This window comes from Komagataeibacter europaeus LMG 18890, assembly GCF_000285295.1.
Classification (GTDB): domain Bacteria; phylum Pseudomonadota; class Alphaproteobacteria; order Acetobacterales; family Acetobacteraceae; genus Komagataeibacter; species Komagataeibacter europaeus.
The window spans coordinates 4,752-54,851 of sequence record NZ_CADP01000014.1 but is presented as its reverse complement, the minus strand read 5'-3'; the positions used below and the strand labels follow the sequence as shown (position 1 = coordinate 54,851).

Below are 50,100 nucleotides of genomic sequence, written 5' to 3'. Positions count from 1 at the left end.
CCCGCGTCATAGCCCGAAAGCCCGCCGCTTTCCGTGGTTTTTACCGACTGGCTATCAATCACGCCCGCGCTTGGAGAGGCTTCACGCCCCTCAATCTCGCGCAGGCTCATGACCAGGACCGTATTCATGACTTCGAACAATCCGGCATCACGCCAGGCGTAAAAATAGCGCCTGACGGTCGAGACCGGCGGAAAGCATTTCGGCAGCAAACGCCACGCACACCCGGCCGAGGCTATGTAGAGCATCGCGTTGACCACCTCGCGCATATCCGTCGTGCGGGGGCGACCACCCCGTTTCGCCGGGGGTATAAATGGCATGATCAGAGCCCACTCTTCGTCCGTCGTATCCGATGGATATCGCATTCCTTCCCGGCTATGTTCACGTCGGGCAATACCAGTCCATGTCACCATTCACTCCATCTCTTCGTAAAGACGGATGAATCACAACAGGCTGGTATTGTTCAAAAACTTTCGGATCGGGCTCTTACATTCATGATCGTGCGGCATAATGTATTAGGGGTCGAATTAAAGGATATCATATTATGAAGCGTTCAATTCTTTTCGCACTGGCACTTGGCGCCTCCCTTCCGCTGGCGGCACATGCCCAGTCCAGTGACTGGAACCAGGGCGGTGAACAGGGCGAACATGGTGGTCGCGGCGGCCATGGCCATCACGGCGGTCGCCATGACGGGGGCGAAGGCAACCGTGGCGGCCAGGGTGGCGATTACCAGCGTGGCGGTGACCAGAACGGTGGCCAGGGCGGCGAACGCGGTGGTGAACACGGCGATCGTGGCGAACGCGGTGGTGAACACGGCGATCGTGGCGAACGCGGCGGCGAAGGCCGTGGCGACCGGAACGGTGGCTTTGGTGGTCAGGGCAACCGCGGCGGCGACAGCCAGAATGGCGGCTGGGGCGAACATGGTGGCGGTCGTGGTGGTGAAGGCCAGAATGGTGGCTGGGGCGAGCACGGCGGCGGTCGCGGTGGTGACCGCAACGGTGGCTGGAACCAGAACAGTGGTTCCAACTGATCCCCCTGCTACCCGAAAGGCCCGGCAATATGCCGGGCCTTTTTTTGTTATAGATGGACGCACTGATATCGTGCCCGTCACACGCAACGGATAAGGGGGACAGGATCGTGCCATCCAGACGGGATTTCATGGCGACCATCGCCCCTGGCGCCCTTGTGGCGCTGGGTGCGGGACCGGTACGCGCCGCCACGACCGGGAAACCGGCGTTTCGTGCGGGCAGCGGGCGGGCCGATATCGTTTTCCCGTCCGGCCGGTTTCCCATTGACGGCTTTACCGGACAGCACGACCCGCTGGCCGTGCGTATCGTGCTGCTGGATGACGGGACAACGCGGCTCGCCATTGTCGTGGTGGACCTGACATCCATCTCCGGTGAACTGATCACCGCGATCAGGACCATCGTGACGGATGTTGCGGGCATTGCCGCCCCGGACATCATTGTCAGCGCCAGCCACACCTTTTCCGCGCCGCACATATTCGCGGCGGGGCAGGCGCCGCCGGGCACGGACATGAAAGCCAATGCCGCCGCATGGCAGGCGGTCATTCAGGCCGCGCGGCAGGCCGCGACACGCGCCCTTGCGTCCCTGCAGCCCGCGCGCCTGGGTGCCGGGCAGGGAACAAGCCGGGTCAGCGTGAACCGTGACGTGCGGACCCCGTATGGCTGGTGGCTGGGCGCGGATGACGCGGGGGATACGGACCCGACGGTAAGCGTGCTGCGCATTGACCGGCTGGACGGCAGGCCGCTGGCGATCATGACGAATTTTGCCGTGCAGTCCTCGGTCATGGACGGATCGGTCACCAGCACGGGCGGCAGGCTTGTGACGGCCGACCTCGCCGGTGCGGCCATGCGGCATGTCGAGGCACGGTACGGCCCCGACGCCACCGCCCTGTTCATGGTGGGGGCGGCGGGCGATCAGGCCCCCTATCTTCAGGCCAGCCGTCCCGTCGTCAATGCGGATGGCAGGGCGGCCCGGATTGACATCCATGAAGCCGGGTTCGCGATTGTCGACCTGCTGGGCGCGCGCCTGGGCGCGCAGATTGTCGATGTGACGGAACAGATCAGGGCCGTCGATGCACCGACACTCGACATCCGGCGGGAAAGCATACAGGTGGCGTCACAGGCGTTCTCGCCCCGCACGGACCGCGCCACGGGGCCGGTCACGACATTTTCCTATGATGCGGGGCCGCCGGTTGCGCTGCCCGTGGTGCTGGTCCGGATCGGTGACCTTGCGCTGGTGGGCGTGCAGCCGGAACTGGCCGCGGGCCTTGGCGCCCGGATCCGCGCGCATTCGCCCTTTGCGCATACCATGGTGGCCACGATGGTTGATGGCGGGGCCAAATACATGCCCGATGCGCGCAGCTATGACCGCCATACCTACGAAGCGCGCAGCTCCCCCTTTGCCAGGGGGGCGGGGGAAGCCGCCTGTGCCCGGATCGTGGCATTGCTGAAGCAGGCCCTGCCTGCCGCCCGGTAACGGCCGCCAGCGGGCATGGGGCGTAAGGCAGCCCGGGTTGACAGGACCGCCCCGCACGATCAGAACCGTGCCGACGGTTTCCCCCTGCGGGGGGATGAAAAGGGAACGGGGTGCGGATTGCGATCCAATGCCCCGGCTGTCCCCGCAACTGTAAGCGGTATGTCCTTGCATTGCCGGATGTCATGGTCCGGGCCACTGGAAACTGCGGTTTTCCGGGAAGGTCATGCAGGATGCCACGCCGTGAGCCAGGAGACCTGCCGTCATAGTGGTTGCGACCGGGAACTGTCTGGCGGGGTGTCCTGACGGTGTGGCGCCACGGGTTTCCCTACGGACCGGAAACCGTGTGGTGGCACGCTCTCGTGGCAACGATGATGTGACCGCGAGACCTGAACCCGATGATCCTTTTCCGTAATCTGCTGATTGCCTCCACCACATTGATGACAATGGGGGCGGCGGTGGCGCGCGCTGATACCCCTGCCGGGCAGGGCGCGCCACAAAAGCAGCCCGGCCGTGTGCATGTGGTCAGGGATCAGAAACCGAAAGTTGCTGCTTCATTGGGCGATGCGGGCCTGCCCGAACTGATCAGCGTCAGCGCCGCCCGCAGGCCCACGGCAGCCGATGACATCGGCACCAGCATGACCATCATCACCGAACGGCAGATCCAGACCCAGCAGCGGCGCAGCCTGACGGACATCCTTGCGCGCCAGCCGGGGCTGAACGTGGTGCAGACGGGCGGGCCGGGTGGCACGTCGTCCATTTTCATGCGGGGCAATAACGCCAACGAGGTCAAGGTCCGCCTTGATGGCATGGACATCAATGACGGCAGTTCCACCAGCGGCCTGTTTGATGCCGGGGCGTTCGTGACCGACGGCATGGGCCGGATCGAGATCCTGCGTGGCCCGCAGAGCGGCCTGTACGGCGCGGACGCCATGGCCGGTGTCATCGACATCACCACCGCACGCGGACAGGGACGCTTCAGGCCGTTTGTCCGGATCGAAGGCGGTGGCTACGGCACGTTCAACCAGACATTCGGCGCGCGCGGCAGCCGGGGACGGTTTCATTACAATGTGGAATTTTCCCATTACCGCATGGACGGGTTCCATAATATCCCGTCCTATATCGAACAATATTATGGCGCCAGCCAGCAGCAGAGGCATGAAGGCAACCGCGATGACAACCGTGGCGTCAACACCCGGCTGGGTTATGACGTCACCCGCAATTTCGACCTGGGGCTTACGGCGCGGCTGATACAGAACAACAACCATTCCTATTCGGTGTATGACCTGCAGAGCGAAAATCTGTACGGTGACAGAGGCGTGCGGGAACAGACCACCCGGAACGAGGCCATCGTGCGCGGGACGGTGCATCTGGTGTTCTTCCACGGCCTGTTCGATCAGGTGCTCGGCCTTGGCTACATGACCAACCGCAACCGCTGGACGGAGACGGGCACAAGCTACGGCAGCCCGGTCAATCCCGATCCCGATTATTACCGGTCCAGCCGGCTGAAGGTGGACTGGCACGGCACGTTCAATTTCAGGCAGTATGGCCAGTTGCTGATCGGGGCCGAACATTTCCACGACACGTTCAATACCAGCCATACGGCGTCCAGCATGTGGGATAGCGGATACGATACCTCCGCCAGCATGGATACGACCGCGGGCTACGGGCAGTATCAGGGGAACTGGAACCATATTCTGTACGGCGCGGCCAATATCCGTTACGACGCCAATTCGCGTTACGGCAACCATGTGACATGGCGCGTGGCACCCGCGATCCATGTGCCGGGCACCGGCACCATCATCAAGGCCAGCGCCGGTTCCGGCTTCCATGGACCGTCACTGTACCAACTGTTCGCAAGTCAGGTGGGCGCCGGATATTCGGAAAAGGGCAATCCCAACCTGAAGGCGGAGCAACTGATCGGCTATGACGCGGGTGTTGAGCAGAAACTGCTGCATGACCGTCTGAATTTCGGCGCAACCTGGTATGACAACCGGGTCAGGAACCTGATCCAGTCCTCGCTTTCGATTGATTCATCATATGACTACAACTACTCCTACGCCAATGTGGCGAAGGCGCGGATGTATGGTGTAGAAGCCTTCGTGAATTGGAAGGCGCTGCGTACCCTGGAATTCAACCTCAGCTACACCTGGACCCATGCGCGCGATGAAACGAACCACGACGAACTGCAGCAGCGTCCGCAGCACAAATTCAATTTCAACACGACATGGACCCCCATCCGCGACCTGACATTTTCGGGCAACATCCTGTACACCAGCGGCTGGCGCGATCTGCCGGTCATCGGTAGCGAGACATGCAGCACATGCGCAAAAGGGCATGGGTATTTCACCATCGACGTGGCCGCCAGTTACAGGATCAACCGCTATGTTTCCGTCTATGCCCGCGCCGACAACCTGCTGGACCGCCAGTTCGAGGAACCGATCGGCTACCTGCAGCCCGGTCGCGCCGGTTATGGCGGCTTCATGCTGAATTACTGACATGAAGGGCGTTATGGCGGGCATTGTCGCGGGTCTTCTTGCCTGTGCCCCGATGGCGCGGGCGCAGTTCCTGCCGCGCGTGGTGTCGCTCAATGTCTGCACCGACCAGTTATTGCTGCTGCTGGCCGGACCGGGGCAGATCGTGAGCGTGACGCCGCTTGCGCGCGACTGCTGGAATGCCGTGCTGTGCGAACAGGCGCGCAATGTGCCGATCCTGCGCCCCACGGCGGAAAATGTCGTGGCGTCCCACCCTGATATCGTACTGGGGGAAACCTATACCGCGGCTGTCGCCATTCAGGCCGCGCGTGAATGGGGGGCGCGGGTTGTCGTCCTGCCGCCCGCGCAGGCGCTGGCGGATATTCCCGGCCAGATCATGACGGTGGCGAACGCCATTGGCGCCGGCGTACGGGGGCGCGCGCTGGCCGGGGATTTTGCCCGCCGCCTTGCATCCCTTTCAGCCGATCCCGGTCCCGCCGACCCGACAGCCGCGATCTACGCCGCCAATGGTTTCGTCACCCGCGCGGGGTCATTGCCTGATGATGTCCTGACCCATGCGGGCCTGCGCAATTACGCAACCGTCATGGACCGGCAGGGGACGGCCCGCTTTTCCATGGAGATCCTGATCGCGCACCCGCCCGACCTGCTGGTGCTGGACCGTTCGGGGCAGGGCACGTCCCTGGCGCAGTCCATGCTGGATCATCCCGCGCTGAAACAGGCCTTTGCCGGGCCGCACCATCTGGATCTGCCCGCCCGGCTGTGGTTGTGTGGCCTGCCGCAGACACTGGACAGTGTCGCCACGCTGCGTGCCGCCCGCGACAGACTGGGGACCATCCGGTGAGACCTGCCCCTAACGCCCTGTTACTGAACATCATGCTTCTGGCGGGGGTGGCGGGCCTGTCCTGCGCGTCGCTCATGTGGGGGGAAACCCGTGTCATGTTCGCGCATGCGGTGGCGGACCTGCTGGCGGGGCGGCATGGCGCGGGCGCCGTCATCGTGGGGCAGCTGCGCCTGCCGCGCACGCTTCTTGCCATCATGGTGGGGGGAACGCTGGGCCTGTCGGGGGCGGTGTTGCAGGGGTACCTGCGTAACCCGCTGGCCGATCCCGGTATTCTGGGGGTATCGGGTGGCGCGGCACTGGGGGCGGTCAGCGTGTTCTATACCGGCCTCATGCAGGTTTCCATCGCGGCCCTGCCGCTGGGCGGGCTGACGGGGGCGCTGTGTGCCGTGGTCGTCCTGATGGGGCTGGTGGGACGGGGCGGCACGCTGGTGCTGCTGCTGGCGGGGGCGGCGCTGAGCAGCTTTGCGGCGGCCCTGACGGCGCTGGTGCTGAACCTTGTGCCCAGCCCCTATGCATCATTCGAGATCATGCACTGGCTCATGGGATCGCTGACGGACCGGACCTTTGCCCATGTGTGGATCTGCCTGCCGGGCGTGGCCTGTGGCACGCTGCTCATGCTGTCGGCAGGGCGCGCGCTGGATGCGCTGACACTGGGGGAGGACGTGGCGGAAAGCCTTGGCTTCCGCCTGCACGGGGCATGGGGCATCCAGACGCGTATCGTGCTGGGGGCGGCCGTGGCCGTGGGGTCGTGCGTGGCGGTGTCGGGCGCGATCGGTTTTGTGGGGCTGGTGGTGCCGCACCTGCTGCGGCCGCTTGTGGGGTATCAGCCATCGCGGCTGCTTGTGCCGTCCTTTCTGGGGGGCAGCATGCTGCTGCTGCTGGCGGATATGGTGGTGCGTGCGGTCACGGTCGGGCCTGAACTGCAACTGGGCGTATTGACGGCGCTGGTGGGCGCGCCGGTTTTCCTTGCCCGCGTCATCATGCTGAAAAGAACCGTGCCATGACCCTTCTGCAGGCATGCGACGTCTCGCTCAGGCGCGGGGACCGGGCGGTTGTCGCCGCCGCGTCGCTTACGCTGGTGCGGGGACGGGTCATTGGCCTGATCGGGCCGAACGGGGCGGGGAAAAGCACGTTCATGCGCATGCTGGCGGGATTGCAGCCCCCTGATCGCGGGCATATCGCGCTGCTGGGCCATGACATGGGCCGGATCAGCCCGACGTTACGCGCCCGGCAGCTTGCCTTCGTGCCACAGCAGGGCGAACCGCCGCCGCCCATGCCCGTGCGCGCGCTGGTGGCGCTGGGGCGCCTGCCGCATGGGCAGGTCAACGCGCAGGCTGCCCGTCATCCGGCGGTGGCGCGTGCCCTGGCCGCCACCGGCCTGCTGGACCTGTGCGCGCGCCCGGCCAGCCACCTGTCCGGTGGGGAACGGGCGCGCATGAACCTGGCCCGCGCGCTGGCGACCGACACGCCGGTCATGCTGGCCGATGAACCGATCGCGGCACTCGACCCGGCGCATGCCCTGTCGATGATGCGGCTTTTCCGCCAGCAGGCGGGGCAGGGGAAGGGCATTGTCGTCGTGCTGCACGATCTGGTCCTGGCGACCCGGTTCTGTGATGAACTGGTGCTGATGGACAATGGCGCCGTCATCCGTCATGGCCCGGCCACGCAGGTGCTGGACGATGACATCATGCGCACGGTTTACGGGGTAACGGTGCGGCGGGTGGACGGCGCTGTCCTGCCATGGGCGCTGTGCCGCTGACAGCCATCGCATGATCCGGGCGATGCGCGTGGTATCGACCGCAGGCGGGGTCATGCAAGGCCGCGCCGTTTCCCGCGCAACGCAGCCGCATGACCATAAAAAAGACCGGGGCACCATCCGGATGCCCCGGCCTTTTGTGGATACGGGTCCGGCCTTACTTCAGGCCATCCACGAAGGCCGCGATGCGGCGGCAGCCTTCGCGCAGGGTATTCGTGTCGGTGGCGTAGGAAATACGGAAGAACGGGCTCATGCCATAGGCCGCGCCCTGCACGGACGCCACCTGCTGTTCTTCCAGCAGCGCCATGACGAAATCGGCGTCGGTCGCGATCAGGCGGCCACCGGCCGAGGTTTTGCCCATGCACCCGCTGATGTCGGGATAGACATAGAACGCGCCCTGCGGCGTATGGCACTGCACGCCCGGAATGGCGTTGAGCAGGGAGACCACCAGATCACGCCGCGCCTGATATTCCGCCGCGCGGTCCTTCAGGAAATCCTGCGGGCCGTTCAGCGCGGCGACGGCAGCGGCCTGCGCCAGCGTGTTGATGCCGCTGGTGGACTGGCCCTGCATGTTGTTCATGGCAGCAATCAGCGCGCGGGGACCGCCGCAGTAGCCCACACGCCAGCCGGTCATGGCATAGGCCTTGGACACGCCGTTGACGGTCAGGACACGGTCCTTCAGCCGCGGTTCGACCTCCGCGATCGTGCAGAAGGTGAAGCCGTCATAGATCAGGTGTTCATAGATGTCATCGGTCATGATCCAGACCTGCGGGTGCTTCAGCAGGACGGCGGCGATGGCTTCCATGTCCGCGCGCGGGCAGCATGCGCCGGTGGGGTTGCCGGGGAAGTTCAGGACCAGCCACTTGGTCTTTGGCGTGATCGCGGCCTCAAGCGCTGCGGCGGACAGGCGGAAACCGCCCTCGGCAGGGCAGGGCACGGACACGATGGAAGCCCCGGCCAGGCGGGCGATATCGGCATAGCTGATCCAGCTTGGCGTGGGCAGCACCACCTCGTCACCGGGGTTGATGGTGGCCATCATGGCGTCATAGATGATCTGCTTGGCGCCGTTGGCCACCAGGATTTCATCCAGCGCGTAATCAAGGTGGTTTTCGCGCTGGAACTTGCCCTGCACGGCCTTTTTCAGCGCGGGCTTGCCATCCTGCGGCGGGTATTTGGTGTCACCCGCGCGTGCTGCGGCGATCGCGGCGTCCACGACATGTTCGGGGGTGGGGAAGTCGGGTTCGCCCGATGACAGGCTGACGATCTTCATCCCTTCCGCCTTCAGCATCGATGCCTTGTCGGTCATCGCGGCGGAAGCCGAAATCCCAATTCCATTCAGTCGATCCGCAAACCCAGGCATCAGACGTTCTCTCCACTTCTACTCATGCAACAGGACACTATGCTCGCCGCGCATCGTAAATCGTTTCGACGCGGCTTAGATACCGACGAAAATCATCTGGCCCCATACAACAATACTATGAAAGCCGGGCTGCACCTTACCCCGCCTACCCATCCATGCGGATCGGGTTGCGCACCATGGCCAGTGACAGTCCGGCTGCGATGACCAGGGCGGCGGCGCACATGTACCACGCCATGTCGAAACTGCCGGTCCATGCCACGATATACCCGGTCAGGATGGGCGACAGCAGCCCCAGCGAATTGCTGCATGTCAGCGTGACACCGGTCACGGCACCCATTTTTTGGCCGTCTTCCACCATGTCGGTCAGCAGCGCGGTATTGGCGCCATTGGCCGCCATAAGGCAGGCCAGCGCACCCGACAGGACCAGCAGGATGGGCATCATGGTATGGAACTGCGGCAGCAGCCCGATCGTGGCAGCCCCGATAAGGCAGGTGGCGACAATAAAACGCCGCGAAGGCGGATGAATGCCATTGCGGAAGACCACGTGTTCCAGCACCCGCCCGATAATGACCGCGCCAATGGCCGCGACCAGATAGCACAGGGCCGTGCTGTTGCCCGTGCCGGTGGTGTTGATGTGCAGTTCATGGATCAGGTACAGCGGCATCCACGACATGACCAGGAAGTTCAGGTAATTCTGCGTACACTGCACCACCAGTATCCCCAGGAAGGAGGAGGAGCGGAACAGGTTCCTGATTTCCCGCACCGTGATGGGCCTGCGCGGGGCGGCATCGGCCTTCTGCGCCGGGTTGCGGTACACCAGCCACCACACCAGCGCCCACGCAATGCCCACCGCGCCCAGCGCCATGAATTCGCACCGCCACCCGAAAAAGGTAATCAGGTACGCCCCCGCGATCGTGCCGCCGGCCAGGCCAAGCTGCATGCCCGTCAGCAGCACGGTCATGACCGACCCGCGTTCGCGTGGCTGCGCCCAGTTGCGCACCACGGTGGCGCCCACGCCAAAGGTCGGGGCCTCCCCAACCCCCAGCAGCACGCGCGTCAGCAGGAACTGCGTGATGTTCTGCGCCATGCCGCCCAGCAGCATGGCGAATGACCATATGCCCACGGCAAGACTGCCGATGGCGCGCGCCCCAACCATGTCAAGCACGATGGTCGAAGGCAGGTTGAGCAGGAAATACGACCACAGGAAACTGGATGAAACCCAGCCCATCTGCACCGGCGTCAGGGAAAACTCCCTGCCCATGGACGGCAGGGCGATGGACAGCGCGGCGCGGTCGCCATAGCTGATGGCGTACATCAGGAACACAAGAAAGAAGAACACGTAGCGGGCCGGAATTACGCGCCCGCTGCGTGCGCCGTTGGTCGTTTCACCTGTTGTCACGCTACAGGACTCCTGGTGTGCCGTGAATGACGATTGGGTGGGGCCGCCACGCGCGGGCCGTGGCGTCATGGCGGGGTGCCGGTGGCCGCGTCCATCGTGCCTTCCGCCACGGCTTTCTGCTTCGCGGGGCGATCATGGCGCAGCATCCACACGCCGGAACCGATGATCAGCAGCCCTCCCGTCACCATGGCGATGCCGGGTATTTCACCGAACCCGAACCACCCGATCAGCGCCGCCCACAGCAGCCCGGAATAGGCAAAGGGGCCAATGGCGGATACCTGCGCCGAGGCAAAGGCCTCGGTCTGCAGGACCTGCGCGATCCCGGCGAAGGCGCCGACGGCGACAAGGCACGCGGCTTCGGTCATGCCGGGCGTGGTCCAGATGAAGGGCAGGGGCAGCGCGGTCATGAGCGTCATGAGGATCGCCTGCCACAACGCGATGGTGGTGCTGGCTTCGGTGGCCGAAAGCTGGCGGATCTGCATGGTGGTCAGCGCACCCACCGCCCCCTGCGCCAGGGCTACGAAATAGGCCCAGCTTGGCACCGCGCCGCCCGCGCCATGCAGCAGCCCCTTGCCAAGGGCGACCACGATCACGCCCGAAAACCCGATCGAGACCGCGATCCAGCGCTGCAGCGATGGCCGTTCATGCAGCAGCGGGATAGACAGCAGCACCAGGAACAGCGGCTGCGTGTAGGACAGCACCTGCTGTTCGGCCAGCGGCAGGCGCGTCACGGTAATCACCACCATGATCATGCTGATCAGGCCAACGACCGAACGCAGGACATGCCCGCCAAAATGGTGTGTTTTCAGGATAATGCCCGTGCGTGATGCGATCAGCAGCACGAAGGGCAGGGAAAACAGGTTGCGGAAGAAAATGATTTCCAGCGCGGGCAGCGACGATCCGGTCAGTTTCTGCAGGGCATTGAGGGCGGCGGTAAAAAATGTTGCCGATGCCAGAAGAAGGGCGCCACGTTTCAGGTCATGCTTCATTTTGTCCGTACCTCAACTGCACGACATGGACGGGAGCGCGCTTCATGAAGGATCAGTCCGGCCGGTCATCCCAGCCTGTTTCACGTTACGACACCGTAACGCATGGGGCATGTTCCGGGTCATAGGAGTTCGTTGCGGCGCAATAGGAAATTCTTATGGGTGCGGGGCCGGGGATCAGTCCCCAAGCTGGCAGGCAGGTGTCAGCACGCCGCCGCTGGCCTCGATTTCCGCGCGGATGGCGCGCGCCAGTTCCAGCGATCCGGGCGTGTCGCTGTGGACCAGGATGGACTGCGCCCTGACCGGCAGGCGCTTGCCGTCGATGGTCGTGACCGACCCGTCGTGCAGGAACTGCTTCACGCGCGCGCGCACACCCGCCAGATCATGGATCACGGCGCCCGGCTGCCCGCGCGGGACCAGCGTGCCCGCCGTGGTATAGGCCCGGTCGGCCAGAAACAGCGTCCGGGGCCGCAGCCCGGCCTTTTCCGCCGCGCGTTCGGTTGCCTGGCCGGGCATGCAGAACACGCTCAGGTTCCGGTCAAGGGCTGCAATGGCGCGGGTCAGGCGCAGGGCGAGGGCTTCATCCGCATTCGCCATGTTGCCGAACGCCGCATGGTAGCTGACATGGGTGACGCGGTGGCCATGGCGGGCGGCGATGCCCTGCAACGCGCCGATCTGGTAGCACATCATGGATTCCATGTCCGCGTCCGACACGGCCATGTTGCGCCGCCCGAAACCCATGAGGTCCGGCAGCCCGGGATGCGCGCCGATGCCGACCCCCTTTTCCTTGGCCAGACGCACGGTACGGTCCATGATGGCGTAGTCACCCGCATGGAACCCGCAGGCGATATTGGCCGAGGAAACGGTGTCCATCAGCCCGTCGTCATCGGCAATGCGCCAGCGGCCGAAGCCTTCGCCCATATCGGAATTGAGGTCGATCTTCATGCCCTGTCTCCAGACCTGATGCCCGCGCGGCAGCGCGCGGATGTACGGTAACGGTCAACCATCATGCGCAGGTCGTCCAGATAGGCGTCGACCGGTCGCATGGCGGCGACACCTTCGGCAAAGCTGCATTCGTGGAAGCGGATGCGCGTGCCGATGCGCGCCTGCGCCAGCCGCCACAGGTCGGCTTCGATCACGGTGGCGATGCGGGGGTAGCCACCCACGGTATTGGCGTCGGCCAGCTGCACGATCGGTTCCCCCGCCGGGGGCACCTGCACGATACCGGCAATGACACCGTAGGAACGCAGTTCAACCCGATGGTGCAGTTCCAGCGGCGCGCCCGACAGGCGGTAGCCCACGCGGTTGCTCTGCGGTGTGATGCGCCACGGGGTGTCCCACAGGCGCTGCCGGGATTCGGGGGTGAACAGCTCGTAATCGGTCGCAGGCATCGCGCGCAGGTGGATGACCTTCGCATCATCCCCGCAGGCCACGGTATCCAGCACCGCCGCGGGCGGCAGGGCGCCGTAGCCCGAAACATCCAGCGTGGCCCCCGTGGTCTGCAGCGTGTCACCCGCTTCCAGTGGGCGACCGTCCAGGCCACCAAAGCCGCCACGCAGCTGCGTACTGCGCGATCCCAGCACCACGGGCACTTCAATCCCGCCCGCGATGCAGATATAGCCGCGCGCGCCGGTTTTGGGCGGTCCCACGCGCAGCACCTGTCCCGCCGCCACCGTTTCGACCATCCATGGCAGGATGGTGCGGCCATCGATTTCGATTGCGGCGTCAATGCCCGTCACCGCAAGGCTAGCCGGCGCGTCAAAGCGCAGGACGAAGGGATAGGTCTGCAGCTCGATACAGGCATCATCCACCGGGTTGCCCAGCAGGATATTGCCCACCCGCAGCGCAAGGGCGTCCATCACGCCGGATGTGCCCACGCCGAGGTTGCGGTAACCGGGACGGCCCAGATCCTGCACTGTGTTCAGGGCGGATGTTTCAAGGATGGTAATCACAGCGCGATGCTTTCGGGATAAAAGCGGATGCGGTCGCCAATGGCGAACAGGGCCGGTGGCTGCCTGCAGGGATCGAACAGGGTAATCTCGGTATACCCGATGGAATTCCACCCGTTCGGCCCGGTCAGCGCGGAAATGCCCGCCTGCATGCCGCCAATGGTAACGGTCCCGGCCGGCATGTTCAGCGACGGCACGGTCTTGCGCGGGGTGGCGATGCGCGGGTCCAGCCCGTGCAGGTAGCCAAAGCCCGGCGCGCTGCCTATGGCGCACACGGTGTATTCGCTGCCGTGGTGGATGGCGATCACCTCCTCCGGTGGCAGGCCCGCATGGGCGGCGACGGCGGCCAGGTCACCGCCCAGTTCGCCGCCATAGCGCACGCCAATTTCAAACAGGCGCCCCTCGATATGCCGTTCGGGCAGGGTATCCCATGCATGGCGCAGCCAGTCGGCCACGGCCTGCGGGCTGTCGGGCGGGACAGCGAAGATCAGCATGAGGTTGGTCACGCCGGGAATGAGTTCGCATACGTCGGGCCGTGCCTGTGCCGCGTCCATCAGTGCCCAGATCCGGCGCTGGTGGGCCATGGTGAAGTCTCCTGGCGCCTCGAACAGCATGGCGCGGGTGCCGATCATGCTGATGGTGGGCACGGCATGGGTATCGCGCGCCACGTCGTTCTTCATATCCGTGTTCAAAATACACAGTCCCTGGAACAGTGCTGGTCATATCCCGGAAAATGGCGGGATCCGGTATCGCGCCCGAAGTGTCGCAATACAGGTTTCGCGGCATCTGGTGCCGACCCGGAAAGTAAGGCCGTTTTCGTAACGATGACCAGTGCAATTCTGGTTGTATGGCTATTGGATAATCTTATGGATCAGGATGATAACCGGGCCATCATATATTGTTATGGCGTGAGAACGAAGTGCTCTTGGCGCTGGTCGCGCCGGGCCGGTAGCATGTAGTGAATAGCTGAGCATCCGGCAGCCGTTGTGGCGCCGGGTGGGATTAGTTTCTCTGTTCAGGATCGGGTTTTCTTACCATGAGCAACCAGCCGTACCGTACCGCCCTCGTCACCGGCGCATCCTCCGGCATTGGCGCGGAAATCGTCCGCCGCCTGTCAAGGGAAGGGATCGAAGTGCATGCCCTGGCGCGTGACGCGGCGCGGCTGGAACAGCTGTCGCGGGAAACCGGGTGCGTCGTGCATGCCGTCAGCGTATCCGACCAGGCGGGGATCGAGGCGCTGGTAAGCGGGCTTGAGATCGACATCCTGGTCAATAACGCCGGGCAGTCGCGCACGGGCAACATCACCAACACCACGCCCGAGGATATCGACGCGCTGGTTGACGTGAACCTGCGCGCGGTGCTGCAGCTGACGCGGCTGGTGGTCGCGGGCATGATCAAACGTGACCGTGGGCATATCGTCAACATCACCTCCATTGCCGGGCATTACGCCTTTGCCGGTGGCAACACGGTCTATCACGCCACCAAGGCGGGCGTGCATTCCCTGTCACAGCAGCTGCGCTGTGACCTGTTCGGCCACCATATCCGCGTGACCGAAGTCTCCCCCGCGCGTTGCGAAACCGAAGTGTTCGGCCGCCTGATCGGCAACATGGAGGAGGCGAAGAAGCGTTTCTTTGATGAATATGAATCCCTGCTGCCCGAGGATATCGCCAACTCCGTCGCCTTTGCCGTCATGGCGCCGCAGCGCATGAATGTCAGCTTCATGGAGGTGCTGCCGACCATGCAGGTGGTGGGCGGCCTGAACTTCGCCAAGAAGACGTCCGGCGCGGCGTAAGACCGGTGGATCTCACGCATGTCAGGCGGCTGATCGACCTTGTGGCCCATGCCCCGGTCACGGAGCTTGAGGTTGAGGAAGGCGGCTGCCGTATCCGCATCACCCGTGGTGGCGGCGCGCAGCCTGCCGCCACGCCCGCGCCCGCAACCGCCGCCGTGGACACGGGCATTGCGCCTGTGGCCGCGGCCCCCGCGGCGGCGCCGGTGGCGGACGCCGTCATCGCGGCCCCGTCCTATGGTGTCTTCCATCTCTCGCCATCGCCCGGTGCGGCCCCCTACGTCACGGTGGGCCAGGGTGTGGCGGTCGGGCAGGAAGTGGGTCTGGTCGAGGCCATGAAGGTGTTCAACGCCGTCCGCGCCACGCAGGCTGGCAAAATCGCCGCCGTGCTGGTGGAAGACGGCACCGAAGTGGAGGCGGGGACCCCCCTGTTCCGGCTGGCATGAGTGAGACCCCACGTTTCAGCCGCGTGCTGATCGCCAATCGTGGCGAAATCGCGCTGCGTATCCAGCGCGCCTGCCGCCAGCTCGGGCTGGAGACGGTGGCCGTGTATTCCGAAGCCGACGCCGACAGCCGCCATGTGCAGGAGGCCGATGTCGCCCTGTGCATCGGCCCTGCCGCCGCCGCGCGCAGCTACCTTGACGCCGACGGGCTACTGCTGGCCGCCCGCCTGACCGGGGCGCAGGCCATCCATCCCGGTTACGGCTTCCTGTCGGAAAATGCCGACTTCGCCGATGCGGTGGAGGCGGCGGGCCTGACCTTCATCGGGCCGACGGGGGCGTCGATCCGCATGATGGGCGACAAGATCACCGCCAAGCGCGCCATGCGCGACGCGGGCGTGCCCTGCGTGCCCGGGTCGGACGGGCCGCTGCCTGCGGACATGCACGCGGTGAAGACGATTGCGTTGCAGGTGGGCTTCCCGGTTATTGTCAAGGCATCGGGCGGCGGTGGCGGGCGCGGCATGCGCGTGGTCGAGCGCGAGGCCGACCTGGCGCAGGCGGTCGCACTGACCGCCAAGGAAGCGCAGCAGGCCTTTGGCAACCCGACGCTGTATCTTGAACGCTTCATGCAGAAGCCGCGCCATGTCGAGATACAGGTGCTGTGTGACACGCATGGCACGGCGTTGTGGCTGGGCGCGCGCGACTGTTCGCTGCAACGCCGCCACCAGAAAGTGCTGGAGGAGGCCTCCGCCCCCGGCATCGCACCGCAGACGATTGCCGAAATTGGCGAACGCTGTGCCGAAGCCTGCCGCCGCATCGGCTACCGTGGCGCGGGCACGTTCGAATTCCTGTATGAAGACGGGGTGTTCGCCTTCATCGAAATGAATACCCGCGTGCAGGTCGAACACCCGATCACGGAAGAAACGACGGGCATCGATATCGTGGCCGGGCAGCTGCGCATTGCGCAGGGCGAGCCGCTTGGTGTCGCGCAGGCTGACATTCCGTTGCTGGGGCATTCCATCGAATGCCGCCTGAATGCGGAAGATCCGTTCACCTTCATGCCATCGCCGGGTACCATCACGCGCTGGGACCTGCCCGGTGGGCCGGGTATCCGGGTCGATACGCATGTGGTCGCGGGCTATACGGTGCAGCCTTATTATGACTCGCTGATCGGCAAGATCATAAGCCATGGCGCCACCCGCGCCGAAGCCATCGCGCGGATGCAGGTGGCGCTGGCGGAAATGAAGGTGGAAGGGGTGTCAACCAATATCGCCCTGCACCGTGACCTGCTGGCGGACCCGGATTTCCGGCGCGGCGGGGTGGACATCCACTATCTTGAACGCTGGCTTGCACAAAGGACGGCCCCATGAACAACCGGTCCGAACAGTTGGTGCCGCATTTCGACCGCCTGCCGGAACCCGACCAGATCACGCAGATGGCGACATGGCTGGCCCAGGCGGGGCTGGACAGTCTGGAACTGACGAATGAGGCAGCCGGACTGAAGCTGCGCATCCGCGTGGGACAGGCGGATACGGGCCTGCCCGCGGCGCAGGCCGCAGCCCCGCAGGCGCATGCCGGGGCAGGGCATGTTGCGGTCAGGACGCCGTATTTCGGTCACCTGTGCCTGACGCATCCGTTGCGCGACGCGCCTTTTGCCCCGGTGGGGACGAAGGTGGCGCAGGGGGATGTGGTTGCGCTCCTGACACTGGACAGCCTGCAGGTGCCGGTTACCGCGCCAGCGGCGGGGACGGTGGTGGATGTCGTGGGCCAGCCCGGCGCGCTGGTCGGATATGGCGCGACCGTCATGCACATCCAGCCCGACTGATACACACCGGCCGGATACCGTAGCCGTGCGGGCAACAGTATCCGGCGCTTCAGGCACGCTGTTTTATTGACGTGATGCGGGCGGCATGCGCGGGATTTCAGGGATGGCGCGGTTATCGTGGCCTCCGGTCCGGTATTGCCCTGCCTGAAAAGTCAGGCCGGGAAGCATCCCGCAATAATAAGGAAGTTTCTGGTGAAGTTTTATAAATAAAGGCTGCACCAGGGAACGTTCGTTTGGTTGTCTTGAAATAATATTTTAACCAGCATAGGCCAGAATGATGAATATGCCCCCGTCGGCACCAGACGCCGCAACCTGCACCCCCACGGCCCCGACCAGGCCCGCGGGGCCGGAGACGGCAGTGCCCGGTCAGCGCATCGAGCGCGACCTGCTGGGTGAGGTCACCATTCCCCCCGGCGCCCTGTGGGGTGTGCATACGAAACGCGCGCTGGATAATTTTCCGATAAGTGGCACGACAATCGGCACGTTCGGGGAACTGGTGCAGGGACTGGTGACGGTCAAGCAGGCGGCGGCACGGGCCAACCTTGCACTGGGTTACCTGGACCGCACCCGCGCCGACGCCATTGAGGGCGCATGCCGGCGGATACTGGAAAACCCGGCCTGCCGCGCGCAGTTTGTCGTGGACGCCATGCAGGGCGGGGCGGGCACATCGACAAACATGAACGCCAATGAGGTCATCGCGAATGTGGCCCTTGGCCTGCTGGGGGAAAAGCCGGGCACCTATGCCGTGCTGCACCCCAATGACCATGTCAACTTGGCGCAGTCCACCAATGATGTCTATCCGACGGCGCTCCGCCTGGGGCTGCTGCTGGCGGTTGACCCGCTGCTTGATGCCCTTGAGGGACTGCACGCGGCGCTGGATGAAAAGGCGGAAGCCTTTGGTGCGATCCTGAAGGTCGGCCGCACGCAGTTGCGCGATGCCGTGCCCATGACCGTCGGGCAGGAATTCGGGGCGTTCCGCACGGCGATCGCCACGGAAATCAGCAGTCTGAAAGCCCATGCCGCAGCGTTCGAGCAGGTCAATCTGGGTGGCACGGCCATCGGGACGGGGCTGAATACCGACCCGCGTTATGCATCGACCGTCATGGCGGAACTGCGCCGCCTGACCGGGCGGCCCATGGTCAGCGCGCCGGACCTGATCGAGGCGACATCTGACGTGGGCGCCTTTGTCCTGTTTTCCGGCGTGCTGAAGCGCCTGGCGCTGAAACTGTCGAAGATATCCAGCGACCTGCGCCTGCTGTCCAGCGGGCCACGCACGGGACTGGGTGAAATCGTGCTGCCGGCGGTGCAGGCGGGATCGTCCATCATGCCGGGCAAGGTCAATCCCGTCATACCCGAGGCCGTCAATCAGGTGGCCTATCTGGTCGCGGGCCATGACATGACCATTACCATGTGCGCCGATGGCGGGCAGTTGCAGCTGAATGCGTTTGAACCGATGATCGGCTACTGCCTGTTTACATCCATCAGGACATTGCGCGCCGCCATCGAAACCCTGACCACGCGCTGCATCAACGGCATTTCCGTTGAACGGGCGCGGTGCCAATACCTGTCGGACATCAATATCGGCATCATCACGGCGCTGGTGCCGGTGCTGGGGTACGATACGTGTTCGACCATCGCCAAACGCGCACTGGCGGAAAACCGCAGGGTGACGGACCTGATCGTGGAGGAAAACCTGCTTTCCCCCGAACGGCTTGCGGCCCTGCTGCGGCCCGATGCGCTGACCAGCCCCAACGTGGGGTTGCAGGCGGGCTGAACCCCTCAGCCGAAAGGCTGGGCGCCCGGCCAGTTGTGCGAGGCCGCCATGGCCTGGGCCAGTTCGATGAGCAGTTCGCGCACCGCGACGGAGGCTTCCGTTTCGGGAATGATTTCAGGAATGCACAGCGACACGTCTTCCTGAATGACCGGGTTGCGTAGCGGGTAAATGCGCGAACGGCCCGGCACGACAATGCGGCTGGCGACGGACCAGGGCAGGATGGTGCTGCCGATGCCTTCCTCTATCGCGCCCTGCAGGGTAATCAGGGCCTCGATCTCGGCGACGATGCGCGGTTCAAGCTGCTTGCGCATGAAGGCCATGTCCACGCTCTTGCGGACAAAGTTGTGCCGCGGCGGCAGGAGCAGGGGCGTGTCGGCTATGTCCACCAGTTGCACCGCCCCGGTTTCATCCTGCGGGAATTCCAGCCCGTGGGGGGCGAGCAGGAAGAATTCCTCCTTCATCAACGGGGTGAAGATAACACCCTTGATCGGCCCCGCGCCGTGGATGACCGCCATGTCCAGCCGCCCGGTCATGATCAGTTCGCTGTAGATGTCATCAAAGCTTTCGGTCAGGTGCAGCGTGATGTTGGGCAGGCGCGCGCGCACGCGTTGCAGCAGCTTGACCGACAGCGTGGACCCCGCGCTGTAGGGCGACAGCCCGACCGACACCTTGCCCACCAGCGGCCCGGCCCACTGGGTTATTTCAACCATGGCCCGGTCGAACTGTTTGGTCAGGGTCTGCGCATGCCGGTACAGTTCGGACCCGGCCGTGGTGGGCGTGACGCCGCTTTTGCTTCTGATGACAAGTTTCTGCTTGAAGGCGTTTTCAAGCGTGGCCAGCTGCTGGCTCAGTGCGGGCTGTGCAATATTCAGCAGGTCAGCCGCGCGGGAAATGCTGCCAAGGTCGATGATTTTAATAAAAGCCTGCAGTCGCCGTATATCCAACTGGAACTCCATAAATATTATAGGCCGGGGGCTTTATTGCATTGATAATAGGGATATTTCTGGAATTGTCAATATATTGTCATGTGCGGGCATGACGTTTCGGGGAATTAACGCTTCGCGCGCAGGGGCGTGGCGGCTCGATCCATTTTCGAAACAGGATTCCTGATACTTGCAATGTATAGTGTCCAGAACGCGACACACCCGAAAACCCGAAGCGTTTTCAGCTATATAATTCATTAAATCCAAGTAAGAACCGCCAGCGCCCCCGAACATATCAATAATCCATATGACGCCAAATCGTAACGAACGCGCATCATAAACCTGCACATATTCGTTACCAAACGTCCGGTTCGGGTTTCAGGGGGGGAAGGCAGATGTCAGGCCTATCAAAGCGGAAGTTATATCTGGTGGCTGGGGTCGCGTTCGGTACATTCGTACCGGTCGTGGGTGAAGCCGCGACGGCAGCCGTTTCATCCCCTGAAAAACACTACAGGGTTGCCCCCGCCAAGAAGACGACGGTCGTAAAGCATGCCACGCCCACGGCGCTGCGCGCGTCCGGCCAGCCGGAAGTGATCCATGTGGGTGGTCATCAGACCAATTCCGTCTTTTCACCGGGCGCGGCGCGCCACAGCACCACGCAGGTAACGGTCGTGACCGGCGCGGAACTGCTCAAGACCGGCCAGACCAATGTGCTTTCCGCGCTGGCGCAGGCCAACCCCGCCATCACCACCGCAGCCCTGCCCGGTGGTGGCGCAAGCTCCTTTGTCCAGACCATGCAGCTACGCGGGCAGTCGCCTGATGACACGCTGATCCTGGTGAACGGCCATCGCCGCCATATCGGTGCGAATTTCAATTCCAACGCGGGCACCAACTGGGGCAGCGAACCGGCCGATATCTCGCTTATCCCCATCACGGCGATCGACCATATCGAAGTCATTACCGAAGGCGCGTCCGCGCTGTACGGTCAGGACGCCATTGCGGGCGCGGTCAATATCGTGCTGAAGCGCGACACGCATGGCGGCGACATCAATTTCAAGAACAGCGGGTATTACGCGGGCGACGGGCAGGCGCTGGATGGTTCGGCCAGCTACGCCATGGCGCTGGGTAACAAGGGCGGCTACCTTGACCTGGCGGCACAGGTTACCCACCAGCTGCCCACGACGCGGGGCGGGGATTTCTATGGCACCCTGTTTGCCGATCCCACGCGCAACGCAACGGCGGACCGTAACGTGCAGCGCGGCCTGGGCCTGCCCAAGAGCACGCTTGAAACGCTGAGCGAAAACATGTCCATTCCCGTGGCGCACGGGTTCAGCTTCTACAGCACGTCCACCTTCTCGCACCGTCGCGCCAACGTGCCTGAAACATACCGTGCCAATTCGGGCGCGGATGAATGGGTCAACCCGTCGCTCTACCCCAATGGTGACCAGCCCTACATCACCATGGACCAGTATGATTTCGAGACGGATAACGGCATCCGCGCGCGCAAATTCGGCTTTGCATGGGATGCGTACGTAACCTATGGCCGCGACCAGCAGAAATACGGTACCAAGGATTCAGAAAACGCCACGATGTCGGGCGGGTCATACGTCTATGACCCGACCCAGACGTCCTTCTATGACGGTGAATCGATTTCATCCGAACTGACGACCGGGCTGCGGGGGTCGCGTTCGTTCCACACCGGCCTGCTGCCCCGGGACATCAACCTGAAATTCGGCGCGGAATACCGTCACGACACCTTCCAGATGACGCAGGGTGAAACCGCGTCATGGGGCGGGCAGGGGGCAACCGATCACCCCGGCAACGTGCCCATGGCGGTGACGAACCAGAACCGCGACGTGTACGAAGGTTTCGTCAACCTGGATTTCTACATCACCAAGAAATGGGAATGGACGCTGGGCGGCCGCGTTGACAGCTACAACAACCTGGCCACCGTCGAGACCGGGTCCATCGGCACGCGTTACAACTTCAACAAGCGCTGGGCGATCCGGGCCAACATCAATTCCGGCTACCGCCCGCCCACGCTGGGTGAAATGTCCTATTTCTATTCAGCGCCCTATCCCGGTTACACCGTGGACCAGGTGCCCGCGAACAGCGCCATCGCCAAATACCTGGGCGCTGGCAACATGAAGGGCGAGTATTCGCGCAGCTATACCATCGGGCTTGATGCAACGCCGGTGGATGATTTCCACATCACGGGCAACCTGTATTACATCGCAATCAATGACCGTCTGGGCAGCACGCAGTCCTATTCGGTCGATCCGAATGACGCCACGCTGCAGAAACTGCTGGCGGCGGCCAATATTTCCAGCGCAACGTCATTGTCGTACTATGCCAACCTGTACAACACCCAGACGTTTGGCGGTGACCTGAGTGCGGATTACACGCTGCATACGCACCGGTTTGGCAAGTTCCGGTTCGCCATGGGCATCAACTTCTCCGATAACGAGATCCGTTCCGCCCGCAACAACCTGGTGAATGAATACACCAAGGAAATGGTCCTGCATTCCGCGCCCAAGAACCGCGAGCAGATCAGCGTGAACTGGCAGTACAAGAAATGGTCGGTCTTCCTGCAGGAAATGCGCTATGGCTCCATCACCTACATGGCGGCCCCGACCGGTCCCGGCGCCGTGCCGTTTGAACAGAACCCGGCCTTCATCACCAACCTGGAAGTGGACTACAAGCCCGTTCCACGGTGGACCATCGGTGTCGGCGCGAACAACCTTGGCAACAAATACCCGACCCGCATTTCCAGCGCGATCGCCAATTCGCAGCAGGGACTGGCGAAATACGCGTCCTATTCCCCCTATGGGTTCAATGGCGGGATGTACTACGTCAAGACCTCCCTCGATTTCTGATACCGCCTGACATGCAGGCGCCGGCACGGCTTCCTTTCCTGATCCATCGGGAAGGGGAGCCGTTGTCGTTCTGGAAAACACGGTGCGGGGACCGTATCCTATTTCCCTTCATTTTCGCGGCGCGTTTCAGCGGCCTTCCGGGCGGAAGCCGCGCGTTCTTCCGCCGGGCGGCGGGCGGCGGCCGTCCCGCCAGCGTGCCCACCCCTGCGGGCGGGTTCGTGCGTTGTCGCGTGCCCCCGGCCCGATCCGCTTTTCCTGCCGCCTCCCGTCTCTTTATTGACGGTGGCCCAGGCGCGGCGTTCGGCCTCGTCCCCGCTGACGCCACGGGATTCGTAGCTTTCCTCGATATGTTCGGCCTGTCGCTTCTGCTTGTCCGTGTATGCGGATTTGTCACCACGCGGCATGGTCCATCCTCCCGTTTCGGGTGATTGGCGGGGCCTTGCGTGCCATATGCGGCAAAAGCCCCCCTCCGGCATGACAATGCCGGGCCATGGAAAAAGTTTGCCTGCCCCACGCATCACATCGGCCCGCGCCGGGTCATGACCCGATATCATGGATGAAAGCGCGCCGTGGCGGGGGCGGGACGGCCATGCCGCACCGGCGTGTCAGGCAGGGCGGACGGGGGTTTTCATATTCCTGTTACATTTTGCAAAACGGCGATCCAACATTGCAATTGCTCCTCTATCGCTATTGTGGGGCAGGCGGTGTACAGACTCCCTTCATCCAGATGGAAGACCCACATGACGACCGTTCGCCGGAATAGAGCCATTCCAACAAAGATGGATCAGTCCGTCAGCATTCGCCCTGCCACCAGCCAGGGAGGCCGTTTCAATCAGGAAGGGGAGGCAGACCAAGGGATTTCATCATAATGACCGATACCTGCAAGGTCCTGATGATCTTCCCACTCTTCAACGCCAATTCATTCTGGAACTACCAGGAAGCCTGTGACCTGGCCGGCGCGCGCTATCCGGCCGCACCGCTCGGCCTGATTACCGTTGCGGCCCTGCTGCCCGAAAACTGGGAAGTCCGGCTGGTCAACCGCAATACCGAGCATCTGGATGACGCGGATTTCGCATGGGCCGACATCGTGATGACCGGCGGCATGCTGCCGCAGCGTAACGATGCCCTGCACATTATCGAAATGTGCCATGCCCATGACAAGCCGGTGGTGGTTGGCGGCCCCGATGTCACATCCAGCCCGGCGCTGTACGACGCCGCGAATTTTCAGGTCCTGGGCGAAGCCGAGGAAATCATGGTCGATTTCATCGCAGCCTGGCGCAAGGGTGACCGGCAGGGCGTGTTCGAAGCGCCGATGGGCAAGACGGATGTCACGAAAAGCCCGCTGCCCCGCTTCGACCTGCTGAAGCTGGACCAGTACCTGCATGTCGGCGTCCAGTTTTCGCGCGGGTGCCCGTTCAGTTGTGAATTCTGTGACATTATCGAACTGTATGGCCGGGTGCCGCGCACCAAGACCAATGCACAGGTCATGGCCGAGCTCGATGCCCTGTACGCGCTGGGGTATCGGGGGCATGTGGATTTTGTTGATGACAACCTGATCGGCAACAAGAAGGCGCTGAAGAAATTCCTGCCCGACCTGAAACGCTGGCAGGATGAGAAGAACTTTCCCTTCGAATTTTCGACCGAGGCGTCCATCAACCTCGCGGATGACCCCGACCTGCTGCGCAGCCTGTCCGATACCAATTTCTTTGCCATATTCGTCGGCATCGAAAGCCCGGATACGGACTCCCTCGTGCTGATGCAGAAAAAGCAGAACACGCGGCGCAGCCTGCAGCAGAGCATCGAGACGATCCATAAGGCCGGGATTTTCGTCAATGCGGGCTTCATCGTGGGCTTCGACAGTGAAAAGGGCAGCGTCGCCGGAGGCATGATCGAGTGTATCGAGGATACGTCGATCCCGGTCTGCATGGTCGGCCTGCTTTATGCCCTGCCCACGACGCAGTTGACGCGCCGCCTGCTGGCGGAAGGGCGTCTTTTTTCCGGCAGCGAACAGACGCAGTCGGGCGACCAGTGCACGGCAGGGCTGAATTTCGAGACAAAGCGCCCGCGTCGCGACGTGCTGAACGATTACAGGACGGTGCTTGCGGCCATCTATGAGCCGGTTGCCTATTTCGGCCGTGTTCGCAGGCTTGGCCGGATGCTTGGGCGCAAGCGCGCGCACCGGATGATAAAGGGCGACCTGCGCAGCTTTTTCCGGCTTATGTTCCGTATCCACCGCGCGGGACCGGGCACGGCCGGACAGTTCTGGCGCATGATGCTGGACTGCGCCCTGCATAACCCCAGGGCGCTGCCCTATGTGGTGATGACCAGCGCGCTATACCTGCATCTCGGCCCGTTTTCGCGGCAGGTCATTGCCGAGATCGACGGCGAGATTGCGGACGTGGACCAGGGCCGCTGGCACGCGCCGCCTGTCATGCATCCTGTCGCGGCGGAACCTGTGCCCGCCTGACCCCGCCTGGCGCGGGTGTGAAAACCCGCCGCCGCATGCAAACCGGGGGCGGGAACAGCATGACGCATCGTGGCCTGTGACGGTCAGCCTCACGACGCCCGTCCTGGCTGCGGCATCCGGTCATGTGCTTTCATATGCCATATCAAGCGGCCAAGGGCTTGCCTACGCCAATTTCCTCAGGGCTGGTCCAAGCACTTTTTCAAGTAATTTCCTTGGGGTCGTGTCCGAAACAGACTTCAGGTCGGAAAATCTTATTTTAGGGGGATGAAATTTTTCTATTCCCTCCACCTGGCTTTCAAACATCTGTGTAAATTCCACCGGGTCCTGCCAGTTCAGCATGTTCAGGTCCCAGTAAGCGTAATCCCACCATTTGATCTGAAGCATTTTCTCGATGATTTTTTCATCAAATCGCATCTTTATGATCCGGGCAGGATTGCCCCCGACGATTGCATAGGGGGGCACGTCCTTTGTCACGACAGACCCTGCGGCGACAACCGCGCCGTCATGGATGGTTACGCCGCCTTTTACCAGGACCCTGGCGCCTATCCAGCAGTCATTTCCTATGACTATCTTTCCATATTCAGGTGAAAACGGCACTGTATTCCAGTCTTTATCCTGCTCTTTCGCAAGGTCACGATAAAAACCGTCAGTGATTACGGGACTTGACGTGACAAAGTCTAGCGGATGTCCCCTGCTGAAATCTGAAAAATTATTTGCAATGGATGAATATCTTCCAACCGAGACATTCGCGTAAATTTTGGAAAATGAATATGAAAACGCGCCACACTGGAACAGTGTGTTGTGCTTGAACCCGGCATATCCTTCTATCTCGGCATCTTCATTCAGGCACCGTATATATAATTTAGCGCCATCTACTTTTATATGTCTTTCCTTCAATGCATTTATCAGCTTTTTGTTCAGTATAATTTTCATGACAGGCAATCTTTATCAGTTTTCAGATTTTATCTTGTATAATGAGACCTTACGGTCAACATCAATCATGATTGCGGCCCGTTCCGCACGGGGGCACGCGTCATCACCCGGATGCTACGACGGTCCGGGTCAACCAGAACACCGCCGCGTTAAATCGCATGGTCCCGGTTACGCGCGCCTGGACGGCCGCGCTGATCGTGTTGTCCTATCTACTGGCTCTTTCCGGCGTGCCGGAAACCGGCACGGGCTTCCATCTGCTGCGACCCGGGGGCATCTGGAAATTCGGTGTTGCGGCATTGTGACCTGTACCAACCGAATGGGTGCGGGTGCAGTATACGGAATGGCACAACGATAATCGCCATATGGCGATTATGGAAAAGTGGCGCGGACTGATCCGTGCCGGTGGGGCACGACATGAACCGATCCGATCCGTCTGGATTGAAATCGTTCTGGCGAAGTCACTGATTTTTATGGAGTTTCTGACCGGAGCGGTGGTGGGCGCAACAGGGATTGAACCTGTGACCCCTACCATGTCAAGGTAGTGCTCTACCGCTGAGCTATGCGCCCTAACCGCTCCGGTGAGGTGGCTTTTACTTGCCCTTTCAGGGGGATGCAACCCCTGTTTTAAAAAAAATCGCATTGACCGCAAAGCGGCCTCCTGTCCCTATGGCAGGCATGTGCTGTACTGCCTTCCCGCCCGTAGCCATCCGGGGCTGTCCGTGGCCGTTACCTGCGGAAAAAACGCCGTGACGGAACCAGCTCCGCCGCCGTTTCATATCCATTGCCCCGACGGGGTGGGGACATCCGTCATCGTGGCGTCACCGCATTCGGGCCGGAACTATCCGCCGGAATTCCTGCGCATGTCGCGGCTGGATGCGCGTGCCCTGCGGCGTAGCGAGGACTGCTACGTGGACCAGTTGTTCGCATCCGCGCCGGGGCAGGGGGCGACGCTGCTGCATGCGACCTTTCCCCGTGCCTATTGCGATGCCAACCGCGAGGCATGGGAACTCGATCCCACCATGTTCCGTGAAAAGCTGCCGGACTGGTGCAATACCACCAGCCGCAAGGTAAGGGCGGGCTTTGGCACGATCGCGCGCCTTGTCTCCCATGATGGGCCGATCTATCCCCGCCCGCTGCCCTTCAGCGAGGCCGAGGCACGCATCCGCACCTGCTGGCAGCCCTATCATGACGCGCTGGCCACCCTTGTGGCCGATAGCGTGGCGCGGCATGGCTGCTGCATCCTGCTGGATGCCCATTCCATGCCCGTGCTGAAGGGGCGGGGCGCGCAGCCGGATTTTGTTCTGGGGAATGCGTGGGGCACGGCGTGTTCGCCGCAACTGACGGCGCTGGTGGAACGCACGTTGCTGGCGCATGGGTATAGTGTCGCGCGCAACGTCCCGTTTGCCGGCGGTTACGNNNNCCCGCCATTATGGCCGGCCGCGCCGGGGCGTGCAGGCGCTGCAGCTGGAAATCAGCCGGGCGCTGTACATGGATCAGGATACGCTGTTACCGCATGCGGGCTTTACGGCATTGCAGGCCGTGCTGGGGGATCTGGTGGCCCGCCTGGTGCAGTATGGCGGCATGCCGGGGCAGCAGGCGGCGGAATGAAAAAGGCCGGGCATGATACCCGGCCCTCCTGTCGCACGTCAGGCGGTCTTGGTGGGCACCGCGCCCTGCGGCGTCTGGGTATTGACGGCTTCGGGCAGCAGGTGGGCCAGAACCGGCAGGATGGTGGCGGCTGGCAGACCGGTCTTGTCCACCATGGCCTGCACCTGCTGGCTGCTGAGCAGGCTGCGCAGTTCATCGGTGGAAATGGGCAGGTTGTGGCCATCACCGATCCACGAACGCACCTTGTCCCCCAGTCCGGCCTGTTCCGCCTGCGTCACCAGTGAACCGATGGTTGCGGGTGTCAACAGTTGCGACAGGTAGGAATGCACCTGCTGCGACAGGCCCGACGCGCCCGCCAGGTCGCTCAGCTTGCCCATGACGTCATTGAAGATACCGCTCATTCTGCTTTCTTTCCCGTCTCTCGTATATGTGGGATCCCGACTATACTACACGACATACAGTTATAGGAAATTTATATAAACACAGGCCAAAAAAAAGCGGTGCATATGCACCGCTGAGTTTAGGGAGGAAACGTCCAAGAAGCAGTTGCACAAGGCAGTCTGCTTCCGACCCTTATGATTGCCCTCACGGGGTTGTGTCAACAAAAAAAGCGGCGCTTACCGACGGGCCTGGTACATGTGCCATGAAAGCAACGTTTTCGCGTCCGTCATGCCGATATGCGGCACCGCCGACAGGTCGATGACCCGCAGGTGGATATATTCATGTTCCCGCGCAACGCCGGTCTGGCGATCGCACAGGGCCTGGGCCAGTGTCTCATTTATGTTCAGTTCGGCGTAATACAGGCCAATCGCCTCGTCACAGCCGCCGGGGGACAGCCAGACATCGGTCAGCTTCACCAGATCCTGCGCGCGCACCTGCAGGTCGGCGCCCACTTCCTCCGACAGTTCACGCACGGCGGTGCTGACAAACGCGCCACCATCCAGCATGCCGGCGGGCAGCGCCAGCAGGTCGGGGCGCGCCACGGGTACCCGTGCCTCGCACGTCAGCACGGTGCGGTCGGGATAGCCAGGGCATTTCAGCACCAGCAGCACCGATACGGAATCCCCGCGCAGCAGGGCCAGGCCGGGCACGCGGTTGCCTTCATGCAGGGCGTCGGCCTCGACCAGTATGAACCCCATGCGCCGTGCGTCAAAGGCAATGGCGTCGCGCACCAGCACATGGCGCAGGGTAAAGCGCGTGCGCATTCCGTCATGCCACCGCCGGAAATGCGGCGCGGCCAGCACGCGCGCCTGCAGGGCCGCGTCAATGCCGGGGGCGAAGGATATATTGTCCGTCTGGTCCATGGTTTCCGGTTCCTGTCGGTTGGGCGCCGGAAACAGGCCCGGCCACTAGCCTCGCGTGAATACGGCGTCCATGATGGTGGCTACCGCGTTGCGGTAATCCTGCGGGGCGTGTTCGGTCGTGATGCGTGTCAGCGCATTGTCGCGCACCGTGTCCCATAATACCTGGTCATGATAGAGGCGCACGACCTGGCGCGCAAAATCCGCGGGATCGGTGATGCTGGCGCACAGCATGTCCTGCCCGTCGCGCCACCCTGCCTGCCGGCATAACAGGTGCGACCCCACGACCGGCAGGCCATTGGCGGCGGCTTCATGCAGCTTGTAGGCAATGCCCGCGCCGTAACGCGTGGGGGCCACGAATACGCGGTGGTGGTCGTAAACCGGGGCGGTATCGGCCACGCGGCCCAGCATGCGCACGTTGGGATGGTGGCGCAGCGGGCCAAGATCCACGCGCGGGCTGGCATGGCCACACACGCTGAAACGGATGTCAGGCCCCAATTGCGCCACCAGCAGCGGCAGGACCTGCCCGCTGAACCATGCCAGTGAATCAAGGTTGGGGGAGGCCATGTCATGCACCGCGCCAAGGAACAGGATATCCCGCCGCGCCGCCCATCCCGGCCCGGTGGCACGCGGCGCCTGCACATGGCCCAGCACCGACACGTTATCAAATCCGGCGCCGCGCAGCAGGTCGGCCTCCGCCGTGTTGACCGCCACCACGCGCTGCGCCACGAACAGCGGACGCAGTTCATCCGCCAGTCGCGCGTCCAGCGGGCGCGAGGGCGTGATCGCGTGCAGGCGGTCGTATTCCATGTCCCGGCAGGCGGCCAGTGCCTCGGTATCGACCACGATGCGCCCGGCCGGAATGTATGACGCCGCGTCGTTCAGGATACTGGCCACGCGGGCGGCGTTGTGGGTGCGGGCGATCCATATCGCATCGAAACACCCGCTGCGCGCGCGCAGGAAGGCGGGCAGGTCGGGCAGTTCACGGTCGTGAATGACTTCCACATTCTCGGGGAAGGCGGCGGCCCGCGTCGCGGCGTCCTCGATCGGGCGGAATATGGGATAGATCGTGACGTGGTAGCCGAGGCCGGCCAGCGTGGTCACGATGTCATGCGACCGGGTGAAGCCCGAACCCAGGTGACGCAGCGGCAGCCTGTCCTCGATGAACAGGATATGCCGTCCGTCATCCGCATGGCGTGCGCGGGCCTCGTTCGGGGCATGCCGCAGCAGCCTGCGCCGTAGGCCGGATGCGTGGCGGCGGATGAACAGGTCGCTGTTGCGCGCGATCAGGCGCGACGCGCTGGTCCCGTCCGACGTGCCGCATTCGTAATGGACCAGGCAGACGGCCGGGTCATACAGGATCCGGTACCCCAGCGCGCGGATGCGCACGCACAGGTCGGTTTCCTCGAAATAGGCGGGGGCGTAGCTTTCATCAAAACCGTCCAGCACCTGCGCCACCTCGGTCCGGACCATCAGGAACACGCCCGAACAGAAATCCACCGCGCGCACGAAGCCCGCTTCCGGCACGCAGGGGTGGGCGTCGCGCATGTAGCCCTGCACCGACCCGTCGCGCCAGATCATGCTGCCCGCTTCCTGCAGCATGCCATGCGTGCGGATGATGCGGCCGCCAACCGCGCCCGTCGTCTCGTCCGCCATAAGCCGCGACAGGGCGTTTGCAATCGCGCCGTACTGCAGGTCCACGTCGTTGTTGAGGTACAGCGTTGCCGGCGCCCGCACCCGGCGCAGGGCGGCGTTGCACCCGCGCACGAAGCCGATATTGCCCGCGAAGCGCAGCACCTCGATCCCGCGCACATGGTCCTCGATACCGGCAACACCGTCACGCGACCCGGAATCCACCACCACCACCTGCATCGGCCCATGGTAATTCGCCCGCAGCGAGGCGAGCGTGGACATGGTCAGTTCAAACTGGTCATGCGCCACGATGATGACACTCAGGGCAGGGGGGGCGTCGGTGGTGAAATCAATCCGCCCATCCAGCAGCAGCGGCAGGCGGGCGGCGCACATGTGGCGGAACAGGGCGCGGGCCTGATCTTCCGTGACCTGTGGCGGGGGTGGCGGTTTCAGGTCGGGGCGGGCCGCCAGGTAATGGCCCAGCCCGTCACGCGCGCGGCGTCCGGCGATATCGGCCTGCACGCCGGGGTCGCGCATGTAGTGCGCAAGGTCCAGCGTGGAACACGGCTTGCGCTGTTCATGCACCCCGTCGCTGAGGAAGTGGGCATAGCCGTTGCGCAGCGCCCCGGCCTCGATCGCGGCCTGCACGTCGGGGTTGACCATGGCGTAGAAGGATTCGGAAAAGAACGGTCCCGGGTCGAACGCCTGCGGCGTGGGATTGCACAGGTAATGGTGTAGGGCGCTGCGCCACAGGCCCTGCGTGATTTCGGCATGGGCTTCGGGATAGGCCTGCACATACCATTCCGCATCGAAATACAGCGACACGCTGCGGCACGGCAGGGCGTCCATGCCGCGACGCAGATAGGCGGCAAAGGGTCGACGCGTGCCGTCCTGGTCGCATTCCGCCAGCAGGGCAATGCAGGTTTCGGGGTCGAAAAAGCATGACCCGCCGCGCATTTCCCCATCACCCACCCGCAGGTAATGGTCATAGGCGTTGCGGTAACCGCCCGCATCCAGCGTCGCGGGCGTTATGTCGGGACAGGCCGCCAGATAGGCGCGTTCATCAAACAGCCAGTGCGGGTTATGGGTGCGCGCGCCCGCGTTCAGGTAGTGGTCGAACCCGCTGCGCCATGTCCCCGCCGTGATCTGTGCCGCCACGTCGGGATAGGTGGCGCGGTACCATTCCTCATCAAAAAAGGGATTGGGCGCATGCCCCAGCGCCGCGCCATGCGTGTCATGGAATTCCCGCGTCTGTTCCACGGGAATGTCCATGAGGTCCAGCATCGCCGCGTAACGGGCGCGGTACCATGCGGGATCGAACGTGGCCCAGTCATCAGCCATTTCCGCATTGTTTGAGGAAACAGCCATCGTGCATCCTGTCCCTGTTCTGTTCAGGGACGGGTTATGGACGCCAAAGGTTAATTTTTGATTGGTTCCGCCGGGGCGGGGGCTGCTGAAATATCGGCCACCCGTGCCGCCACCACCTTCTGCGCATCAGCGGGGGCAATGCGTACCACCAGCCCCCGGTCGCCCGCGTTGACATAGACATGCGGGCACGCCATGGCATCCGCCGACAGGATGACGGGCAACTGGTGTTCCTGACCGAACGGGCTGGTCCCGCCGGAGCGGAACCCGGTCAGTTCCGCCGATTTTTCCGGGCTCATCATCCGTGCGTTGCGGCCGCCGAACAGGGCCGCGACCTTCTTGAAATTCACCTTGTGATCGGCAGGCACCACCAGGCACGCCGGCGTCTTGCGGTCCACTTCCACCACCAGCGTCTTGAGCACGCAGCCCGGGTCCGCCCCGATGGACTGCGCCGCCTGCATCCCGATCAGCCCGCCGCCGGGCGCGTATTCATAATCATGCACCGAAAAGGGCACGCCGCTGGCGGTCAGGAATTCGGTGGCCTTTGTCTGTTTTGTCACGTGATGCTCCCGGCTTGTCGCGGGCCTGCCCGCATTTCCCGCGCCAAGGATAAAATAGCACCGGGTGCCATTGCAAGCACCCGCGCCGGCGGGTCAGCGCCGCATCGCCCGCCACAGCCCCGGCAGCGCAAGGGCCACCAGCCCCAACCCCATGAACACCAGCACCCGTACGCCGCAGCCACGGTATCCCGCCGCCCCCATGATCCCGCCCAGCACGAAACAGGCGATGATCGCCCCATGCAGCCGCAGCCGTTCGCGCACCCGCGCCGCGCCGGGGTCGAGCAGCCATTGCCCCAGTTCCATGCCAAGGTCGGTCAGCATGCCGGTCATGTGGGTGGTGCGTACGCGCGCGCCGGAAATATGGGTGACGGTGGCGTTCTGCAACCCCATCAGGAAACCCAGCCCATAGCCCAGGCCGCCTGCCTCCATCCATGCGGGCAGCACCCGCGACAGGATGCCAAGGGCGATCAGCAGCGCACCCTCCAGCGCGATGCTCGCGGCATGGACCGCGGGCAGGTCGTGCCTGCGGCCCATGCCCACCAGCACGGCCGCAATACACCCGCCCGTGACGAACGCCGCCAGCACGCCCGCGCATGACAGCACGGACACCATGCCCCCGTCGCCCACGCCCACGGCCAGCGCCGACAGGTTGCCGGTCATGTTGGCGGTGTAATACCCGACGGCCAGAAACCCCGCCACGTTGACCGCGCCCGCCACCGCCGCCAGCGTGCAGCCCAGGCGCAGGTCGGTGCCGATACTGCGCGTTGCCCCTTCGTGAACCAGCATGCCCCTTGTTTCCATTGATGGCGGGAGGGTTCCCGCCCTGCATGATGGTATCCGCCACGGGGCAGGGGGAATGCAACCCATGCACACGACACAATGCCTCCCCCGATCACATAATGGGGAGGGCAGGGCGGATGCATGAGAAATTACAACCTGTGGTTACGCGCCTGACATATCTCATAGATATTTATTATAGATTTCTTGAAGCATGGCGCCCCGTCCCCGGCCATCCGGCGGAAAGGGGCCGCCTGCGGGACAATCCTGTTTCCGGCGATCAGGAATGTGTCAGGATCAAGGCATTGCGCAACTTCGCAACACTATGAAACATTAAGTACCCGATGACGGCGCGATTTACATTTTTTAATATAATGATTACAGAAAATCACAAATGACCAATACCCCATACCGGTTTGACCTGACAGGATGCGTTCCAGTATTCGCTCCCGCGGGCATTCTTACCTACGGGATTAGGAAATAATACCTACAAACGGCGTGATAACTGCGGGTATTCTTGTGATGTAATCATGTTTTAACCGGAAGTTAAGTTTATCAACCTATCAGGATAAATCTACGTTTCCGACCACTTGTCACCCGGCGGAGGGAAAGTCCTTACTCCTTTTGGTGTACATAAATGATACTTTTAGTTAATTGTTTGTAATCAATACAGCCGCCACGGCAACTCCACCGCATCCGGATGCATTGTTTTTTCACAATCCGAGGTTGTTTCTGCTGATATTTCCCCGCATACCCGTATCTATACATATGGACAGCCGCGCGTGATGGTGGCATGTTCCCGAAAAACAGTTAAACAACTTAATTAAATAGTGATTGGTTCAGTATTTACGTGTCCAGCTTCCCGGCATGTCGGATTTCCCCCATCCCGCATGCATCGGGGCTGGAACAGTATGGTTAAGTAATGATCGATATTCTGATTTGTGATGCCCACCTGTATATTGACCGCGAATGGGAAATTCCCGGCGGCTGGATCGCCATTGAAAAAGATCGCGTCCATTCCGTCGGTGGCCCCGGACAGCCCCCCCCGCCGGCCGCGCGCGTCATAAGCGCGCATGGCCGGCTGGTCACGCCCGGACTGGTCAATGCGCACCACCATATGTACCAGAACCTGACGCGTTCCTACGCCCCCGCCACGCGGATGCGCCTGTTCCCGTGGCTGCAGACCCTGTACCCGCTATGGACCGGGCTGGACGCGGATAGCGTATTCACCTCAAGCTATGTCGCCATGGTGGAACTGCTGCTGGGGGGGTGCACCACCTCCATGGACCATATGTACGTCCACCCCCGGCCCCGGCTGATCGATGAACAGTTCCGTGCGGCGCGCGAAATCGGTTTCCGCTTCTATGCAACCCGTGGCAGCATGACGCGCGCGCAGGAAGATGGCGGCCTGCCCCCCGCCGCCGTGGTGCAGGACGAGGACACGATCATGGCCGACTGCGAACGGCTGGCCAGCGCGTACCATGACCCCGGCCCGGGCGCCATGGGGCGGGTGGCGCTGGGTCCGGTTTCGCTGTTTTCTGCGTCCGAAGGGATCATGCGTAAATCCCTCGCCATGGCCGAACGCCTCGACCTGCGCCTGCATACCCATCTGGCCGAAGACATGGAGGAGGACGATTACTGCCTGAGCCTGTACGGCTGCACCCCCACCGAACAGTTCGAGCGCATGGGCTGGTCGTGTCCGCGCACGTGGATCGCGCATTACATCTACCCCTCATCATCGGAAATCGACCGCATCGCAGGCGCCGGGGTCAGCGTGGTGCAGTGCCCCAGTTCCAACATGATGATCGGCGGTGGCAGCGCCGATGCGCTGGACATGCGCGAACGGGGCATCCGCGTGGGCCTGGGCTGCAACGGCTCGGCCACAACGGACCATGCCTCCATGTGGATGGAAACGCGCAACGCCATGCTGCTGGGCCGCATAAGCCACGGCCCGCGGGCCATGGGCGCGCGTGAGGCACTGGACATGGCAACCCGTGGCGGGGCTGCCTGCCTGGGCTGGGAAGACGAGATCGGGCACCTGCGCCCCGGCGCGTGCGCCGATCTTGTGATCTGGCATGCCAGCGACGTGTCGCTGGCGGGCGCCCTGACCGACCCGCTGGAGGCATGGCTGCGCTGCGGCCCCACCGTGGCGGGAACCACCATCGTGGCGGGGAAGGTGCTGGTGGAAAACTGCGAACCCACCATGGCGGCCCTGGGCGATATCCTGCGTGAACATGCGCGCCAGGCACGGCGGATACAGCGACTGGACTAGATCACCCGATGGCTGGCTGACGCGACGGGGGCAGGGCGGGCGCGGTCGTTTTCTTTCGCATGGTGGCGGTCGTCCGCGCAGTCCCCCCTTGTGCCTGGCGCACGCATGGTTACCATGCATCCCGGGCATGCGGTCAGCCGGATGCCCCGGACGGGACGGTCGCGCATCGTCCGCCCATTGCCATAGGACAACATGCATGACCCTGCCGCGCCGGCAGCTTCTGGCCACTGCGGGGGCCGCGTTTTCCACCGGGTTCCTGCCCCGCAGCGGGTGGGCGGCTGCCCCCACGGCCACCGAACGGCTTCTGGCGGGTCTTGCCGCGCCCTATGCCAACGTGCCGCCCATGCCCCCCGTGGCGGAGCAGGACGCCCTGCTGGCGCTGGGCTATGTCGGCCCCACCAGCGATGGCGGCTGGACCGAAATGCACCATGTGGCATTGCAGGCCGTGCGCCGGACCTTTCCGAAGCTGCGCACGGTCTATGTGGAGAGCGTGCCGTATTCAGCCGACGCCACGCGCCTGCTGCGTGAATTCGTGGCCGAGGGCGCGCAACTGGTCATGACCGGCGCGGATTACGGGGACTTCCTGACCGATGTGGCCGCGCGTGCGCCCGAAACCGCCTTCATGCAGTGTGACGGACGCCCCCTGCGGGGCAATGTCAGCTGGTATTACATCGCGCACTGGTATGTCAGCTACGTGATCGGGGTGGCGGCGGGCCTGCTGAGCCGGGATGGAAAGCTGGGCTTCATCGCGTCCTTTCCGCTGCCTTCGGCCTATGCCGGGGCCAATGCAACGCTGATGGGCGCGCGCAGCGTCAACCCCGACGCCACCATGCAGGTCATCAGCATCAATGCATGGTTCGACCCGCAGGCTGCCATTCAGGCCGCCAACGCGCTTGCGGACAAGGGATGTGACTTCCTGTTCGGCATCATGGATGAAGCGGGCTACCTGCACGTGGCGCAGGAACGCGGATTGTGGGCGGCGATGTGGAACAAGGACATACGCCGGTTCGGGCCGGATGCGTACGTGGCGTCGGTCGTGCTGGATTTCACGCAGTTCTACATTGCGCAGGTGCGCGCGCGTCTGGCGGGTACGTGGCGGCCGATCCCGCAACTGCTGATGATGGGGCAGGGCGTGGACCGCGACCCATGGGGCCAGCGCGTGCCACAGGCGGTACGCGACCAGGCCGACGCCGTGCGCGCGCGGATCATGGGGGGCTGGTCGCCGTTCAACGGTCCCATCCATGACCAGCATGGCCAGTTGCGCGTGGCCGCGGGGGCGACGATGAACGACCTTGAACTGTATGACTGGAACTGGGCGGTGGACGGGGTAAGCGGCCTGCCCTGATCTCCCCCGTGCCGGTCAGGCGTTCCGGGCCATCCAGGCCGGCTGGAAAACCATATGCCGACAGGCAGCGTGCCCCTGTTACCGTGTCGCCGTGTCATTGTGTCACCCTGTCGGCATATGGCCGATTTTACGCTTTCATGACCCATGCACCTTCCGCCCGGCCACCCACACGGTGTGGATGTTGGGCCTGCCGATGTTGCACAGGATCTGCTGCACCACGTCCTCCGCCACGTTGTCCGGTTCGCCATGGGTGGGGGGCAGGATGTTGCTGCCGCGGGCGGCGCGGTCGATCAGGATGGCGTCAAATGCCTGACCGGCCGCGAACTGACCGGCGTCAATGCCCAGTGCCGCAGTCCCGCCACGGGTGGCCAGCCACAGGGCATTGGTAAAGGTCAGGCGTGAACCGGCCGCGCCACGCGTTGCTGCGGGCCGGTCGGGATCGGTGCCGCTGTCCAGCATGCGGGCGGCCGTCACCGCCATGGCGGCATTGACCGCGACGGAAGGGGAATACCCGCCCGAAATATCCGTGCCCAGCCCCACATGCACGCCTGCCTGCCACGCCCTGCGCAACGGCAGCACCGCACCGGCGAAATAGGCGTTGGAAATGGGGCAGTGCGCAATGGCCGCGCCGCGTGCGTGGACCAGCGCCATGTCATCGGCTGTCATGAAGCATGAATGGGCCAGCACCGTGCCGCGTCGCAGCAGGCCGAAACGGTCCAGCGCCACGGTATCGTTCACGCCGGTCCGCTGGTGGACATAATCATGTTCCCAGTCACTTTCGGAACAGTGGGTCTGGATCAGGCAGTCCTCCGCCGCTGCAAGTGCGCCCAGTCCCCGCAGCAGGCCGTCCGTGCAGGCCGGGATGAAGCGTGGCGTGACCATGGGGCGCACAAGGCCCCCTTCGTTACCCGGCAGGGCACGCACGGCATGGATGAAGCGGCGGGTGGCGGCCAGCGCCTGTTCCACGCTGGCATTGCGATAGGCGGGGGGACACAGCTCCGGGTCATCCATCGCCACCAGCCCGACATGGGCGCGCAGGCCGTGGCGCAGGCAGGTGCGCGCCAGCAGCAGGCTGCTTTCTTCATGAATGGTGGCAAAAAACACGGCAGTAGTGGTGCCGTTGGCCAGCAGAGTGCGGACCATTTCATCATAGACCGGGGCGGCAAAGGCGGGATCGGCAAAACGGGCTTCCAGCGGGAAGGTCCGCTGTTCCAGCCATTCCCGCAACGGCAGGTCCAGCGCCCGGCCCATCTGTGGCCATTGCGGGGCGTGGACATGCAGGTCGGCAAATCCCGGCATGAGCAGTTGCGCGGGCGAAAGCGCATGCACGGCCATGCCATGGCGGGCGGCGTGGTCCAGTACCCGGGCCGCCATGGGGGTGCCGGCGTCATGCCGGGCTACGATCCTGCCATCCGCGCCTACATGCACCACGCTGTCCGTCATGGTGGCCCGGTCGATGGCGACCGGATTGACGACATGACCGCGGATAACGAATTCATCCATGCTGCAACAGGATCCCCATATTACGAAAACGAATTATTATTTCCGTAAAGCACCCGCCTGCACAGCCCAAAAATCACCCCTGCAGTACGTGCGGGCGGTGAAAGGGGCAGGTGTGCGGGCAAACTCCACGACCATGGGGAAACATGTTGAAAATACAGGAGGAATACGGATCTCCCGATTTTTTCCACAGGGTTATCTTTCTCCCTATCCCCGGAATCTGTGGATAAAGCGGGGCGGCGTCTCCCGAAGCTTTTTGAAAACAGCTTCACCAAAAACTTCTGCCATTTTTTTCAGGCCGTTCAGTGATACCGGCAGGGCTGGTTGATGATCGGTTCATTGGCGGACTGAATGACCATCAGCGTCACCGGCCCGTTGCCGACATTGCCCGCGTCATGCCCCTTTTTGCCCCGGTACGGGCCGTTTTCCATGGGGCGCACGCCCTGGTCCTCGCCAAACAGGATGTCACCCGGCCCCATCTCCACCCGCGTGCCGTCCATGGCCCGGACATACCACCGGCCCTGCAACGGCACGATCCACTGGGGCTTTGGGTCGGGGTGCCATGTGCCATCCCAGTGCGCGGGCTGCACCGTTACCATAACGGTCGCGACCTGCGGCGCCATCGGGTCCTGCCATTGCGGGCCTGCCGGCGGGGACATGCTTTTCAGGAAAAAATCATGCAGCGGGCAGGTGGTGATGTGGCTGACGCCCTTGTCATCGGTCCATAAATGCCGGTACGACCGCTGTGGCGGGGCGGGCTGCGTGGTGTCTGGCAGCACGGCGGGATGGGGCGATGCCGGCGGCACGGCGGCCATGGCGGGCGCAAGGCCCAGCAGGATGACAAGGGTTGCGGAAAATGCGGCGGCGCGCGGGAACATGGCGGGGGCCTCCGTAACAGTTAAGGAAAAACGGGGGGCGCGCCCCGTTACGGTCAGTGCGCGGGGGCGGCTTCCCCATAGGTCAGGCGGTAGATGGCGCCCGACATGTCATCGCTGATCAGCATGCTGCCATCGGGCAGGGGCAGGACATCGGCCGGACGGCCCCATGCCCGCTGCCCCTGCCGGAAGCCGCTGACCAGCACGGTGGGGGGCTGGGGGTGGTTTTCCGCGTCAAAGCTGACGCTGACCACCTGGTATCCCGATAGCTGGCTGCGGTTCCATGACCCGTGTTCGGCAATCATCAGGCTGCCGTGGTAGGCGGCGGGAAATTCCATGCCTTCATAAAACCGCAGGCCCAGGGCCGCGACATGGGCGCCCAGCAGCAGGGCGGGCGGGGTGAATTCGCTGCACGGATGCTGGCTGCCGAACTGCGGGTCGGGCACGTTGCCCTGATGGCAGTAGGGGTAGCCGAAGGACTGCCCCGGCACGTCCACCCGGTTCAGTTCATCGGACGGCACGTCATCGCCCATGTTGTCGCGCCCGTTATCGGTAAACCACATGACCCCCGTACCCGGCTGCCACGTGAAGCCGACCGAGTTGCGGATGCCATACGCCACGTCACGGCGGTCCGCGCCACTGGCGTTCATGGAAATGATGCGCCCGAATTCGTGCCCCACGTCACATATGTTGCACGGTGCGCCAATGGGGACATACAGGCGGTTGTCCGGCCCGAAGGCAATGAACTTCCATGAATGGTCGCCGGGGCGGTAGGGCAGGTTGTCGGCCACGACCTCCGGCTTTGGCGGGTCATCCAGGTGGTCCTCGATATCACGCAGCACGACAATGCGCCGCATGTCGGACACATACAGGTCGCCATCGTGGTAGGCCACGCCCACCGGCAGGTCCAGCCCGTGGGCGATGGTCTGCACCCGCACCGTCCCGCCGCCATCCACCCCGCTCAGGGCATAGACATTCCCCGCCGCCATGCTGCCGACGAATATGGTGCCCCGCGCGCCACGGACCATTTCACGCGCGCTGGGCACGTGGTCGGACACGACGCTGACATGGAACCCCGGCGGCACCTGCAACAGGTCCGTGCGCGGGGCGGCCAGCGCGGCGGCGGCCGGGACCACCAGGGCCGCGACAAGGGCGGCGCCGCCCATGAAGGCTGCGGGAATACGGGACATCTGGCGGCTCCTTGGCGCGGGGGGCGTGATCACGAAACAAGCTGGCGGATGCGTTCGGCCAGGGCCGTGGCGGAATACGGCTTGCGCTCCACCGGGACATCCCGCAGGTCGGGGGGGATCATGGTGCGGTCGGCATAGCCGGTGGCGAAAATGAACGGCACGCCACGCGCGCGCAGCATGTGCGCGACCTCGATCGAGTTTTCATCGCCAAGGTTGACATCCAGTATCGCGACATCCGGCACGCGGGTGCGGATGGCGGTCAGCGCCTCATATACCGACGCCACGGTGCGGACCTGCCCCAGATTGCTTTCCTCGATCGCCCATTCGGCTTCCATCGCAATCAGGAACTGGTCCTCGACCAGCAGGATATCGGCGTCGGTCACTTTCTTCTCCTTTCCCGGCGTGGGGGATGCGGCGGCCGTCACATCCTGCGCCACAGGTGGCGGGGCGGGGTTCACGTGGCGGGCGGGCAGGTCCATGACCACCTCCAGCCCGCCGGGGCGGTAGTTGATGTGCGCGCGGCCCCCCAGTTCATGCGGGAAGCCGCGTTCGATCAGGACGGAACCGAACCCCCGGCGCACGGGCGGCGCGATGCCCGGCCCCCCGCTTTCGCGCCATGCAATGCGCCATTCATCCGCCGCCGCGTCATGCGACCACGAAATGTCCAGCCGCCCATGTGCATGGGCCAGCGCGCCATATTTGACGGCGTTGGTGGCCAGTTCATGCACCACCAGCGCCAGAACCGACAGCGCGCGGCCGGTCAGCCAGACGGGTGGCCCGTCGCATGTGATGAAGCAACGCTCGCGGTAGGTGGCAAGTTCCGCGTCCAGCAGCGCGCGCAGCAGGCCGCCGCCCTCGCTGCGCACGGCCTGGTCATGCGCCAGCGCCAGCGCGCGGATGCGCCCGCGCAGCCGTTCGGCATGGCCTTCGACCGTACCGTCGGGTTCCAGCGGCTGGCTGACCAGTGACTGCACCACCGACAGGATGTTCTTCACGCGGTGGTTCAGTTCCTCGTTCAGCATGCGCTGGCGCAGGTCGGCGGTGGCGCGTTCAGTCAGCTGCAGCTGGTGGTACGCGCCCATCACCTCGATCAGGGCGGAGCGGACAAGGGTCGCCGCCTCCATGTCATCACCCGACCACGGCAGGCATTCCCCCGTGACCTGCTGGGTCCAGATGGCAAAGCTGGTGCGGGGGCCGAAATACCCGTCCTCGGCCTGCTGGCTGGGGCGGTCGGTGGGGTCGGCGCCCCATTTCAGGGTACGCACCACCTCGCGCCGGAACACCAGCAGGTAGTCGCCCGGCTGCGAGGAAATCGGCACGACCATCACGCCTGCCGCCTGCGCGGCATAGGCCGCCGCGTCGGGCACCTGCGCCGACAGGCAGGTGGTATGCCAGATCTGCGTGCCCGCGCACAGGCGGGCCAGTCCCAGCAGCCTGTCCATGGCTGCGGGCGGGGGATGCGCGCCATGCAGGGTCCATTGCCCGCCCACCCACAGCGCCGCCCCGTCGCACTGCACGAAGGACAGCAGGTCCGTCAGGTGCGCCATGAGGTAGGACGGCATGTCCGCCACCGGGGCCGCGCCCTTCAGCAGCGTCTCGATCAGGGTGTGGGTCTGCCGCGTCATGGCCAGCCGCTTGGTGCGCAGCAGGTTGGTGATCTGCAGCGACAGGAATTCACCAAACATGCGCGCCACGATCCGCTGGCTCATGTTCATCACGTGCGGGCTGCAGTGATGCCCCGCGATCATGCCCCACAGCCGCCCGTCAACCATGAGCGAGACGGACACGCACCCCGCGACCCCCATCGTGCGCAGGTAGTCCGCGTGGCTGGCGGTGGCCGCGCGCAGGTGGGCATGCGACAGGTCGGGCGGCGCCATGCCGGCGGGCGAGATGAGGGGGATGGGAACCGCCCCCACGTCACCGATCACGCGGATCAGGTTGGTGCTGTACAGCCTGCGGGCGGGATCGGGGATGTCGCTGGCGGGAAAATGCTGGCCCAGGAAGCTTTCCAGGTTGGGGACGTGGTATTCGGCCGCGACCTCGCCCGACCCGTCTTCGGCAAAGCGGTAGAGCATCACGCGGTCGAAATGCAGCACGCCCGCGAACAGCCGGACGACGGTGCGGAACAGGCGGTCGAAATCCGTGATTTCACGGATCCGGTCGATCATGGTGCGCAGCAGCGACAGGTGCGCCCCGTCCCCGTCCGGGTCGGCGGCGGGTTCCCATTCCAGCAGGATGTCCGGCCCGGCGGTATGGATGGCGATGTCATAGCGCCTGCCGTCCCGCGCGTCCTGCCCGAAGACAAGGGCGGGCCGGCGGTGGGCTTCCCCATGGGTGGCAAGGGCGTTGCGGATGTTGTGGGTCGCCTGCCGCCCCACCACGTCGCGCAGCAGCAGCCCCGCCGCCAGCCCGTCGCGCCCAAGGCAGCGCGGCGCGTTGGCGGACCAGCGCACGATGCGTTCCAGCCGCGCGTCACACGCCAGCAGCCAGCCATGGGGCTGGATATGGTCGGTGGCCCATTTCATGCCACGCGCCCCCATGCCCGGAACCGGGCGGCGGCATGCGGCTTCCCGGTGGCTGTCATCATCGCATGATAGGTCCGTGTCAGTACCATGCCCGCTCCTGCCATGGCCGGGGCGGGTGCGGGCTGCACCTGGCCGGCCGGGGTTGCGCCGACCCGCACGGCCCCGGCGGGGACGCGTGATGGAAGGCGACGCAGCATACCCCCATGGGGCACGGCGCAACAGCTTACTTTTACATACCTCACTTTTATGTAAGGCCGCGCCACCGCCCCCGGCGCGCCCGTGACCGGCGCGGCATTCAGGGGTGAATACATGAATGTGTAATACAATATTTTATATATACTTCCATATACTTTTTCTTAACCCCTGCATGTGCATGAAACATCATGCTGGCTGTCGCTTATTGCAGTGGCCCGGACGGCTTCGGCCCGACGCCACACTGCAGCTTCATCCCCGTTCGTTTCCAGTCAGCAGGAGACCAGCAGCCCGATGCCCCGCGACATGATAGATGACATGCAGGTAACCGTCCTTCCTGCACTGGAACAGACCATCCTTGGTGTTGTCCTGATTGATGAAAACAACACCATAACCTTCTTCAACCGTGCGGCGGAAGGGTTGTGGCACTGCGCGCGCCAGGACGTGATCGGGCGTAACGTCAACGTGCTGGTGCCGCGCAACATCCGTTCCACGCATGACGACCTGATCCGCCACAACCGCGAAACCGGCATCAACAAGATCGTTGGCACCAGCCGCGAGGTCCTGGTGGAACGGCTGGATGGCACCAGTTTCTGGGCCAGCCTGTCGCTGTCGCGCATCGCGGTGGATGGCAAGATCGGCTACATGGCGCTGATCCGCGATATTTCGCAGGAAGTGGACGACCGTGAAAAGATCCGCCTGCTGTCGCTGGTGGTGCGCGAAACCGACCGTGGCGTGGCCATCCTGGACCCGGAATTCCGCATCATCTACGTCAACCGCGCCTTTAGCGACATGTTCGGCTTCGGCCCCGAACGGGTGACGGGGCACGGACTGTCGGTCATCCTGGCGGGGGATACGACGGATATCGGCATCCTGAACAAGCTGCACGAAGGCGCGCGCAACGCCCGTGGCTTCACGCTGGAAATCCGCGCCCGCCACGCCAGCGGCCGCGACATATGGGTATCGGCGGCGATGAACCCCGTGTTCAGCGAAAGTGGCGAGATCGAGAACATTGTCGTCGTCCTGACCGACATTACCGAACAGCATTTCCTTGACAGCCTGCAGCGCGACACGCTGGAGGCGATATCCAGCGACCTGAGCCTGCATGAAGTCATGGACTTCATCTGCCGCCGCATCGAACACTACATTCCCGACGTCATGCCCGCCATCTACCTGGTGGAAAAGGACGAACATCTGAAATGCAAGGGCCGCGCCAGCCTGCCCCTGTCGCTGGTCAAGCTGTATGACACGCTGCCGATCGGGGACGGGGCCGCGTGTTCGGGCATTGCGGCCGCCACCGGCAACGTGACCGAATGCGACGACATCGCCCACGACCCGCGCTGGCAGCACCTGCGTGAACAGACGCTGCATAACGGCATCAAGGCCGCGCGCGCGACGCCCATCATCCTGCGCAACAACCGGGTGGCGGGGGTGTTCACGTGTTATTCACGCACCGACGCGCTGCCCGACACGGCATGCCAGAAGGCGGTGGCCACCAGCCTGCACCTGTGCACGCTGGCCATTGAACGGCACGAGGCGAAGGAACACATCAACCGCCTGTCGGATTTCGACCTGCTGACCAGCCTGCCCAACCGCCGCTGGCTGCGCCAGAACATGGCCCGCATCCTGCGCCGCCACGTGCGCGGCAACCTGATGCTGCTGACCGTGGGGGTGGATAACTTCAAGCATATCAATGATGTATTTGGCCACACGGCGGGCGATGAACTGATCGCCCACATCGCCAGCCAGTTGCGTGACGTGCTGACCATTGACGACACGCTGGTGCGCAGCGGGGGGGACCAGTTCACCATCGTCACCAATGGCGAACAGCAGCATGCCTCCGCGCTGAGCGCCACGATCCTGCGCGTGCTGGGCAAGCCCACCCATATCGGCGCCGTTCCGGTCAGCCTGTCCGCAAGCCTGGGCGTGGCCGTCCACCCCGAAAATGGCGAGGACGGGGACACCCTGCTGAAAAATGCCGAGACCGCCATGTTCCAGGCCAAGGCGAATGGCGGCGGGCACTGCTGCTTCTTCAGCCCGCGCATGAACCAGCAGGCCAGTGACCGGCTGATCCTGGCCGCCGCGTTGCGCGACGCCATCGCCCACGACCGGCTGCGCCTGTTCTACCAGCCGCAGGTCCATGCCCGCAGTGGCCAGCTATATGGGGTGGAGGCGCTGTCCCGCTGGATCGATCCGTCACTGGGCTTCGTCTCCCCCGCGCGGTTCATTACCGTGGCGGAGGAAACCGGGCAGATCGAGGCCATTGGCAAGTGGTCCCTGCGCGCCGCCTGCATGCAGATGGCGCAGTGGATGCGCGACGGGGTGGACGTGCCGGTGGTGTCGGTCAACCTGTCACCGCTGCATTTCCGTGACGAAACGCTGCCGGAATTCGTGGACAGGCTGCTGAAAGAAACCGGCATTCCGCCCGAACGCCTGACGATCGAGATTACCGAAAGCACCATGATCGACAATTACGAACGCACCATCCGCGTGGCGCAGAAGCTGCGGGAAATGGGGGTCGGCATGTCGATGGATGATTTCGGCACCGGCTTTTCCAGCCTGTCCAACCTCGCTGGCCTGCCCGTGAACGAGGTGAAGATCGACCGCAGCTTCATGACCGGGCTGGAAAGCATTGAAAAGGTCCTCGCCGTGGTCATGGCCGTGGTCCGCATTGGCCAGAGCCTGGGCATGACCGTGGTTGCCGAAGGGGTCGAGCATGAGGAACAGCGTCGCCTGCTGGCGGACATGGATTGCGACGTGCTGCAGGGCTACATGTTCTCCAAGCCGTTGCCGGCGGAAGAACTGGCGGCATGGTTTTCCGCATACCAGCCCGCCGGCATGACCGTGTAGCCACCATGGGGCCGGTCATGACGGCATGGCCCGGATGACACACCGTGCGGGAAACCGCCATGGTTTCCACGCCACGATCCATCGGCCTTCGTCTTTCCGGTTGGGGCAAGACACCCGGTCACGTCCCGCGCGCCATGCCGGTTTACGCATGTGTTTGCGGGAAAATCCCCTTTCTGCTCGCCGGCACACGGCGTGATGGGCCGTGGTGCTACGCGCGGCCGCGGGCAGGGCGCCCGTCCCATTGCCCGGATGGACCACGAAGCGGTGCGGCCCGCCACCCGCCATCAGAGTCCGGCCATCCGGGCGGGGAGGCATGTAGCCGTCCTCCGTCCAGGCGCCCGGCATGGGTCAGGACGGCGTGCAGGGATGACCACCCACCTGTGCCATGATCTGGTCAATGACATGGTAATCCACCGTAAGGGCGGCGGCGTCATCATCGGATTTCGGGGTGGCGGACAGCACAACCGCCGTCATGTCATTGCGCGGGTCGATCAGCATGAACTGCGCGCCCAGGCCGATTGCCGCCATGCGGTGGCAGCTTTCGCCACTGGCATACCAGAAGCTGCGATACCCGCCATGTTCAAAGCCGGGAAAGCCCTGCGTGATTTCCGGCCCCTGCCGGTCACGCGCCCAGACAGTACGGTCCGCGCGGTGATACAGGGCGTCAATCGCCGCGTCGGGCACGACCTGACGGCCATCGACCCGCCCGTCATGCAACATCATCTGTGCAAACAGGGCCATGTCGCGCAGGGTGGCGTTCATCCCGGCAGAGGCATAGGCTTCGTGCGATCGGTCCAGCACGTAATACGCATCATCACGCGCGCCCATCGGCATCCATATCTTTTCCGTCAGCAGGGTGGACAGCGGCCTGCCCGTCGCACGTTCCAGCACCCACGCCACCACATTCGCCCCCTGATCCAGATACAGGAAATGTTCCCCCGGCGGCCCATGCGGGTGGTGCAGGGTGGCCAGCCATGCATGCAGGTCACGCGGGCTGTCGGGGTGGGGCGGCAGCCAGCCACCCGCGCGGTCGCTGTCTTCATAATCCAGCGCGCCATTGGCTTCGGATTCAAAGATCCGGTCCGATATCTGCATGTCCAGCGCCTGACGCAGGGTGGCGCCATCGTAATTCGTCCCGCGCATTTCCGGCAGCCATGACGTCAACTGTCGTTCGGGATCAATCGTGCCCGCGGCAATCAGGATTTCAGCCAGCGTGCCAACCATGGATTTCGACATGGACATGATCAGGTGCGGTACACGTTCCTGGTCGGCGCGGGCGTACCATTCCACCACCGGCCTGCCATGCTGCATCACCATGAACGCATCGACATGGTTGCGCGACAGGACCTGCGCCAGGGGTTTCGCCCGGCCGCCTGCGTGATCCGTAACCCGCCATTGCGTGGCCGGGCGGGCAGGGGCGTCGGGCAGGGGTTGTGGCATCGGGGCATGGGTAATGCCGGCGCTGGGAAATACCTCGCGCATGTGCCGCCACGACCATGTGTTGTATGGCCCCCAGTACCAGTGCGCCAGATCAACCTGTCCTGCGATGGATGTATCATGATCCGTCGCGGCCCGTGCCGCCACCGGCGACAGGGCAAAGGTCAAGCCAGTGCATAGAAGGCGCAGGGAAAACCGTAATCCGTGCCTGTCACATCGTCCGCGCATACCGTTATCTTTTCCCGCAATGATGCGCAGACGGTCCTGAATTTCCGTTTTGTTGTCAATACGTATCATTTTACGGAATGCCCGCGACATATCGGGCAGGTTATGGCATCCGCCGCGCCAACGCGGTAACACGCACAGACAGCCTCAACCAGAGCGAACAGGGAAAGCAGCACCGTGAATATTGATGGCCATATCGTCCTGCCAGACCGGGTCATGCCGGGTCGTGTCGTGTTCGATACCTCAATTACAGATGTGCGGCCCCTGTCGCACAACGTGCCCGACCGTTACATCCTGCCCGGTTTCATTGACGCCCACGTCCATGGCGGCGACGGGGCGGACACCATGGATGGCATAATGGCGATCCGGCACATGGCGATGTTCCATATGGCGCAGGGCACCACCACGCTGCTGCCGACCACCATGACCGCCCCGTGGTCGGACATAACCGATACGCTGCGTGCGGTGGTCGATGTCATGCGCAACGGGACGCAGGGCGGCCCCAGCATTCCCGGCGCGCATCTGGAGGGGCCCTTCATCAACCCCCACCGGCGCGGCGCGCAGCCCGCGCATACCCAGTTGCCCACGCCCGCACGGGTCAGCGCGGTCATAAAGACCGGGGCGGTCAGGCTGGTGACGCTGGCGCCGGAAATGGAACATGCCGATACCGCCATCCAGCAGTTCATACAGGCGGGCATACGGGTCAATATCGGCCATACGCAGGCGGATCATGAACAGGCCGAACGCGCCATATGCCGTATATGTGGCGGCGGTGGCGTGGCCGGTGGCACGCACATGTTCAACGCCATGCCGCCGATCATGGCGCGCGCGCCGGGCCCGGCCACGGCGCTGATGTGCAGCGGCGACGCCTATGCCGAGATGATTTTCGACACCCATCACGTCCATCCCGCCCTGTTCCGCCTTGCGCACCGGGTCATGGGGCAGCGGCTGGTTTTTGTTACCGACGCCATGCGCGCCACCGGCATGGGCGATGGCCCCAGTTCGCTGGGGGGACAGGATGTAATGGTGCAAGATGGCGTGGCCCGCCTGCATGACGGGACGCTGGCGGGCAGCGTGCTGACACTGGACCAGGCGCTGCGCAACGCCATTCAGGCCGGCGCGTCCCTGCCGCAGGCGGCGGCGCTGGTCAGCACGCATGCCGCCAACTGGCTGGGACTGCATGACCGTGGCGCCATCATGCACGGACGCCGGGCGGACATGGTGGTGATGGGACCGGACCTGACGGTGCGGGAAGTCTGGGTCGCGGGCCGCCGCAGCGCCTGAAACCTTTATTTTTATCAGTCTATTGTCGCCTGTCGGTTCATGTGCGCCAGTGCCACCAGATCACCATTTTCCGCATGGCGGGGCAGGGATGGCCTGATGTCTTGACTGATGCAGCGGCACAGGATGCCGGGCCCGGCCTGCGCTGAAATGGTCGGGGGTTCCCCATGTGACAGCAGCAATGCGCTTACGTAGGGGAACCAGCCACGACGCGCATTTCCACTGGCCCGATGGGGTGGGGCGGCCTAATACTCGTCCCCATCGCATCAACGGATCAAGGATCACCCCCGGCCCGATGGCCCCGCATGCCGCTTACCCTTTTCGCAGGTCCGTCCCATGTCGCGTCTGGAACTGACAACGTGCCAGGAACGCGCGCTGGCGGAAATCCTGACCGCGCGCACGACCTGTGCCACGCACCTGCTGACCGGCTATGCCGGCACGGGCAAGACCACGCTCATGCAGCGCGTGGCCCGTGCGCTGCGCAAACAGGGGGCGGAGGTGGTCTTTACCGCCGCGACCCACAAGGCCACCGCCGTGCTGAAGGCGCGCGTGGGCAGCCTTGCGCCCTGCCGCACCATCCATAACGTCCTGTCGCTGCAGCCCGGCACGCAGGATGGCGGGCGCGAGGTGCTGCAGCGCGCCGACCGGCCCGAACCGATTACGGCGGATGTCATCATCATCGACGAATGTTCCATGGTGGGATCGGAACTCATGCGCTGGGTGCGTGAACTGGTGCCCGACCGTTTCGTGCTGTTCGTGGGCGACCCGGCACAGCTGCCGCCGGTGGGGGAGGCGATCAGCCCGTCATTCGCCATCCGGTCGGCCTCGCACCTTGAAACGGTGGTGCGGCAGGCGG

At 63.8% G+C, this 50,100-nt stretch carries 42 protein-coding genes, 1 tRNA gene, 1 pseudogene and 1 riboswitch; of the genes and pseudogenes, 21 read left to right on the top strand and 23 right to left on the bottom strand.

Translation table 11 applies throughout. From position 1 onward, the window contains the following. Positions 1–410, bottom strand: a 410-nt coding sequence (locus tag GEU01_RS22425) for an IS5 family transposase (protein WP_042710803.1), incomplete at its 3' end; no start/stop codon positions are given. 131 nt (positions 411–541) lie between these two features. On the opposite strand from GEU01_RS22425, the gene GEU01_RS25660 reads away from it, so the two are divergent. The 6 genes from GEU01_RS25660 to GEU01_RS07075 all read left to right on the top strand — a co-directional run bounded on the left by GEU01_RS25660 (position 542) and on the right by GEU01_RS07075 (position 7,591). Continuing rightward, entirely contained in the window at positions 542–1,027 is a 486-nt protein-coding gene (locus GEU01_RS25660) for a hypothetical protein (RefSeq protein WP_157212824.1), read from the top strand. Positions 1,028–1,134: 107 nt separating this feature from the next. Continuing rightward, entirely contained in the window at positions 1,135–2,499 is a 1,365-nt protein-coding gene (locus GEU01_RS07095) for a neutral/alkaline non-lysosomal ceramidase N-terminal domain-containing protein (RefSeq protein WP_232272437.1), read from the top strand. A 57-nt stretch (positions 2,500–2,556) separates the two neighbouring features. Then, a riboswitch (cobalamin riboswitch) is annotated at positions 2,557–2,775 on the top strand. A gap of 119 nt (positions 2,776–2,894) precedes the next feature. Further along, on the top strand, positions 2,895–4,994 hold the full coding sequence (locus tag GEU01_RS07090) for a TonB-dependent receptor plug domain-containing protein (protein ID WP_019085525.1): 2,100 nt from the start codon (positions 2,895–2,897) through the stop codon (positions 4,992–4,994). A gap of 13 nt (positions 4,995–5,007) precedes the next feature. Beyond that, positions 5,008–5,832: an ABC transporter substrate-binding protein gene (locus tag GEU01_RS07085; protein ID WP_019085524.1), complete on the top strand. Its 825-nt coding sequence runs from the start codon at positions 5,008–5,010 to the stop codon at positions 5,830–5,832. Positions 5,833–5,864: 32 nt separating this feature from the next. Continuing rightward, complete coding sequence (locus GEU01_RS07080) at positions 5,865–6,836, top strand: FecCD family ABC transporter permease (RefSeq protein ID WP_019085523.1); 972 nt, start codon at positions 5,865–5,867, stop codon at positions 6,834–6,836. Next, positions 6,833–7,591: an ABC transporter ATP-binding protein gene (locus GEU01_RS07075; protein WP_019085522.1), complete on the top strand. Its 759-nt coding sequence runs from the start codon at positions 6,833–6,835 to the stop codon at positions 7,589–7,591. Before GEU01_RS07080 ends, GEU01_RS07075 begins: the two co-directional genes overlap by 4 nt. A gap of 154 nt (positions 7,592–7,745) precedes the next feature. Here GEU01_RS07075 and GEU01_RS07070 read toward each other — a convergent pair whose 3' ends face one another. The 6 genes from GEU01_RS07070 to pxpB all read right to left on the bottom strand — a co-directional run bounded on the left by GEU01_RS07070 (position 7,746) and on the right by pxpB (position 13,962). Further along, positions 7,746–8,948: a pyridoxal phosphate-dependent aminotransferase gene (locus GEU01_RS07070; RefSeq protein ID WP_010509358.1), complete on the bottom strand. Its 1,203-nt coding sequence runs from the start codon at positions 8,946–8,948 to the stop codon at positions 7,746–7,748. A 145-nt stretch (positions 8,949–9,093) separates the two neighbouring features. Next, complete coding sequence (locus GEU01_RS07065) at positions 9,094–10,263, bottom strand: MFS transporter (RefSeq protein ID WP_232272441.1); 1,170 nt, start codon at positions 10,261–10,263, stop codon at positions 9,094–9,096. A 149-nt stretch (positions 10,264–10,412) separates the two neighbouring features. Then, entirely contained in the window at positions 10,413–11,336 is a 924-nt protein-coding gene (locus GEU01_RS07060) for a DMT family transporter (RefSeq protein WP_019085520.1), read from the bottom strand. A 174-nt stretch (positions 11,337–11,510) separates the two neighbouring features. After that, a complete protein-coding gene (locus tag GEU01_RS07055) occupies positions 11,511–12,278 on the bottom strand; it encodes a LamB/YcsF family protein (protein ID WP_010509363.1) in 768 nt (255 codons plus the stop codon). Further along, the gene (locus tag GEU01_RS07050) at positions 12,275–13,285 is read right to left on the bottom strand and encodes a 5-oxoprolinase subunit C family protein (RefSeq protein WP_019085519.1); all 1,011 of its coding nucleotides are present in this window, start codon (positions 13,283–13,285) and stop codon (positions 12,275–12,277) included. The genes GEU01_RS07055 and GEU01_RS07050 overlap by 4 nt, the downstream gene beginning before the upstream one ends. Next, positions 13,282–13,962 (bottom strand): 5-oxoprolinase subunit PxpB, encoded by a 681-nt coding sequence (pxpB, locus tag GEU01_RS07045; protein ID WP_019085518.1) that lies wholly within the window; start codon positions 13,960–13,962, stop codon positions 13,282–13,284. The genes GEU01_RS07050 and pxpB overlap by 4 nt, the downstream gene beginning before the upstream one ends. 356 nt (positions 13,963–14,318) lie before the next feature. Here pxpB and GEU01_RS07040 point away from each other — a divergent pair, with 356 nt between their 5' ends. The 5 genes from GEU01_RS07040 (at position 14,319) to GEU01_RS07020 (ending at position 19,110) form a co-directional block, all read left to right on the top strand. After that, a complete protein-coding gene (locus GEU01_RS07040; RefSeq protein WP_019085517.1) occupies positions 14,319–15,074 on the top strand; it encodes an SDR family oxidoreductase in 756 nt (251 codons plus the stop codon). A gap of 5 nt (positions 15,075–15,079) precedes the next feature. Further along, a complete protein-coding gene (locus GEU01_RS07035; RefSeq protein ID WP_019085516.1) occupies positions 15,080–15,517 on the top strand; it encodes an acetyl-CoA carboxylase biotin carboxyl carrier protein in 438 nt (145 codons plus the stop codon). Then, positions 15,514–16,881, top strand: coding sequence for an acetyl-CoA carboxylase biotin carboxylase subunit (gene accC / locus GEU01_RS07030; RefSeq protein WP_019085515.1), 1,368 nt, complete (start codon positions 15,514–15,516; stop codon positions 16,879–16,881). The genes GEU01_RS07035 and accC overlap by 4 nt, the downstream gene beginning before the upstream one ends. After that, a complete protein-coding gene (locus GEU01_RS07025) occupies positions 16,878–17,336 on the top strand; it encodes an acetyl-CoA carboxylase biotin carboxyl carrier protein (RefSeq protein ID WP_019085514.1) in 459 nt (152 codons plus the stop codon). The genes accC and GEU01_RS07025 overlap by 4 nt, the downstream gene beginning before the upstream one ends. 274 nt (positions 17,337–17,610) lie before the next feature. Next, a complete protein-coding gene (locus GEU01_RS07020; RefSeq protein WP_081499941.1) occupies positions 17,611–19,110 on the top strand; it encodes an aspartate ammonia-lyase in 1,500 nt (499 codons plus the stop codon). Positions 19,111–19,115: 5 nt separating this feature from the next. Here GEU01_RS07020 and GEU01_RS07015 read toward each other — a convergent pair whose 3' ends face one another. Beyond that, positions 19,116–20,054: a LysR substrate-binding domain-containing protein gene (locus GEU01_RS07015; RefSeq protein WP_026018563.1), complete on the bottom strand. Its 939-nt coding sequence runs from the start codon at positions 20,052–20,054 to the stop codon at positions 19,116–19,118. Between the two features lie 374 nt (positions 20,055–20,428). On the opposite strand from GEU01_RS07015, the gene GEU01_RS07010 reads away from it, so the two are divergent. Continuing rightward, the gene (locus GEU01_RS07010) at positions 20,429–22,909 is read left to right on the top strand and encodes a TonB-dependent receptor plug domain-containing protein (RefSeq protein WP_026018562.1); all 2,481 of its coding nucleotides are present in this window, start codon (positions 20,429–20,431) and stop codon (positions 22,907–22,909) included. Positions 22,910–23,007: 98 nt separating this feature from the next. Here GEU01_RS07010 and GEU01_RS07005 read toward each other — a convergent pair whose 3' ends face one another. Further along, positions 23,008–23,313 (bottom strand): hypothetical protein, encoded by a 306-nt coding sequence (locus tag GEU01_RS07005; RefSeq protein WP_026018561.1) that lies wholly within the window; start codon positions 23,311–23,313, stop codon positions 23,008–23,010. A gap of 464 nt (positions 23,314–23,777) precedes the next feature. On the opposite strand from GEU01_RS07005, the gene GEU01_RS07000 reads away from it, so the two are divergent. After that, positions 23,778–25,376 carry a B12-binding domain-containing radical SAM protein gene (locus GEU01_RS07000; RefSeq protein ID WP_019085509.1) on the top strand — a complete coding sequence of 533 codons (1,599 nt, stop codon included), beginning with the start codon at positions 23,778–23,780 and terminating at the stop codon, positions 25,374–25,376. 162 nt (positions 25,377–25,538) lie between these two features. Here GEU01_RS07000 and GEU01_RS06995 read toward each other — a convergent pair whose 3' ends face one another. Then, positions 25,539–26,309 carry a CatB-related O-acetyltransferase gene (locus GEU01_RS06995; RefSeq protein ID WP_019085508.1) on the bottom strand — a complete coding sequence of 257 codons (771 nt, stop codon included), beginning with the start codon at positions 26,307–26,309 and terminating at the stop codon, positions 25,539–25,541. Positions 26,310–26,467: 158 nt separating this feature from the next. Here GEU01_RS06995 and GEU01_RS26710 point away from each other — a divergent pair, with 158 nt between their 5' ends. Next, positions 26,468–26,611, top strand: a complete 144-nt coding sequence (locus GEU01_RS26710; protein WP_019085507.1) for a hypothetical protein — start codon at positions 26,468–26,470, stop codon at positions 26,609–26,611. A 190-nt stretch (positions 26,612–26,801) separates the two neighbouring features. Here GEU01_RS26710 and GEU01_RS06985 read toward each other — a convergent pair. After that, positions 26,802–26,876: transfer RNA gene (locus tag GEU01_RS06985), tRNA-Val, on the bottom strand. A gap of 146 nt (positions 26,877–27,022) precedes the next feature. Here GEU01_RS06985 and GEU01_RS27510 point away from each other — a divergent pair. Continuing rightward, positions 27,023–27,917: pseudogene (locus GEU01_RS27510) on the top strand (N-formylglutamate amidohydrolase). Between the two features lie 38 nt (positions 27,918–27,955). Here the strand turns inward: GEU01_RS27510 and GEU01_RS06970 are convergent. The 5 genes from GEU01_RS06970 to GEU01_RS06950 all read right to left on the bottom strand — a co-directional run bounded on the left by GEU01_RS06970 (position 27,956) and on the right by GEU01_RS06950 (position 33,561). After that, positions 27,956–28,318: a YidB family protein gene (locus GEU01_RS06970; RefSeq protein ID WP_019085504.1), complete on the bottom strand. Its 363-nt coding sequence runs from the start codon at positions 28,316–28,318 to the stop codon at positions 27,956–27,958. Between the two features lie 216 nt (positions 28,319–28,534). Then, positions 28,535–29,221 (bottom strand): NUDIX domain-containing protein, encoded by a 687-nt coding sequence (locus GEU01_RS06965; protein ID WP_019085503.1) that lies wholly within the window; start codon positions 29,219–29,221, stop codon positions 28,535–28,537. Positions 29,222–29,266: 45 nt separating this feature from the next. After that, positions 29,267–32,218 carry a glycosyltransferase gene (locus GEU01_RS06960; protein WP_019085502.1) on the bottom strand — a complete coding sequence of 984 codons (2,952 nt, stop codon included), beginning with the start codon at positions 32,216–32,218 and terminating at the stop codon, positions 29,267–29,269. A 50-nt stretch (positions 32,219–32,268) separates the two neighbouring features. Beyond that, entirely contained in the window at positions 32,269–32,775 is a 507-nt protein-coding gene (locus GEU01_RS06955; RefSeq protein ID WP_010509390.1) for an aminoacyl-tRNA deacylase, read from the bottom strand. Between the two features lie 93 nt (positions 32,776–32,868). After that, positions 32,869–33,561, bottom strand: a complete 693-nt coding sequence (locus GEU01_RS06950; protein WP_026018559.1) for a YoaK family protein — start codon at positions 33,559–33,561, stop codon at positions 32,869–32,871. 913 nt (positions 33,562–34,474) lie between these two features. Between GEU01_RS06950 and GEU01_RS06945 the strand changes: the two genes are divergently transcribed. Together GEU01_RS06945 and GEU01_RS06935 are read left to right on the top strand one after the other, a co-directional pair. Beyond that, on the top strand, positions 34,475–35,824 hold the full coding sequence (locus GEU01_RS06945) for an amidohydrolase family protein (RefSeq protein ID WP_019085500.1): 1,350 nt from the start codon (positions 34,475–34,477) through the stop codon (positions 35,822–35,824). A 196-nt stretch (positions 35,825–36,020) separates the two neighbouring features. Further along, on the top strand, positions 36,021–37,169 hold the full coding sequence (locus GEU01_RS06935; protein ID WP_019085498.1) for a BMP family ABC transporter substrate-binding protein: 1,149 nt from the start codon (positions 36,021–36,023) through the stop codon (positions 37,167–37,169). A gap of 135 nt (positions 37,170–37,304) precedes the next feature. Here the strand turns inward: GEU01_RS06935 and GEU01_RS06930 are convergent, their stop codons facing one another. Next, positions 37,305–38,672, bottom strand: coding sequence for an amidohydrolase family protein (locus GEU01_RS06930; RefSeq protein WP_019085497.1), 1,368 nt, complete (start codon positions 38,670–38,672; stop codon positions 37,305–37,307). Between GEU01_RS06930 and GEU01_RS25655 the strand changes: the two genes are divergently transcribed. Next, positions 38,671–38,997 (top strand): hypothetical protein, encoded by a 327-nt coding sequence (locus GEU01_RS25655; RefSeq protein ID WP_157212823.1) that lies wholly within the window; start codon positions 38,671–38,673, stop codon positions 38,995–38,997. The genes GEU01_RS06930 and GEU01_RS25655 overlap by 2 nt on opposite strands. On the opposite strand, the gene GEU01_RS06925 is transcribed toward GEU01_RS25655, so the two are convergent. From GEU01_RS06925 to GEU01_RS06910, 4 genes are read right to left on the bottom strand one after another with little or no spacing between them, the layout of a single operon-like run. Then, positions 38,972–39,547: a cupin domain-containing protein gene (locus GEU01_RS06925; RefSeq protein WP_019085496.1), complete on the bottom strand. Its 576-nt coding sequence runs from the start codon at positions 39,545–39,547 to the stop codon at positions 38,972–38,974. The genes GEU01_RS25655 and GEU01_RS06925 overlap by 26 nt on opposite strands. Positions 39,548–39,600: 53 nt before the next feature. Then, positions 39,601–40,734, bottom strand: coding sequence for a PQQ-dependent sugar dehydrogenase (locus tag GEU01_RS06920; RefSeq protein ID WP_019085495.1), 1,134 nt, complete (start codon positions 40,732–40,734; stop codon positions 39,601–39,603). 29 nt (positions 40,735–40,763) lie between these two features. After that, the gene (locus tag GEU01_RS06915; RefSeq protein WP_232272436.1) at positions 40,764–43,259 is read right to left on the bottom strand and encodes an HWE histidine kinase domain-containing protein; all 2,496 of its coding nucleotides are present in this window, start codon (positions 43,257–43,259) and stop codon (positions 40,764–40,766) included. Then, positions 43,256–43,456 (bottom strand): hypothetical protein, encoded by a 201-nt coding sequence (locus GEU01_RS06910; RefSeq protein WP_019085493.1) that lies wholly within the window; start codon positions 43,454–43,456, stop codon positions 43,256–43,258. The genes GEU01_RS06915 and GEU01_RS06910 overlap by 4 nt, the downstream gene beginning before the upstream one ends. Positions 43,457–43,745: 289 nt before the next feature. Between GEU01_RS06910 and GEU01_RS06905 the strand changes: the two genes are divergently transcribed. After that, positions 43,746–46,301 (top strand): EAL domain-containing protein, encoded by a 2,556-nt coding sequence (locus GEU01_RS06905; protein WP_019085492.1) that lies wholly within the window; start codon positions 43,746–43,748, stop codon positions 46,299–46,301. A gap of 15 nt (positions 46,302–46,316) precedes the next feature. Here GEU01_RS06905 and GEU01_RS24205 read toward each other — a convergent pair whose 3' ends face one another. Together GEU01_RS24205 and GEU01_RS06900 are read right to left on the bottom strand one after the other, a co-directional pair. Beyond that, positions 46,317–46,616, bottom strand: coding sequence for a hypothetical protein (locus tag GEU01_RS24205; RefSeq protein WP_232272435.1), 300 nt, complete (start codon positions 46,614–46,616; stop codon positions 46,317–46,319). Between the two features lie 33 nt (positions 46,617–46,649). Then, complete coding sequence (locus tag GEU01_RS06900; RefSeq protein ID WP_019085491.1) at positions 46,650–47,906, bottom strand: serine hydrolase domain-containing protein; 1,257 nt, start codon at positions 47,904–47,906, stop codon at positions 46,650–46,652. Between the two features lie 234 nt (positions 47,907–48,140). Between GEU01_RS06900 and nagA the strand changes: the two genes are divergently transcribed. Further along, complete coding sequence (nagA, locus tag GEU01_RS06890) at positions 48,141–49,247, top strand: N-acetylglucosamine-6-phosphate deacetylase (RefSeq protein WP_019085489.1); 1,107 nt, start codon at positions 48,141–48,143, stop codon at positions 49,245–49,247. 333 nt (positions 49,248–49,580) lie between these two features. After that, positions 49,581–50,100: AAA family ATPase (locus GEU01_RS27735; RefSeq protein WP_232272439.1), on the top strand; the 520-nt coding region annotated here is incomplete at its 3' end.

Bases quoted from the DNA above. Each gene is read 5' to 3' on its own strand.
- GEU01_RS25660 (WP_157212824.1), top strand. From the start codon at position 542: ATGAAGCGTTCAATTCTTTTCGCACTGGCACTTGGCGCCTCCCTTCCG.
- GEU01_RS07090 (WP_019085525.1), top strand. From the start codon at position 2,895: ATGATCCTTTTCCGTAATCTGCTGATTGCCTCCACCACATTGATGACA.
- GEU01_RS07085 (WP_019085524.1), top strand. From the start codon at position 5,008: ATGGCGGGCATTGTCGCGGGTCTTCTTGCCTGTGCCCCGATGGCGCGG.
- GEU01_RS07080 (WP_019085523.1), top strand. From the start codon at position 5,865: ATGCTTCTGGCGGGGGTGGCGGGCCTGTCCTGCGCGTCGCTCATGTGG.
- GEU01_RS07075 (WP_019085522.1), top strand. From the start codon at position 6,833: ATGACCCTTCTGCAGGCATGCGACGTCTCGCTCAGGCGCGGGGACCGG.
- GEU01_RS07070 (WP_010509358.1), bottom strand. From the start codon at position 8,948: ATGCCTGGGTTTGCGGATCGACTGAATGGAATTGGGATTTCGGCTTCC.
- GEU01_RS07065 (WP_232272441.1), bottom strand. From the start codon at position 10,263: ATGTACGCCATCAGCTATGGCGACCGCGCCGCGCTGTCCATCGCCCTG.
- GEU01_RS07060 (WP_019085520.1), bottom strand. From the start codon at position 11,336: ATGAAGCATGACCTGAAACGTGGCGCCCTTCTTCTGGCATCGGCAACA.
- GEU01_RS07055 (WP_010509363.1), bottom strand. From the start codon at position 12,278: ATGAAGATCGACCTCAATTCCGATATGGGCGAAGGCTTCGGCCGCTGG.
- pxpB (WP_019085518.1), bottom strand. From the start codon at position 13,962: ATGAAGAACGACGTGGCGCGCGATACCCATGCCGTGCCCACCATCAGC.
- GEU01_RS07040 (WP_019085517.1), top strand. From the start codon at position 14,319: ATGAGCAACCAGCCGTACCGTACCGCCCTCGTCACCGGCGCATCCTCC.
- accC (WP_019085515.1), top strand. From the start codon at position 15,514: ATGAGTGAGACCCCACGTTTCAGCCGCGTGCTGATCGCCAATCGTGGC.
- GEU01_RS07025 (WP_019085514.1), top strand. From the start codon at position 16,878: ATGAACAACCGGTCCGAACAGTTGGTGCCGCATTTCGACCGCCTGCCG.
- GEU01_RS07020 (WP_081499941.1), top strand. From the start codon at position 17,611: ATGATGAATATGCCCCCGTCGGCACCAGACGCCGCAACCTGCACCCCC.
- GEU01_RS07010 (WP_026018562.1), top strand. From the start codon at position 20,429: ATGTCAGGCCTATCAAAGCGGAAGTTATATCTGGTGGCTGGGGTCGCG.
- GEU01_RS07005 (WP_026018561.1), bottom strand. From the start codon at position 23,313: ATGCCGCGTGGTGACAAATCCGCATACACGGACAAGCAGAAGCGACAG.
- GEU01_RS07000 (WP_019085509.1), top strand. From the start codon at position 23,778: ATGACCGATACCTGCAAGGTCCTGATGATCTTCCCACTCTTCAACGCC.
- GEU01_RS06995 (WP_019085508.1), bottom strand. From the start codon at position 26,309: ATGAAAATTATACTGAACAAAAAGCTGATAAATGCATTGAAGGAAAGA.
- GEU01_RS26710 (WP_019085507.1), top strand. From the start codon at position 26,468: ATGGTCCCGGTTACGCGCGCCTGGACGGCCGCGCTGATCGTGTTGTCC.
- GEU01_RS06970 (WP_019085504.1), bottom strand. From the start codon at position 28,318: ATGAGCGGTATCTTCAATGACGTCATGGGCAAGCTGAGCGACCTGGCG.
- GEU01_RS06965 (WP_019085503.1), bottom strand. From the start codon at position 29,221: ATGGACCAGACGGACAATATATCCTTCGCCCCCGGCATTGACGCGGCC.
- GEU01_RS06960 (WP_019085502.1), bottom strand. From the start codon at position 32,218: ATGGCTGTTTCCTCAAACAATGCGGAAATGGCTGATGACTGGGCCACG.
- GEU01_RS06950 (WP_026018559.1), bottom strand. From the start codon at position 33,561: ATGCTGGTTCACGAAGGGGCAACGCGCAGTATCGGCACCGACCTGCGC.
- GEU01_RS06945 (WP_019085500.1), top strand. From the start codon at position 34,475: ATGATCGATATTCTGATTTGTGATGCCCACCTGTATATTGACCGCGAA.
- GEU01_RS06935 (WP_019085498.1), top strand. From the start codon at position 36,021: ATGACCCTGCCGCGCCGGCAGCTTCTGGCCACTGCGGGGGCCGCGTTT.
- GEU01_RS25655 (WP_157212823.1), top strand. From the start codon at position 38,671: ATGCTGCAACAGGATCCCCATATTACGAAAACGAATTATTATTTCCGT.
- GEU01_RS06930 (WP_019085497.1), bottom strand. From the start codon at position 38,672: ATGGATGAATTCGTTATCCGCGGTCATGTCGTCAATCCGGTCGCCATC.
- GEU01_RS06925 (WP_019085496.1), bottom strand. From the start codon at position 39,547: ATGTTCCCGCGCGCCGCCGCATTTTCCGCAACCCTTGTCATCCTGCTG.
- GEU01_RS06920 (WP_019085495.1), bottom strand. From the start codon at position 40,734: ATGTCCCGTATTCCCGCAGCCTTCATGGGCGGCGCCGCCCTTGTCGCG.
- GEU01_RS06915 (WP_232272436.1), bottom strand. From the start codon at position 43,259: ATGAAATGGGCCACCGACCATATCCAGCCCCATGGCTGGCTGCTGGCG.
- GEU01_RS06910 (WP_019085493.1), bottom strand. From the start codon at position 43,456: ATGCTGCGTCGCCTTCCATCACGCGTCCCCGCCGGGGCCGTGCGGGTC.
- GEU01_RS06905 (WP_019085492.1), top strand. From the start codon at position 43,746: ATGCCCCGCGACATGATAGATGACATGCAGGTAACCGTCCTTCCTGCA.
- GEU01_RS24205 (WP_232272435.1), bottom strand. From the start codon at position 46,616: ATGCCTCCCCGCCCGGATGGCCGGACTCTGATGGCGGGTGGCGGGCCG.